The sequence below is a fragment of the Nioella nitratireducens genome (assembly GCF_001879715.1).
GTDB lineage: Bacteria > Pseudomonadota > Alphaproteobacteria > Rhodobacterales > Rhodobacteraceae > Nioella > Nioella nitratireducens.
This window is the reverse complement of sequence record NZ_MNBW01000021.1, coordinates 1-47779: the sequence shown is the minus strand read 5'-3', so window position 1 is coordinate 47779 and position 47779 is coordinate 1. Positions and strand designations below refer to the sequence as shown.

Here is a 47779-nt window from a genome sequence, read left to right as displayed (position 1 = left end):
TTGATGACTTCGTGGATGACACCGATCTGGCGGCGCGCATCAAAGCTGAATCGCCGCGGTAACAATGAGGCGGTTACGGCGCGGGGACCACCGGTCTCGTTGATGCTGCGACCATCGCCGAGGAACAACGCTACATGGACTTCACCCTGCCGGAACTGCGGCCATGAGCGGCCTCGCGGAAATGAACGCGCGCGAGCTCGTGGAAGAGGAACTTGTCTACGGTGCCCTGCGCCGGGAACAGCTGTGGAAGGCGATCGGGCTTTCGGGAGCAGGCTTTGGCGTGATCGGATGCCTGGTGGCGGCCGTTGTCGCGCTGATGGTCGAGACGCCGCCTCCCGTGGTTGTGCCCTACGATCCCGAAACCGGCATGGCGCTTCCGAACGCGGCGGTCGCCGCCGTGTCGCTTGCCGAACGGCCTGCTGTGATCGAGGCACAGATCTACCGCTACATTCTCGACCGCGAGACCTACAACCAGCTCGACAACGATCTTCGTGTCCGCCGCGTCCTGGCACAGTCTTCTGGGTCGGCCGAGGCCAGCATGCGCGCGATGTGGACCTCGGGACAGGAGAACTATCCGCCATCGCGATACGGGGGCGCGGCCGAGATGGCTGTTGAGATCGACTCGATCACCCTCATTGGCGAGAACCGCGCTCAGGTGCGCCTGAGGAAGCGCCTGACCAGCCCGCAAGGGGTGCAGGACGGATCCTTCACCGTGACATTGATGTTTGATTTCCAGCCGGAGCGGACCCGTTCCCTCGACGATGTCTGGCAGAACCCCTTCGGCTTCATCGTCACCCAATATGCCATCCGATCGGACCGTTCAGAATGACCCGCTTTCCCGTTTCCGCCCTGCTCCTTGCCGGAGCCTTGGCCTTCTCATCCGGGGCCGTGTTCGCCGAGGCAACCCCACGTCCAGGGTCTCACGACACACGTGTTCGCATCGCGACCTGGCAACCGGGACAGGTCTACCGGCTGGTCACCAGTCTGACGCGCGTGACCACGGTCGAGTTCGGCGAAGGCGAAACCATCCGCTCGATCATCGCGGGCGATACGGTGGGGTTCCAGCTCGACGGTGTGCCAGGCGGGCGCGCCTTCGCGATCAAGCCCATGGCTTCAGGCGTCACGACCAACATCACCGTCTACACCAACCGCCGCTCCTACTATTTCCACGTCGTCGAGGCGCGCGAAACACCCCATTACGTGGTTCAGTTCCGCTACCCGGAAACCCGCGTCGAACCGACCCACGCTGTCGCGGCCGACGCGCCCTACGCGAATTACGGTGTGAGCTCCGAAGAGGATTTCACGCCCAACGCGATCTGGGATGATGGAACCTTCACGTATTTCCGCTTGGCACGGAACGCGCCGGTGCCCGCCATCTTCCGATATTCGAACGGGGCCGAGCGGGCGGTCAATAGCATGGCCCAGGGTGACGGGGTGATCCGGGTCTCGGGTGTCAACCAGCAGTGGGTGCTCCGCCTGGGTGAGGGTATCGTCTGTGTCCAGGATCTGGGACGCGAGGCCGCGTCATGACGCAGGAAACCGAAGACCTTACCGCCCGGCTCGCGGCCCTGGAACGGACGTCGGGCAGGGTGCGTCCTCGCGGCCGCTCGTCTGCCCTCACCGCCTTGCTCGGCGGATCCGCGTTCCTCATCTTGGGCGGCCTTGCCTGGGCTGCTCTGAAACCTGCCCCACAGCCCCTCATGGCGACGGCCGCTCCCGAGGAGTTCCAGTCGCAAGGATCAGGATTCGGGGACCTGGCGCCTATGCCAGTGGCTGAGCCCGCTCCGCCTCCACCAACAGACACCGGACCGTCCGAGACCGAACAGGCCCTGATGGAGAGCCTCGCCGCTCTTCAAGCGGAACTTGACGAGTTGCGCGCAAGACCGGCCGAGGCCGCGGATAGCGGGGCGGAGCAGGCTATTGCGGACCTGACGGCGCAAATTGCCACCTTACAGGAAGCATCCGCCGAGGCGCAGCGTGCCCTCGAGCGGCAGCTGACCGAGCGGGATCGCGAATTGGATCAGCTCCGCATGGACTTGGAGCTTGCACGGCTTGTAACACCAGAGCCGACCTCATTGGGACCAAGTGAAGAAGAATTGCGGCTGGCCGAACTCGAAAGGCGGCGCGCAGCCGAAGCCGAGGCCCGCGCAGAGCGCATCGCGTCTCCTATGATCGCGTTCTCCGGGATGGGCGCGGGTGCGGATAGGGAGAATACGCTGGAAGCCGCGCGTCTGAATGCAGATGAAGCCTTTGTTCGTTCGGGCGCGCAACCAGCACAGGTGACACGTGCCGAAGTGATCGCGAACCCATCGAACACGGTTGTTCAGGGCACCATGATTCAGGCTGTGACAGAGACGGCCCTCGACAGCACACTGCCCGGCGCGATCCGCGCCATCGTCTCGGAAGACGTCCATTCTTTCGATGGAACGCGTATCCTGATCCCGCGCGGCGCGCGGCTGATCGGGCGCTACCGCTCAGATGTCGCACTTGCCCAATCGCGCGTCATGGTGGCATGGGACCGGATCATCTTGCCCGATAATCAGACCGTGCAGATCAGTGCCTTCGGTGGAGACGAACTCGGCCGTACGGGTACCACTGGGTCTGTCGACACCCGTTTCGCAGAGCGGTTCGGCTCCGCCGCGCTGATCTCCTTGATCGGCGCCTTGCCTGCGGCTGCAGCGGGTCAAATCGACAGCGAGGCGGCGGCCGATGTTGCGAGCGATGTCGGCACGGATCTGCGCGATAGCACGCAAAGCGTGATGCAGGACTATCTGGCGATCCGGTCAGTGATACATGTCGACCAGGGTACACGGATCACGGTCATGGTTGATCGTGACCTCGAGATTTTCTGACATGGCTGCAAGTTATCTGGAAGCGTCGCTCGACCGTTTCGGCCCCGATATCCTGCGCGACGACACGATCGAGATCTGTATCAATCCCGACGGACAAGTCTGGGGAGAATTCCAGGGCGACCACTTCATGCGAGGTCTCGGCAGCCCGCTGAGCCAGACCGAGATCAAGGACCTCGGCAACCAGATCGCGTCGGCCGCCTCGACGACACTCAGCACCAAGAAGCCTATCGTCTCAGTCTCGATCCTGTATCGAAATCGCCCGATCCGTGCGCAGGTGATCCAGCCGCCGGCAGTCGAGGGCGGTTTCTCAATTTCTCTTAGGTTCTTCTCCTCCCTGCCGCTTGAGAAGATCAAACTCGGATTCCTTTTCGGCAAGGAACGCAGCCTTGAGGATCTGCGTCGGGAACGGAACGCCGCGCTGCGCGATGTGGTGAGGTCCGGCGACATAGACGCCGCGCTGCGGTTTTGCGTCGAGAACAAGCTCAACATGATCGTCTCGGGCGGCACATCGACCGGCAAGACGGTCGCGGCGCGCAAGATCCTTTCGCTGATCCCGCCCGAAGAGCGGATCATCACCATCGAGGAGGCGGCCGAGCTGCGCCCCGAGCAGCCCAATGTCGTGACGTTGATCGCGGACCGGGACACGGATGCCCGCAGTGCCGATGTGCTCTTGGCCTCAACGCTTCGCATGCGACCCGACCGGATCGTCCTGGGCGAAGTCCGCGGGCGCGAAGCGATGACGTTTCTCGAGGCGATCAACACCGGTCACGGTGGATCGCTGACCACACTGCATGCCGAGACCCCACAACTGGCCGTGCGCCGGCTCGCCATCGCCGCCCTGAAAACCGATATGCCGATGACCTATGCTGACATGGTCGATTACATCGAAGGCTCGATTGACGTGATCATTCAGGCAGGCCGCCATGAAGGGGCGCGCGGCATCACTGAGTTTTTCCTACCGGGTCAGGCAAGACATTCAGTCCAGAGCACAGCCAGAACCGAGGGCGCAAAGCGCTCCGCGGTCGCGGCCGAATGAACCGAAAGGAAACCTCCATGCGCAAGATCACCCTCGCCGCGGCCGTCATCATGCTGGCCGCACCCCTCGTGGCCCAGACCGCGCCACAGGTGACGAACGATCTCACAGTGACCATCGCGCCCCAGCAGTACCGGATCTGCAATGACCGGCCCGCACGTCCAACCTGGATGGACGAGGTCCACCCGCGCGAGGCCTACAAGGCGCTGACGCTGATGCGGCTCTATGAGTTGCGTGCTTGGCAGGCGATCAGGTCATCAAGCGATTGTGGTTGTGATGTCCGCTTCCCGACCTGGGATTCCGTATCAGCGGAATACGAAGAACGGTTCTCATCAAGTACGCAAGCCGAACACACTCAAGCTCGGCTTGCCCTCAGGGACCAACAGAACCAGATCGCCCGTGACGTCCAGGATCTCTGCGAAGCGCAAGGCAACTGGTAATGGGGGTCGTCAGCTGGATGGTCGGAACCGCCGATGGGTTCCTTGCCGATGCCGCCGAGTCCCAGTTTGGGGCCGTGGCGAGTAATACCGGCACGATCGTCCTGCTGATGGTCACGCTGTCGTTGATCGGCGTCTGCATCAACATGGCCTTTCAGTTCCGCAGCATGGATGGGGCCAGCTTCTTTTGGTACCTGATAAAGCTGATGTTGATAGGGCTCTTCGCCTTCAACTGGGCCAACTTCAACGCGGTCGCGAATGCCATTATCGGCGGGCTCGACTATGTCGCTGGAGCCCTGATTTCCTCGGTCGGCGGCGGAGGGGCGGGGGCCACATACTTCGCGGCCGAGTTCGATGATCTCATTTCAGAGTTCAGCCAATACTTGAACGCCATCGGCAGCAACCTGAACTGGATGACAGGTGCGATCCTGGGCGGGATCGGTCTCATCCTGCTGAGCCTGCTCGGATTCATGACCGGCATCGTGCTCATCTTCGCCAAGATGATGCTGACGCTGATGCTCGGCCTCGCACCGATCATGATCGCGCTGTCACTTTTCGATGCGACCAAGGATTTCTTCCATAGGTGGGTTTCGACCACGATCAGCTATGCCTTCTACCCGGTTGTCATCGCCGCGATGTTCTCGACCGTCGTCGGCATGGCCAATGCACTTCTGGCTCAACTTGGGGATCCGAGCTCCGCGACCAATATCGGGTCGCTGGTGCCATTCTTCGTGATGGTCTTCTTGGCCAAGGGATTTGTGGCAGCAACACCCCTGATCGTGCGGGGCATCTCGGGGAACCTGATGGTGGCAGCGGCACCCGCTGTTGTTGCCGGATCGACTGGGGTGATGCGAGGGCTCTTCAACACTGCTGGAGTAAAAGGCAGGGCTCGGATCGGCGCGCTGACGATTGGGGAAACGATCGGGCGGAGGGCTGCGCAGACACCAGAAGTTGTACGCAGGGTCGGCACAGCAACCAGCGCAAAGGTGGTGCGGATGGCCGCGAGGGCGCAACGGTTGCGCCAATGATGGATTGGGCTATCTTATTGCATTCGTTGTTCTGCGTTTTACCCATGAAAACCAGTTGCACCTTGTCTTGCAGTCCGTTCCCCTCGGGCATCTCCGCCCCTGCGGTGGTCGCCCGGCAAACCGAAGAGGCAAAGGCAACCTGCTGAGGTTGAACGACTCCGATCATTTCGATGCGACCTTGATTACCAACGGTACGGGCTTGTCGAGGATAGGAGATCGCATGCGATTCAACCTATCAACTATGAGATTGGGCATTGCCAAAGAACGATTGAACTTGCCGTCAAGGGAGCCGAGAACAGGTTCTAGGACTCGATCGCATCGTCGATCTATCGACCGTTCGCTTGCCCCACAGAAACGTCATCCGGTTTTGCCGGATGCGGGCCACGGGACTGAGGCGGCTCGCCGGATTAGGCCGTGTTCACCTTAGGATAGAGGTGGACCTGCGCGCCGATGTCTACGCGCGGGTAGAGATCGATGACATGCTCGTTGGTCAAGCGGGCACAGCCATTGGATACGGCACTGCCAATGGTGGCAGGCGCGTTGGTACCATGAATCCGCAAATAAGTGTCGTGCCCACCGGCATCGTAGAGGTAGAGCGCTCGCGCACCGAGTGGGTTGCTTGGCCCACCGGGAACACCATCCGCGAACTGGGCATAGCGTTCGGGACTACGCCGGATCATGGCATCCGTCGGCCGCCACCACGGCCATTCCGCCTTGCGTGCCACTGTAAAAGTGCCTGCCTCGTAAAGGTTGGCGCGACCGACCCCGACACCGTAGCGGATGGCCAAACCGCGACCCAGCATGAAATAGAGGTAAAAGTCGTCGGGCGTGACGTGGATATCGCCAACCAGCCAATCGGGCCGATAGGTATTGACGAGTTGCGGCAGGAAGCGTTCGGGCAAGGCGACGGGATGCGCAATGCTGCCGGATGCGCCGAGGGCTGTGGTTGCGCCAATGCCAGCAATAAAAGTGCGGCGGGCCATGTCTGAAGCCATAGTGCTCTCCCTTATTATGATCGTTGCGACAGCGACGCCAGCCGCCATAACAACCCCGATTTTGCTTCTCTTCCTTTCACGAGGGCATCCTGGCCTTGTCCTTTGTTACAAGTCCCTATTCCGCTTGCCCCTCGCGCATCTCATAAACCAATCGCTGAAGAACGTCCTGCTCCACTGCGCCCGGGATAAGATTGTCACCCAGAATGAATGTCGGTGTTCCCGTGATGCCCAGAAGATCGGCGAGCCGCATCGAGGTCTCGATATGCTCTGCGACGTCGGGGGCATCCATGTCTGCCTGCAACCGGTCAATATCCAGACCGACTTCTTCCGCGACCGCCAGGACCGAGCGTTCCTCGGCCCGCCCGCTCATGCCCATCAGGGCCCAGTGAAACTCCTCGTAGAGCCCCTGCTGACGTGCGGCCAGCGCTGCGCGGGCGGCAAAGACCGAGCCTTCGCCCAGGATCGGCCACTCACGATAGACCAGACGGATACCGGGATCGGCCTGGATCAAGCCCTCGACAGTCGGCATGGCGCGGCGGCAATAGGGGCAATTGTAGTCGAAGAATTCCACGATGGTGACATCGCCCTCGGGATTGGCCAGCACCGGGGCATTGGGGTCGTTCTCCAGTGCCTCGCGCTGTGCGGCGATCATGTCGGCGCCGGCGGTCACCCGGTCCTGCGCCGCGCGCTCTTCGAGGATCGCGATCGCTTCCACCAGGATTTCCGGGTTCGCCAACAGAGTTTCGCGCACAAGTTCGCGCACACGCGCTTCGGTCAGATCCACCTGGGCAAAGGCTGTCAGCGGCAGCACCAGCAGCAACAGTGCGATGAGTATTCGTTTGATAGCGGTCATTTCAGCGGTCTCCCTGTGCGGACAACTCCGCCTCTGTACGAACGGCCTGGATCTCTCGCATCCGGTCAGGCCATGTGGATTGAATAAAGGCGAGGATATTCCAGATCTCCTGCTCGGTGAGAGTGTCGGCAAAGCCCGGCATCCCGCTGTTGAACACGATCCCCATCTGCGCCATCACTTCGGTGCCACCCAGGGCCGAGTAATTGAAAAGCACGGCATCGGAATGGTGCCACGTGTGGCCTGCGTCATCATGGGGCGGCGCGGGAAACACGCCATCATCACCCGGCGTGCGCCAGTTGGGCTGACCTTCGAGCGCAGCCCCGTGACAGGTGGCGCAGGATTCTGCATAGAGCATTTCACCCCGATTCAGATCCACGTCTTCGGGCATGATCGGAATTTCGTTGACGACCTCCTGCGCGGTGCCTGGCAAGGGGCTGGTGGCTGAAAGAGCCAGCGCAAGCGCCGAGAGGGCTGAACATGCGCGCTTCATGCGACCCGAACCCAGGTCATCATGCCCGAAGCCGCATGGGACAGCATGTGGCAATGCAACAGCCAGTCACCGGGATTGTCGGCGGCAAAGGCGATCTCGCGGCGCTCAGTGCTGGCCATCAGCAGCGTATCGCGCATCGGTCCCAGGCTATCGCCTTCCAGAACCTCGCGGAAATGCATGCCGTGCAGGTGCATCGCGTGCGGGAAGGCGGTGTCGTTCAAGATCGTCAGTCGCACGATTTGGCCACGGTCGATTGTGGCCAGTGGCGTGTCAGGCATCCCGACCGTTCCATTGAACGCCCAGAACTGCCCAGCCTGCGCCAGATTGCGGAAACTGTGCTCTTCGCCTTCATACATGGCCTGGCGAAGTCCACCCATTGCGCCGCCCTCCATGTTCAGGGTCAGGCGAGCGGTGTCTTGCGACAGCTGCATCGCGTGGCCGGGATTGGGCGGCAACGCGGCCGGAGCGCCGCGCCGGGCGAGGCTGGCCTGACCGCGCACATGGAAAGTGACCTGCGGTGCGCTGCGCGCTTCATCTGCACGGGCCAGATAGGCCGTGCCGCCATCCTCGGCGATCACATCCACGATCAGATCGGCACGTTGGCCGGGGCCGAGCACCAGCACCTCCTCTAGCGGCTCGGGTGCAGGCAACGGCATTCCGTCTAGCGCCACGGTCCAGCCCTCCAACCCGATTAGCCCGAGGACGAAGATCCGGGCATTCGCCGCATTGATCAGGCGCAGGCGCAGGCGTTCGTTGCGTTGCACAGTCATGGTATTGTCGAAAATGCCGTTCGTCAGAATGAGATTTCCCATGCGCCCGGCGTGACTGTGCGCATGCGGGCTGCCGAAATCACCAGAAAGCTGCCCGGTTTCCGGGTCTATCAACCAGTCATCGAGCACCAAAACCTCGTCCCGGTCGACGTCGGGCGGTGTGCTCTCCTCGACGATCAGTGCTCCGTACAGTCCGCGCGCCACCTGCTCCGTCGAGTGGTTATGGGAGTGATACCAATAGGTTCCGGCATCCGGCAGCAAAAAGTCATAATCGAAACCTTCACCGGGCTCGACGGCGGCCTGTGTCAGGCCCGGTACGCCATCCATCGCATTGTCGATACGGATGCCGTGCCAGTGAATACTGCTGGCCTGCGGCAGGCTGTTGACGAAGCGCCTTTGCAACCTCCCGCCCTTGTCCACGCGCAGGATCGGGCCGGGGGCGGTGCCGCCATAGCCCCAGATATCGGTGGCCGGATAGCTGTCGGGTGCCAGCTGGACCGATGCGGGTATCGCTTCGAGCGTCTCGAATGAGCCCGTCGCCATAGCTTCGCGCGGCAGGAAACCAAGCAGGGCGGTGGCCGCGGCGGTACCTGCCATGAACTGTCGTCTGGTTTGCATGATCGTCTCTATCCTTCAACACACGAATTTCCCGGGCAGACATCTCTGCCCGGGAAAATCAGTTCTTCATTCCCGGACCCAGGCCTCATCCTCTGGATCCATGAGGTAGGTGGCAATTGCCAACCGATCTTCCGGTGTCAGGAAGCTGGTGCCGTATTGCACCACCTCGCCCATGCCGCCGCCGAAAACATCCCCGGACGGCGTGATACCGGTCTCGAGCGCATAGACGAGTGACTCCACTGTCCACCCTTGGTCGATCAGGTGCTCCAGCCGGATCGACGGTGCATGATCGCCGCCGGGCAGGGCATCATTGCCCGCATAGAAGGACGAGGTAATCCGCGCACCGGCGATGTTGCGACCGGTATGGCAAGCACCGCAATGGGCCGCACCACGGGCCAGTTCCCGGCCCCGGTTCCAGATATCGCTTTGCCCTTCCACCGGTTCCGTTTCCGGGTCGGTGAGGAAGGCCGCCCGCCAGAGCTTCAGGCTCCATCTCAGGTTGAAGGGGAACCCGACGTCATGGGCAGGGGCCGCTTCGGCGACCGCTGGCACGGTCTGAAACGCCGCCCAGAGATCCGCAATATCCTGATCCGTGAAATCCGCGTAGAACGGATAGGTGAAGGTTGGGTAATAGGGCTCTCTCTCCGGGCTGATCCCCTGTCGAACGGCGACGGCAAAGTCCTCGATGGTCCAGTCACCAATGCCATGCGCGGGATCGGTGGTCAGGTTCGGGGAATAGAAGGTGCCGAACGGGGTCTCCAGTTCCACGCCACCCGCAAGCGGCGCGGCACCCTCCGCGACATTGGTGTGACAGGCGATGCAGCCGCTGGCTCGGGCCAGATAGGCCCCACGACCGACATCGCCAGCAAGCTCGATGGGGTCGGGCCGAGTTCCGACAGGCCAGAAGATGACGGCCCCGGAGGTTGCCGCAGCCGCGCCAAATAGCAGGCCTGCAAGTTTCCACCTCTTCATGGTCAATCACGCTCGGTGCGGAATTGGGTGTGACAGGCCGAACAGGCTTGAGCGACAACCGCGAAAACGCGATCCACTGGCATTTGCGCCAACATCGCGGCATCCGGCCCGGCGTCACCCCCCATCATGGAAGAGCCACCGCCCATCATGCCAGAGCCTCCACCCATCATCGAGGAGTTGTCCATCTGTCCGGGCAGGTCCGACCCCGGCGGGCTATCGGCGGCCTCGGCCAGCGCCCCGGCGACGAGTTCCAGCCGCATTGCCATCGCCTCGAAGGCCTGCCAGTCCTGCCAAATCTCGGCCCGCGCATAGGAGGCGTCGTCGTCGCTGCCTTCGGGAAACAGCGCCGTCATGGTGTTGCCTGCATGCCGTTCGATCACCGCCGCTGCAGCGATGACGGCCTCGCGGTCATATTCGGCCTGGCCCTGCATCATGGGTGTCAGATCGCGCACCGCGTCGCGCATCGCCACCATGCCATCCATGCGGTCGCGCACGATGCCTGTGGCACCCTCATGCGAAGCGGCAATTCCTGCGAAAAGGAGACTGCCGGCTGTCAGGGTCACAAGTGTCTTTTTCATATTTCTGTCCTCGGTCTTGAATGTTGGGGGTTACATCAAGACCGACCCTCGCGGAGGCGGGGGATCGTCGACCTGAGTGAAAGAAGCCAGGTGATGGCCATTGTGGATGACGGAGAGCTGGACGAAACGACGCCAAAAGGAAACTCTCTCCTGATCGGACATCACGGCCGTGAGCGAGCACTCTAGCCCCGGATGACAATGCCCGCCGATCTCCGTTTGATCCGGCCCCGATTGCACGTGATCCTGCACGCCGTGTGAATGGCCGTCCTGCGTCCCGACCGGAGCATCAGCCCGGCCTCTGGCAATGTCGCCCGCGTCAGGAATCGCTTTCGCCGCGAAGCCGAGAACCAAGAGGCAAACCAAGGCAATCAGTCGGATCGGATCGGCTATCGCAATGCCTGGGCGCATTAGGAAATCCCATTCTCGCGCTGCAGCTCGCGGATATACTGGATTATGGCCCGGACATCGCCATTGGTTAGCCCGTCTATGGTGGGCATGTTGCCGAAATTCCAGTGATGCGAGCGAACGCCGTTGCGCACCGCCATCAGGAACGACTGGTCCGAGTGATGATTGGGCTCATAGGTGATGTGGACAAGCGGCGGTGCAACGCCATTCTGTCCGGCGGCGTTGATCCCGTGGCAGTCGGCGCAGGCGGCCTCGAACACGCGCTGCCCGATCTGCGCCTCGGACGACAATTCGCTTGGCAGCGCTACTGCGGCGATCGGACCGCCTTGCTCCACATCGGAAAGGTCCGGAGGTTCCATCGAATGCGTCGGTGTCACCTCCTCTCGGGTAAGGAAATTGGTGACGGCCAGTCCCAGACCGATGAGGAAAAAGGCTGCGATGCCGATACCTGCTTTTGACATTTGGATTTGCTTTCCTGGTATATCGGGTGGCGAAGGGCTCAGATTAGTCGGACCTGCGTGCCCAGTGGGGTGCGGTCATAGACTTCCTCGATCTGTTCGTTAAAAAGGCCAATACACCCGTTCGAGGATCGCCGTCCGATCTTGCGTGTGTCCTGGGTTCCGTGAATGCGGTAGTATTGCCAACTGAGATAAAGCGCCCGTGTCCCGAGCGGGTTGGTCGGATCGCCTCCTGGCACATAGGCGGGCCACTCGGGATATCGTTCACGCATCGACGGGGTCGGGGCCCATCCGGGATTTTCACGCTTTTCTACCACTTCGGTATAGCCGCGACGTGTCAGTTCATCCGTCGCGGGAACGGAGGTGGGGTAGACCCGCATCTCGCCATCTGCCGTCCAGTGCTGCAGGATCCGCCGATTGGTGTCGGACAGAATGACCCCAAGGCCCAAGGCATCGAAATGGTCGCGCCAGTCATGCACTGCAAAAGACGATATGTTGCGCCGGGATTCGGCAACGGATTGCGCACTGTCGCTGGAGGCCAGAAGAAGGGACGGGGCCGCCAATGCGGGCAATCCAACCGCCGCCACCGTCAGCATCCGACGTCGCGTGAGGGTTTGTGTCTTGTTCTCGCTCATACCTGCCACTGCTCTTGAAGGCGTAACAGGAGCCTTTTCGAGCCTTCCAGCGCGGGAAGGTCAATCCAAAGGCGGCTTACAAATTCGTGATTTTTGTATCGCTATGTAACATTGACCTTCCCGCGCTGGAATCAACTCAATGGATCGGAATATCGAAACGCAATCCGAGGTGATAAAGGTGAGCAATACGTCAAATCTAAACCAGACCGGCAATCGGTTTGCCAAGTTCGGGATGGCTGCATGTAGTCTTATCATGGCCGCACCCATAGCGATTGTCTTGCTGACCGGAGGCGTTGGCGCGGTTCTGGGCAATATCGGCCTGTTTCTGCCGCTCGCATTGTGCTTGGGAATGCACGTGATCATGCACCGCATGATGGGTCGATCCTGTCACGGGGCGGGATCAGAGCAAACCGAATCTGACCCACAACGGGACGCTGTGCCAATCGCGCGCCCCGGAACCGTCATACAAAGCCGCTGAACATGCGGCCACATCGGCTAAGGAGCATTGGTTTGTTTGGCTTTTTGCTTGGACTTGGCGGTTGCGGTATCGCGTTTCAGCAATGCGATGATCCGGCGCTGACGCTGGATAACGCTGCCTTGGCAGTGCCAGGTGTCGAGGCCGACTGCCGAGCCGTTGAAAACCTCGGAGAAGGCATCTACCGCCTACAGTGCGACGGCAACCGCACGGGTTTTGTCGTCAGATAGCCGCAGAATAAGCAGAGAAAGGCACGTCTCATGGGCATGGTGGCCCCCTTAAGGTCGGCGGTCGCGCTGGTCGCTCTGCTCTTGTCGATGTCGTTGCCCGCCATGTCGGCGAGTTCCGATGTCGCAAGCAGCCCCGCCATCGAGGTCGCGCTTGTCACCGCCGAGAATAGGATTGCTCCGGGGGCGACCTCGATCTCTGCCGGTCTCGACATGTCGTTGTCGGAGGGTTGGAAGACCTATTGGCGAAGCCCGGGTGAGGTGGGTTTGCCACCCGAACTGGATTTCACGGGATCGGTGAATGTGGCGGAGGTGGAGATCCTGTGGCCCGCGCCCCACCGCTTTACCGCCTTCGGCATTCAGAATTTCGGCTATTCTGGGGAGGTCGTCCTGCCCATCCGCATCCATTTGGAGCGACCGGGAGAAGCCGTCAACCTGCGGGTCGAGGCCGATATTCTGGTCTGTTCCGAGATCTGCGTCCCGTCGAGCTTCGCCTTTGCAATCGATCTGCCGGCAGGTGGGTCTGGCACGCAGGGCGCCATAGACCGGGTCTCGGCGGCGCGGATCGCGACCTTTGCCGCCTTGGTGCCGCTCGTTGGCCCGACCGCGGAGATCTCCGACGTTGCTGCCTTCGTTAACGAGGATGCTCGGACGCTGACCATCACGGCAAGTGGAACTCATTCCTTCGAGACACCGGACGTGTTTCCTGAAATGGGCAGTTTCACGGCGTTTGGCGAACCGGATATCCGGCTTGCGGGTGACGGGCGCGGGCTTTGGGCGCAGCTTCCGATCTTGTCCCTCGACCCGGACGCGACAGCGCCCGTGATCACGCTGACCGATGGCGCACTGGCACGCACAATTGAGGCGCGCGCCCTGGAAACGTCCCCACCGGCCCCGTTTGCACGGCAAATTGACCGACGGCCGATTTCCGCCCTGGTCTGGATTGGCCTGATCTCTTTTCTGGGCGGGCTTATCCTGAATGTGATGCCTTGCGTTCTGCCGGTGCTGTCGATCAAGCTGGCATCGGTGATCACCAGCGGGAACAAGACCGGCCGGGAAATTCGAGCAAGCTTTCTGGCCTCGGCCGTCGGGGTGATGGCTTTCATGTGGGTGCTTGCGGCGGCGACATTTGCCCTGCGCCAGATCGGCGTCACAGTGGGGTGGGGGCTGCAGTTCCAGAACCCCGGATTTCTGGCTCTGATGGTCGGGATCCTGGCCGTTTTTGCCGCTAACATGTTGGGGCTGTTTGAAATCTCATTGCCGTCGCGGCTGCAGACCCGCCTGGCAGGCAGCGGTGCGCAGCGCGGCTATGCCGGGGACATCGCCACCGGGGCTTTTGCTGCAATGCTGGCCACGCCGTGTTCCGCGCCCTTCCTTGGCACCGCCATCGCTTTTGCGTTGACTGGCGGTATCGTCGATATCGGCGTTGTGTTCACCGGGCTCGGGCTCGGTCTTGCCACGCCCTATTTCGCGGTCGCCGCCTATCCGCGCTTGGCGCTGATGATGCCGAAGCCGGGGCGGTGGATGATCGTGCTCAAGGCGGTTCTGGGCCTCTTGCTGCTTTTGACGGCGGCATGGCTGGTCTGGGTCTTGTCGGGCGTGGCCGGGCCGGTCTCGGTGTTGGTGACGGTCGGCTTGATCGCCGCCCTGATAAGCTTGCTTGCCATCCGGCGGGTGCCGTCGGTTGCAAGATGGGTCGGCGTCGCGGTGCTGGCCGTTGCCCCTGTCATCGCCGCAGGTCAATTGGCCGATCAGGGCAGCACAAAAAGGGACACGGGCACCGAATGGGCCGTCTTCGACCGCGCCGCGATTGCCCGCCATGTTTCACGCGGGGAGGTCGTGTTTGTCGATGTGACCGCCGATTGGTGCCTGACCTGCCAGGCCAACAAGCTTCTGGTGCTGGACCGCGACTCGGTGGCAGAGGCCCTGGCCGCACCCGGTGTGACTGCCATGCGCGCCGACTGGACGCGTCCGGATGAGCAGATCTCCCGCTATCTGGCCGCATTCGACCGCTACGGCATCCCGTTCAACGCGGTTTATGGCCCCGGCGCACCGAACGGAATAGCGCTGCCGGAGCTGTTAAGCGCCGAGGCGGTCCTGGAAGCACTGCGCGAGGCCGAGACCAGCGCGGTTGCCGCCGCCAACTGAGCCTTGCCGCACGCGGTCATTCACCAAGATCGTCGGACAGATCATCGAAGCTTTGCCGCGCAGGGCCGGTTTCGGGAAGCAGCGGCTCGGCCCGGGCCAGGGCGGCGCGGGCGGCATCGAGATCTCCCAGAACCCGGTAAGAATTGGCCAGCCGCAACCAGCCTTCCAGATCATCCGGTTCCTCCTCCAGCCGGGCGGCCAGGCGGGCGACCATGGATTGCACCATCGCGGCCCGGTCCTCGGCGCTCATCTCGGCGGCTGCTGCCATATCTGCGGCATCGGGGCCGAGGGCGTCACTGCCCGCCATCAGCATCATCGGCCCCACAGGCGCGCGACCGATGCGCTCTCCGATCTGATTGAGCCGCGCGGTGAAGATCTGCATCCAGGGCGCGATTTCGGTCTCGACAGCGATGCGAGCCGCGAGCGCATCATAGGCCATTGCGCTGCTGCCGGTCTGGTCAAGCGCGATGGCGTGATAGTAGATCGCTGCCGGATTGAGCGGATCCATTTCAACCGCTCGGGCAATCGCGGCCTCGGCGAGGGGTGTCACGATCCCATCTTCATTGGCAATCATGGCCTCTGCCAACTGCGAAAATGAGGCTGATGAGGCTTCAGGGCGCTCGGAGGCGACGGTAAACGCACCGACAGCTGCGGAATAGTCGTTCATCCGCATGAAGGTCCGGCCTAGCAAGATCCAACCCTCGTGCGCCCCACCATCCGGCTCGGCCTCCAGGCGGTCGCGCAATTCGGCGGCCAGCCCTGCCAGTTCACTCGCCGCAGCCCGTTCCGCCCCACGCTCAGCGAAGGGCATGCTTGGAACGGAGGGTTGACCCAGGACGAGATAAAGCCCGATGCCGCTGGTCAGGACGACCGCGAGGGCTGGAACCAGAACCCACGCACCACGACGAGGAGAGGGGGCCGCGCGGGTCTGCCCACCCGTATAGGTCAGCAATCGCCGCTTGACCTCGATCCCGGCGTCACGTGCTTCGGCGATGTTGATCAGACCGCGTGCCTCGTCCCGCTCGATTTCCACCAGTTGGTCGCGCAGAACGGCAATCGCGCCTGCGTCGCGGTCCCCGCTGCTCATGCCACCCCGGCGCAGCGCCAGCAGCACAAACAGGATCGCAAGGGCCGACATGGCCACGAAAGTCAGGAAAAGCGTCATTGGCGGGGCTCCGTCGGCGGCGGGGTGTCGATAACCGCCCGGAGGGCGTTCTCCTCTTCCGCGGTCAACGCATCGGGTTCCACAGGTGTTTGCCGTGCCTGCCGGACGACAAAGATGCCGATGGACGCGGCCAGAAGCAGCAGGGCAAGCGGTGCGAACCACAGGGCATAGGTCTGCGTGTTGAAGGGCGGGCGTAGCAGAACGTAGTTGCCGTAGCGCGCCACCATGGCGTCCAGAACCTCGGAGTTGCTGTCTCCGGCAACGATGCGTTCACGAACCAACACCCGCATATCGCGAGCAATACCGGCGTTGGAACTGTCGATGTCCTGGTTCTGGCAGACGACACAGCGAAGCTGCTGCGACACCACGCGCGCGCGCGCTTCCAGTGCCGGGTCTGCCAACATTTCGTCTGGTTCGACCGCCAGGGCGATGGTCGCAGAGGTCAGCACCACTGCGAGGGCAAAAAGAAGTCGGTTGATCATGTCATGCCCGCCTGCCGGGCCTGCGAGAGGGCGGTGGTGAAGTCACGAAGGGCCGCATCGCCGAGGATCGGGCCGACATGTTTGTAAAGGACCGTCCCGTCCGGGCCAACGATAAAGGTTTCCGGCACCCCGGTCAGACCCCAGTCGATCGCAACGCGCCCCTCGATATCAGAGCCGATGCGCGCGTAGGGATTACCGAGCTCGTTCAGCCAACGCAAAGCATCCTCCGGCTCATCCTGGTAATTGATGCCGAACAGCTGCACCCCTTCCTCTGCGACCAGCCGCGTCAACACCGCGTGCTCTGCCCGACACGGGACGCACCAGGAGGCGAAGATGTTGACGATGACCGGGGCATCGTTTCCCTCCAGATCAGCACGCGAGAAGCCTGGCACATCGGTTCCCACAATCTCCGGCAGGCTGAAAGCAGGGGCAGGGCGCGAAATCAGCACAGACGGGATGGAATTCGGATCGCGCTCGGGGTTTAGGCCCCAGATGAAAAAAGCACCAAAGACCAGAGCGACAAGTACCGGGCTAGCGAATAGAAGGCGTTTCATGGGCTTACTCCGCTGGTGCTTCAGTGGCTGTCGGCCGGGCTGCGCGGCGTGGTGCGCCGACACGTAGACGTCTGTCCGACAACGACAAACCGCCACCGAGAACCAGCATTGCCGCACCGATCCAGATGAAGTTCACCAGTGGTTCATAGAGTATGCGCAGCGTCCAGGCCCCCTGTGCCTCGGCCTCTGCACTGGCAGGTTCCGTCAGCGAGGCATAAAGGTCGCCTGCAAGTGTAGAGCGTATGGACGATTCCGTTGTGCTGAATTGCGCCACGGGATATTGCCTGCGTTCCGGGTAAAGGGTCGTCACGTAGTTGCCGTTGCGTTCGACGACGAGGGTTCCACGATTGGCGACATAGTTCGGCCCGGTCACGCGCTCGACGCCTTCGAAGACCACATCGAACCCTGCAATCGAGATTTCTGTTCCAGGCGTGACGAACACGATCTCTTCCGATTTCCAGGCACTGGAGCCAACGAAACCCAGTATCGCGACGGCAAGGCCCAGATGGGCCAGTGTCATCCCGTGGGCAGCGCGTGGCAGGTTCTTCGCGCGGCGCAGTGCCTCGCTGATGGGCACCTCGCCAAACCGGACCCGCCCTGCCCATTCCATCACCGAGGCAAGGAACAGCCAGACCGCGAGTGCAATGGACAGATAGGCCAGAACCGGCCCGCCCTCGGTCAGGTACCAGACAGCCAGCGCAGTCAGACCGGACAGCACTGCCGCGAATTTCAATCGTTGCAAGACACCCGCAAGATCGGCGCGTTTCCACGACAGAAACGGCCCGATCGCCATGGCGAAAACCAGGGGAAGCATCATCGGAACAAAGGTCGCGTTGAAAAAGGGTGGCCCGACGGAAAGCCGTTCCCCTGCGAGTGCCTCGACAAACAGCGGATAGAGCGTGCCGAAGAGGACGGTGCCGGTCGCCGAGGCGAGAGCCAGGTTGTTCACGAGCAATCCGGCTTCGCGGCTGATCGGTCGAAACAGGCCGCCGGATTCAAGCGCCGGGGCGCGCCATGCGAATAGCAGCAGGGAACCCCCGATGCTGAGCCCCAGAAGCCACAGGATATAGAGCCCGCGTTCAGGGTCCACGGCGAAAGCGTGGACCGACGTGAGCAGCCCCGAGCGCACAATGAAAGTGCCCAGAAGCGACATGGAGAACGTCAGGATCGCAAGAAGGATTGTCCAGCTTTTGAAGGCGTCCCGTTTCTCGGTCACGATGGCCGAATGCAGCAACGCAGTGCCCAGAAGCCACGGCATGAAGCTGACGTTCTCGACCGGATCCCAGAACCACCAGCCGCCCCAGCCAAGTTCGTAGTAAGCCCACCATGACCCGAGCGCGATGCCTGCTGTCAGGCTGACCCAGGCTGCGAGCGTCCACGGACGGACCCACCGCGCCCAGGCCGCATCGACGCGGCCCTCGATCAACGCGGCGACGGCGAACGAGAATACGATCGAAAACCCGACATAGCCAAAATAAAGAAGCGGCGGGTGCATGGCGAGGCCAACATCCTGAAGCAGCGGATTGAGATCCTGACCATCCGGCGGCGGCGGAAAGACCCGCTCGAACGGGTTTGACGTGAACAGCATGAAGCTGAAGAAGCCAACGCTGATCCAAGCCTGCACCGAGAGGGTCCGCGCTCGCAGCCCCTCCGATATATTGGTGCCAAAGATCGACACACCGGCCCCAAACACGGTCAGGATCAGCACCCACAGCAGCAAAGAGCCCTCGTGGCTGCCCCAGGTGCCCGCGATCTTGAACAGAAGGGGCTTGAGCGAATGCGAGTTCTCGACCACGTTCAACACGGTGAAATCGCTGACCACGAATGACCGCATCAGCGCCGCGAAGGCGACGAAGGTAAAAACCATCTGCGCCAGCGATGTCGCCCGCGCCGACCGCATCCAGAGCAGGTTGCCACGGCTTGCCCCGAGCATCGGCAGGACGCTTTGAACCAGCGCAAACCCAAAAGCGAGCGTCAGCGCGAAGTGTCCGAGTTCAGGGATCATGTCTTCCTCAATGTTCGATTTCGGGATGCGGGTGGGTCCCGCCCGGTGCGTTTTCGGGCCCATTCGCGGAGGCCGCCGTATCGATCGGCAGGGTTATGGTGGCAATCAGCCCTCCCTCGGGGGAGTTGGACAACACGACATCGCCGCCATGCGCCCGCAAGATGCCCCGCGCGATTGACAGGCCCAGACCATGGCCACCGGTATCCAGCGACCGCGATTGCTCCAGCCGGTGGAAAGGGGCGAACACATCCTCCAGCAGGTTGTCGGGAATGCCGGGGCCATTATCGGCAATCCTGATCGCCAGAACGTCGCCCTCAACGTCATGGCTGACCCGTGCATTGGCACCGTATCGCTGCGCATTCTCGATGAGGTTGCGCACCGCGCGCCGAAATGCGAACGGGCGCACCGACACCGCAACTTCGGGCCCCGGCACTAAAGTTGCGGGTGTGGTGATTGTCTGGTTGATATCGCTGAGCAACTGACCGACCAAGACGCGCTCTGACGGTTCGGAGGCACTGACGCCGCGGGCATAGGACAGGGTCGCATCCAGCATTCCCTGCATCTCTTCGATACTGGAGGTCAGCGCATAGCGCGTTTCCGCGTCATCTACCATTTCCGTCCTGACCCGCAACGCCGTCAGCGGCGAGCGCAGATCGTGGCCGATGGCCGCCAACATGCGGGTGCGGTCCTCGACGAACCGGGTCAGACGGCGCTGCATGATAGCGAAGGCCGCCGTCAGGTCACGCACTTCGGTCGGGCCGGTCGGTTTCACGGGCTCCATATCCTCGCCGCGTCCCAGACGTTCGCTGGCCACGGACAGACGTCGCAGCGGGCCTGTGATCCGTGCCATCAGGAACCAGAAGCCAGCCGCCAGAAGGACCGAAGCGGTCACCACGAAGGTCAGGGTCGAGCCCCAGGCCCATTGCAGCGGCGGCCGTTCGAAGCGGGTTTCGACATTTAGCCAATCGCCACCCGACAGCGCGATTGAAACGCTCATCTCTATCGCCGACAGATCGCCCCGCATCATCGCAACATGCATTTCAGCCATGTCGGGTGAGAGATGTGGCAAAGGCAAGATTGTCCCCTCAACTTCATGCACATCGACCCTGATTTCACGGGTGAACTGATCGCCAAGAAGCCTTCTGATCCTGTCCTCGACCGGTCCGCCATCACTGTGATTGACGCCCAGAATTCGCGGGGTTTCGGTCACATCAAAGCGAACCAGCGGTGAATTCGCGGCCCGCAGGATGGATGCGTGCAATTCGTTCGGGGCCTCTTCCAGCAGACGCGCAACGCTCGCGGCACGCCCCGCCGCTTCGAAGCCCAGTGCCGCGCGCACGGCAAGGCTCCGTTCATCGACAAAAAAGAACAAGCTCACAATCTGGGCTGCCAGCAGCACGCCTAGCAGAAGCAGGATCAACTGCCCCCGCAAGCTCAGAATAAAGCTCCGGATCACGACGCAATCTCCACGTCCGTTGCCAGACAGTAGCCGCCGTTTCGGACTGTCGTGATGATCCTCGGACGCATTGGATCCGCCTCGATCTTGCGGCGCAGGCGGCTGACCTGATTGTCGATCGTGCGGTCAAACGGGCCTGCTGATCGCCCGGCGGTGAGGTCCAAAAGCTGCTCGCGGCTAAGGATTAGCCTGGGCCGTTCCAGAAATGTGATCAGCAGGCGAAACTCTGAATTGGATAGGCTATCCTTTATCCCGGAATCCGACAGCAGTGCGCGTCGATCCACATCAAGATGCCAATGTGCGAACTGAACGGTTTTTCCCGCCAGGCGCCCGGCGAGGGAATCCAGACGCTCGCTGCGCCTGAGCACAGCCTTTATCCGGGCCAGAAGCTCGCGCGGGTTGAATGGTTTGGGCAGGTAGTCATCCGCGCCAATCTCAAGCCCGATGATCCGGTCCATGTCGTCACCTAGCGCCGTCAGCATGATAATCGGGCAGGATCCCGAAGCCGACAGCCTGCGACATACCGACAGCCCGTCCTCGCCCGGCATCATCACATCCAGAACGATCAAGTCAAAGCTGCCGACGGCGAGCTTCTGATCCATATCGGCAGCATCGGTCGCCGATGTCGCCAGCAAGCCGCTTTTTTGCAGGAAGCGTGTTACTGCATCACGGATTTCGCGGTGATCGTCCACGACGAGGATATGTGGGCTTTCTGACTTCATTGAATAAGTCCTATGCCAAAGGCCGTGGTGTTTCCGCCTCGGAATTGTCACGATATGTAACAAGGACGGAAAACATGACGACCCGATACAATCCGGGCACGAGGAAGCGATGACGCCGCGATCATCGATCACCCTCGGATCGGCGCGGTTCGATCATGAAAGCGCGTCGGTTCGTAAGATCGCCCAGGCGAAGCCTGCGGATCCCCGCTATGCCGTGTTTTCAATCAACTCGTTGTCCAGGCATGTCGCGGCAAGGTCTGCCAGAATTGGGCAATCCGGGCGGTGGTCTCCGGCACAGGCATGAACCAGATTCGAGAGCGTCGCACGCATTTGCTCAAGCTCAGTGATTTTCTTGTCGATCCGTTCGAGATGCTGTTCGGCGATCTCCTTGACCTCTGCGCTGGCTCGTTGGTCATCCTCGTAAAGTGCCATCAGATTGCGGCAGTCTTCTATAGTAAATCCTAGCGCGCGGGCGCGGCCCAAAAACGCGAGCTTGTGGACGTCGCTTTCCAGAAAGGTACGATATCCGTTTGCGCTGCGCAAAGGCTTCACCAGTCCGATCTCCTCATAATAGCGGATCGTCTTGGGCGGCAAGCCGGACTTCTCGGCCACGTCTCCGATGTTCATTTTGCAACCCTCCCTATTCAGCGGCAATCGGGACAGAGACCGGTGAAGCGGTCTCTTCGGTGAACGGCACCTCGGCTTCGCTCATCGCAGGGCGAACCCAGCGAAGCCGCAGCGCATTGGTCAAAACGAAAACCGAACTGAACGCCATTGCGCCTGCCGCAAGCACGGGCGACAGCAGCAGGCCGAAGGTCGGATACAAGACGCCAGCGGCCACCGGAATCAAAGCGACGTTGTATCCGAAGGCCCAAAACAGGTTCTGACGAATGTTTCGCATGGTGCGTGCCGATACCTGGAACGCATTCACGACACCCCGCAAATCGCCCGACATCAGCACGACATCTGCGGATTCGATGGCCACATCGGTTCCGGTGCCGATGGCGATGCCGACATCTGCGTGGGCCAGCGCGGGTGCGTCGTTGATACCATCTCCGACGAACGCTATCCGTTGATGGTCGCCCTTCAGCGCCTCCAGCGCTGCCACCTTGCCATCAGGCAAAACGCCAGCGAATACGTGGTCAATGCCGGTTTCCCGTGCGATGGCATTTGCTGTTTCCGCTTTGTCGCCCGTGATCATGGCAACCTTCAACCCGAGGTCGTGCAGGGCGCGAATCGCGGCGGCGCTGGCAGGCTTCACCGGATCCGCCACGCCGATAACTGCCGCGACCGTTCCATCCACCGCCGCAAAGAGCGCTGTCCGGCCCTGTTCCGCGATACGACGTTCCGCATCCGCCAGTGCGCTGATGTCCAGACCTTCACGGGTCATCAGGCGATCCGCGCCGACCAACACATCGTGCTCCGCAACTTTAGCCCGCACGCCAAAGCCGGTGATCGACTCGAAAGCCTCGGCTTCATAACGTGCCGCACCCTCGGTCCTGGCCGCCCGAACGACAGCATCGGCAATGGGATGTTCCGATTGTGCCTCGACTGCTGCAACAAGTGCGAGCACCTCCGCGCGGGCAGATCCTTCGGCCAGCACCAAGTCGGTCAATTCCGGGCGACCTTCGGTCACCGTGCCGGTCTTGTCCAGGGCCACAACATTGACCGACGTCAGCTCCTGCAGCGCGTCGCCTTTGCGAAACAGAACACCCATTTCCGCGGCGCGTCCGGTCCCCACCATGATGGAGGTCGGTGTCGCCAGACCCATAGCGCAAGGACAGGCGATGATCAGCACCGATACACCCGCCACAAGCGCGTAGGACAGCGCCGGTGATGGTCCCAGCAAGAGCCATGTCAGCACCGTCAACAGGGCCAACGCCATGACCGCCGGAACGAACCACAGCGTGATGCGATCCACGATTCCCTGGATCGGCAGCTTCGCACCCTGTGCCTCTTCCACCATTCGGATGATCTGGGCGAGCGTCGTATCCGCCCCGACGCGAACGGCGCGAAACTGAAAGCTGCTGGCGCCGTTGACAGTGCCACCCGTCACCGGGTCGCCCTCTGCTTTCTCAACAGGAACCGGCTCGCCAGTGATCATGCTTTCATCGACGCGCGCGCTGCCTTGGGTCACTTCACCATCCACCGCGACGCGTTCTCCGGGCCGGACGACCAGAATATCGCCGACACCGATCTGGTCGATGGCGACGTCCGTCGGCTCTCCGTTCACCAAGACCCGCGCGGTGTTTGGTTGCAGGCCGAGCAGCTTCTGGATCGCCGCCCCGGTGCGGCCCTTGGCGCGTGCTTCCATCCAGCGCCCCAGAAGGATCAATACGACAATGACCGCAGCCGCCTCGAAGTAGACCGCGCGGGACGCTTCGGGCAGCAGCGACGGCGCAAAAAGCGCGGTGAGGGAATAGAGATACGCCGCGCCAGTTCCCACAGCCACGAGGCTGTTCATGTCAGGCGCGCCTTTCAGCAGTGCCGACAATCCCTTTGTGTAGAAGTGTCTTCCGGGCCAGGCCAGTACTACGGTGGTCAGGATGAACTGGATCATCCAGCTTGTCTGGTGGCCTATCGTGCGACCGATCAACTCATGCATGCCCGGCACCAGATGCGCGCCCATCTCGAGCAGGAAAACCGGCAGCGCAAGTGTTGCCGCAAAGGCCGTCTTGCGGGCGAGTTCTCGGGCTTCGTCTTGCTTGCGCGCACCGCGATCCTCTGGAGACGTATCGCCAGAGGCCTCCGCCGGGTAGCCAGCCTCCTTTGCGGCCTTCAGCAGATCGGCCAGATCAACGGCTCCATCGGCAAAGTCGACGGTTGCGGTTTCTGACGCGAGGTTGACATTGACGCTCAAGACCCCGGGCACCGCTGCCAGGGCCTTGTCCACGCGGCCCACGCAGGAGGCACAGGACATGGATGAAATGTTCAGCCGAACCGATCGGGTTCGGGCGGGATAGCCCGCCTGGTTCAATGCTTCGACCACTTCGCTGATCCGGGATGTGGAATCGACCTGCGCCTGCGCCGTTTCAGCCGCGAGGTTCACATTCACCTCTGTGACGCCAGGCAGGGCTGAGAGAACGCGCTCGACCCTGCCCACGCATGAAGCGCAGGACATGTTCTGGACAGAAACCCGCAGGCCTTGTGACATTTGCATCTGAGTCTCCTTCATCATCTCGACAGTACCTAGGGCTTCCCCTTGCTGGAAGGTCAACGGGGTGCAAAAGAATTTTTTTTCTTGACCTTCCCATGTGGGAAGCACCCATCTTCGTCGCGAGGATGAAGGAGATGGCTATGAGCAGATTCAATGTACCGGACATGAGCTGCGGGCATTGCACCGCGGCAATCGAAAAGGCAATCAAGGCAATCGACCCGACGGCGACTGTTGAGTGCGCACTTGATGTCAAATCCGTTACCGTCGAGAGCTTCCTAAGCGAAAGCGCCATTTCCGAGGCCATCCGCGAGGCGGGCTACGACGTGTCATCTCTTGCGGGGACTTGAGATCCGGTGGGGAAAATCCTGTGCCAGTTGTGATGATACGCGGATGAGCGCACGTCGTGACCAGTGCTCCATGTAGCGCACGGTGATACGCGGTAGACTGGTATTGACCCGCACTTGATCGACCGCAAGCGGGGCTTCACATATCCGCCCTGAAAAAGTGGATGGCCATGGGTTGGCAGCATCGCCGGGGGCGGATTTTCCGTTACCGGGCGGATTGCGTTTGCAGCAGCACGACAAGGACCGCCAGCTGTCTGTCGTGCCCGCCGCAAACAATTCCGTGGGGGATTTGTGTTTGTCAGCGGTTGCAGATGAATACGCCGATCGTACCCAACCCCAAGTCTGACGATTTCTTCGGGATCCCCAACGGAGTTTTGTCGCGCAATGTAACGGGTTCCTCAATTGCGACCCACCGATACAAAGCGCCGAAGTGCCCGGCATTCCATCGCGCCAATCACCTGCCATATCATCGTTATCGCAACACGGATACGAGGTTTTCCAAATGAAACGCACTACTCTTCTTGCAGCAATCGCGGTGACAACAACCGCCATTGGCGGTGCTGCACTCGCGGATTCCCATCATGGCCATGGCGGCCGAGCAGATGTCACGCCGGTGTCGGGCGCAATGCAGAACAGTGGTTCCGGCATGATGGGGATGATGGGCGGCATGAACGACATGATGGGCATGATGCAGCAGATGCATGGCGGCGGCATGATGGGCGGCGGCATGATGGGCGGAATGGGCCCGATGGGTGGCACCATGATGCAGATGTTCGACGCGGATGGCGACGGCACTGTGACGGCCGATGAAATGCGCGGCCAGATGCAGGCGCAACTGGGCGAATACGACAGCGACGGCGACGGCGCACTCTCGATCGCCGAGTTCGAAACCCTTCACAGCGCCATGATCCGCGAGATGATGGTGGATCGGTTCCAGCATCTGGACGCCGATGGCGATGGATCGGTCACGTCAGAAGAAATGATGGCACCAGCCGACATGATGGATCGCATGCAGTCGATGCGCGAGAGCATGATGTCAGCGCAGCCCGGCATGGGCGCGGGCATGAGCGACGGCACCATGATGGACGACAACTGAGTGGCCGGCGCCGGCGCAATGCTGGCGCCGCATCACTCTGAGTTTATGGAGGTTTCCATGATGAGTTACGGTATGGGCGGAATATGGATGCTGCTCCTCTTCGTCTTTGTGGTGTTGGGGATTTTCGCATTCGTCAAATATCTGTCCAAGTGAACGAAAGGAGATCAGGAATGGTCTATACCTATGATCGCATTCTGAATGGCACCGGCATCGACGACGCTGAAATGCGCATTCGCGCGGCCCTTGCCGACAAGGGATTCGGAGTCCTGACCGAGATCGACGTCAAGGCGACGATGAAAAAGAAGATCGACGTCGACATGACACCTTACCGGATCCTCGGGGCCTGCAATCCCGGCATGGCGCACAAGGCCATCGGGATCGAGCCGCGCGTGGGCGCGATGTTGCCCTGCAACGTGATCCTGCGCACGGTGGATGGCGGCACCGAGATCAGCGCCATCGACCCGGTTGCATCGATGAAGGCCATCGACAACCAGCAGTTGCACGAGGTCGCGGGCGAGGTTCGCGATATGCTTCGAAAAGCGGTCGATGCCGCCTGATCGCCCCCTTTCTGCCATGAGACCGCGAATGGCGCATTGGTCGATCTCCCGCCGGGTCGCCAAGACGGCCATCGCGGCGCTCCTGGTGGTGGGCCTTGCGATCCTGTTTATCGGTCCGCTTGCAGGTGCGATCGACCGTATTGATGGCGACCGGATTTCCGGATGGGTGGAGGCGGCGGGGCTTTGGGGCCCCATGCTTGTCATCGTCCTGATGACGGCCGCGATCGTCGCCACACCAATTCCAAGCGCACCGATCGCACTGGCCGCGGGGGCCGCCTACGGACATACATTGGGAACCGTTTACATCGTCGCCGGAGCCGAATCGGGCGCGCTTGTCGCATTCGGACTGGCGCGATTTCTGGGGCGCGACGCTCTCATTCGCTGGCTCGGCGACAAGGTGGACGCGGGCTGGCTGGGGTCGCAGAACGCATTGACATTCACGGTCTTCGGCAGTCGGTTGCTGCCATTCATTTCCTTCGACATCGTCAGTTACGCGGCGGGGCTGAGCCGACTGCACTTCTGGCGGTTCGCAGTCGCAACACTCGCCGGAATCATCCCGGCGAGCTTCGTTCTTGCCCATTTCGGCAACCAGGCGGTCAGCGGGAGTTCTTCCCGAGCCGCCTGGTCCGCCATAGGGTTGGGTGCTCTGACGCTGACGCCCTTTCTGGTCGTGGCCGTGAGGGACTGGAAAAGACATCGGGTGCGCCATGATTGATCGCCGCGCTCTCGTGCTGCTGCCGCCGGGTCTTTCAAGCGCCGTCAGGTTGATAAATCCAATGAGCCGTCCGGGGATTGCTGCCGGTTTCAAAGTCAAACCGTTGCTACAGGAAAAAAGCCTATGCTGACCGCCGCCATCCCATTTCCGGACATTAGCCACGAGCTTTTCTCGATAGAGATCCGCAGCTTCACGTTTGCGCTGCGCTGGTACGCGCTTGCCTATATTTTCGGCCTTTTGATCGGCTGGCGCATTTGCGTGATGGCGGTCAGCCGCCCGGCGCTGTGGTCCAGGGCCGGGCCACCGCTGGATCGACGCCAGATCGAGGAACTTCTCACCTGGATCATCCTCGGCGTGATCGTCGGCGGACGCCTCGGTTTCGTGTTGTTCTACCAACCGGAATACTACATGGCCAATCCGCTGGAGATACTGAAAGTCTGGCAGGGCGGCATGTCGTTCCATGGCGGTTTCCTGGGCGTTGCCATCGCCGGGCTGGTCTTCTGTCTTCGCCAGAAGGCGTCGCTGCTCAGTGTGGCCGACCTTCTCGCGTTGGCGACCCCGACGGGGCTGTTTCTCGGGCGGCTCGCAAACTTCATCAACAATGAGCTTTGGGGCCGCCCCACCGACGTTCCCTGGGCAGTGATCTTTCCGGGTGCGGCTGCGCAAAATTGCCTCGGTGTCGTTTCCCTTTGCGCCCGCCATCCCTCGCAAGTTTACGAGGCGCTGCTCGAAGGCCTGCTACTTGGCACCGTTCTGATCTACCTCGCCTGGCGGCGCGGTTGGTTGAAGATGCCGGGAGCGCTCACCGGGACATTCCTGGTCGGATACGGCGCTGCCAGAAGTCTCGTGGAGTTGTTTCGCCAGCCGGATACGCAATTCGTCACCCCCGGAAATCCTGTCGGCCATGCGATCCATTTTGGCGATTGGGGACTGACCATGGGGCAGGTGCTCTCGGCGCCGATGATCCTGATCGGGCTGGCCTTGGTATTGCACGCGTTCAGACGATCGGGAACCGCAACCAAGCAGCGAACCAGTTTTGTCGCGTGACCTATCGTCGTCACTGAAGGAAGGAATTGGAATGTGCAACAATATGAAAGGAACTGACTGCGGACCATCGACCGAGACCGCATTGATTGAGGGGCGCAAAGCGTTCCTTGGATTTCTTGCCAAACGCCTCGGAAACCGTTCAGAGGCCGAGGATGTGCTTCAGGACTTCTGCATTCGGGTTCTGGCCCGCAAGGATCAGCTTCGCGATGTCGAGCGGATGAACGCCTGGCTTTATGCCGTACTGCGCTCGGCCCTGAACGATCACTATCGCAAAGCCTCGCGGCGACGGCATCTTGCAGAGACCGTGGCGGCCGAGCCGGAGGGCTGGACGGAGGATGCGACCGGTCAGTTGTCGCGACTATGCCGCTGTTCTGCGGGTCTGCTCCCCGAATTGCGGCCGACCGATGCCGATCTGATCCGCCGGATAGACCTGCAAGAGGACGACCGTGCCACTGTCGCCGCTGATCTGGGGCTGACGCGCGGCACTTTGGCGGTGCGATTGCATCGCGCGCGCACTGCCCTGAAGGATAGCTTGCTAAGCCATTGCGGGCCCTGTTGCGAGACGGATCGCGACGACTGCTTCTGCCCGCCTGCCGGATGCGAAAACCACGCGCTGCATTCGAATTGCAGGGAGGATGCCGCAGTGATGTGAGCCGGGAGGACTTTTCTTGTAATGCTCCGGAAAGCTCGGCGTCTACGATACAGACCCCCTATGTGGGGTAAGACCACAGGAGGCTGCATGGATGGGACAATGCCCGCCAAGCCGCGACACAAGCCCCTTGCAAGAACCTCGGACCGCTGGCGATCTGCTGGCGTTGGTAAACCGCATGAGTTGTGCCTGTGCCGATCGAGCCGGTCACGCCAATGCGCCGCTTGCTCGTGACGTGTTCTGGCGTGTGGAAATCAAGCGCCAGAAGCTGGAGGAAGCCACGCGAGAGATGGGGATCGGGGCGGGCGATGGTGCGTATCTGCTTGCCGGCTTGCGCGGGGACGTCGCGGTGGACCTGGTGGCGACGTTACTAGCCGTCCCAACGGCAGCTAGAACTGAGTGACCGAAAGGAGAACCAATGATGACCTGGGTTTCTGATGATCTGGAATCGCCTCGGAAAGAAGAGCGGCGCGACTTTCTATACTATGCAACTGCGGGCACCGGAGCCGTCGCAACCGGTGCCGCCATCTGGCCGCTGATCAACTCCATGAATCCTTCAGCCGATGTCGGCAGTGCGTCAACTGTTCGTATCGACCTCACTGGGGTGGAAGAGGGTCAACGTATTACCGTCCTTTGGCAGGGACGTCCGGTCTTCGTCTGGCGGCGATCGCCCGACGCCGTCGCCGCTGCGCGAAACGTTTCTCTCGATGACTTGGTCGATCCGCTAGATACCAGACGCGAGAACCCGAACCTCGACGCCGAAGTTCCGGCGCTGGATGAGAACAGGGCCGCGGACGCAACCGGAGAATGGCTCGTGGTGATCGGCGTCTGCACGCATCTTGGATGCATCCCTCTGGGTCAGGACGGTGCGGCAGTCGGCGATTTCGGCGGCTGGTTCTGCCCTTGCCACGGGTCTCACTACGACACTTCAGGCAGAATTCGAAGAGGGCCCGCGCCACGCAATCTGGACATTCCGCCCTATGAGTTGGGCACCGATCTACAACTGGTAATTGGGTAATGACGTATCCGCGACAAATTGGACAGGTCAAGCAGGGCGTGTCGGCTGCTTCGGAAGCGATCGAAAGGTGGTGGAGGCGTCAAAACGCCATCGTTCGCAACAAGGAGAATTGAAATGATCGCAATCATCTATTTTGCCGTCCTCGCAGTCATCCTGTTCGTGGCGCTTCGCTTCACCTGTGGTGACTGCGTGATGGGCAAGTCCGGTCCAGAAGGGGCAGTGCGCATCCCGTTGATGGCCTTTGGTTGGGCGCTGAGCCTGTTCCTGACCCTGACCTTCCTGATCTGCGTGGCGTTCGACCTGATATTTCCCAGCTATGCAATGTATGAGACTTGGGCGGGCTTGCTGCCCGGGTTCGTCTGGCTGACGCCCGCAGGGTTCGTCATCGGCCTTGTCGAGAGCTTCCTCTACGGCTGGTATGTCGCCCTGATCTTCGGTGGCCTGTTCAACGCCTTCGCCAACCGCAGGAGGGTAGCATGACACCCTTCAAACGCCCCTCGCTGCGGTTTCTCGGAGCCGCCGGAACCGTCACGGGCTCGCGCTACCTGCTCGAGATCGGTCAGCGACGCATTCTGGTCGATTGCGGCCTGTTCCAGGGCTTCAAGCAACTGCGCGCGCGAAACCGGAAACCCTTCCCGGCGCGACCGTCCACCATCGACACCGTGTTGCTGACGCATGCGCATCTGGATCATTCCGGGTATCTTCCTGCACTGATCCGGGCCGGTTATGGGGGCCGCGTCATCTGCACCCGTGCCACGGCCGAGCTTTGCGGGCTGATCCTGCCGGACAGCGGCCACATCCAGGAGGAGGAAGCGCGCTATGCCGCGCGCCGGGGGTTTTCCAAACACAAGAACCCGAAACCGCTCTACACGCTGAAGGACGCCGAGGCGGCGCTCGAACGGTTCGATACCGTGGATTTCGGGCAAAGGGTCGATCTGGGCGACGATATCACCGCGACCTTCATTCCGGCGGGGCACCTTCTGGGCGCAGCGCAGATCCGGATCGAGTTCGGTGGAAAGGTCATCCATTTCAGCGGCGATCTGGGGCACGACCCGGACCCGTTGATGCGTCCGCCCGCGCCCTTTGCCGGTGCCGATGTCCTTGTCTGCGAATCCACCTACGGCAACCGCGTCCATCCCGGCATCGACCCGGAGGCGGAACTGGCGCCGGTCCTGAAACGGGTCTTCGCCCGGGGCGGCACGGTCTTGATTCCGTCTTTCGCTGTCGGCCGTGCCCAAGGGTTGATGCTGCATATTTCGCGGTTGATCGAGCGGGGCGAAATTCCCTATATCCCGGTCTTTCTCAACAGCCCCATGTCGGTCGACGCCACCGAGATCTATCACCGGCACCATGACGAGCATCATGTCAGCTGGGAAGAGTGCTTGGCGATGTTCAAGCTGGCCAAGCGAGTGAACACCGTCGAGCAATCCAAGCACCTGAACACCCGCCAAGGGCCGATGATCATCATCTCGGCAAGTGGAATGCTGACCGGCGGACGCATCCTGCATCATCTGATCAGTTTCGGAGGCGACCGCCGCAATGCGATCCTCCTGTCGGGATTTCAGGCCGGTGGCACGCGTGGGGCCGCTTTGGCCAACGGTGCACATCATCTACGGATGTTTGGCCGCGAATACCCCATCGAGGCCGAGGTCGTGCAACTTCAGTCGTTTTCAGGCCATGCCGACGCCGAAGAGATCCTGCGCTGGATGTCGACCGGTCCGACACCGCGCATGACTTACGTGACACATGGCGAGCCTTCGGCATCCGATGCCCTGCGCTTCCGCATTGACCATGAACTCGGACGACCGGCCCGCGCGCCCGAGCATCTGGAAACCGTGTATCTGGACCGTCCGCGATGACCGAAACGCTCGCACTCGTCCCCTCCGGAATAGACACCTACCGCCAACCGGTCGTCTACATGCACGAAGATTGCCACATCTGTCGTTCCGAAGGGTTCGCCGCCGAGACCCGAATTCGCGTAGACCTGCGCAACCGCTGGATCATCGCCACGCTGAACGTGGTCGCGCGCGGCGCATGGCTGGCCGTGGAAGAGGCTGCGCTGTCGGTCTCGGCCTGGAAGGCGCTGAAGGCGCAAGTTGGCGACCGGGCAGGTTTCTCGCATCCCGAGCCGCCTGTTTCGTCGTCCGCTATCCGGGCCAAGGTCTATGGAGGGCGTTTGCAGCGAGAGGATTTTGCCGCGATCATTCGCGATACGCTCGACAACCGTCTCTCGGATCTAGATCTCGCCGCCTTCATCACTGCCAGCGCCGGAAACCGTCTTGACGATGGAGAGACGGTGGCGCTGACCCGCGAAATGCAGGCTGCGGGCGAAACGCTTGACTGGGGTGGCGAGACCGTCCTGGACAAGCATTGTGTCGGTGGCCTGCCGGGAAACCGAACAACCCCGATCGTCGTCGCCATCGTTGCCGCAGCCGGGCATCTGATCCCCAAGACGTCGAGCCGGGCGATCACTTCCCCCGCCGGGACCGCCGACACGATGGAAGTCATGGCACCGGTAGCTCTGGACGCTGCAGCGCTGCGCAGGGTGGTCGAAGCCGAAGGCGGATGCGTGGTCTGGGGCGGCGGACTGAACCTCAGCCCGGCCGACGATCACTTCATCCGCATCGAGAGACCGCTGGATTTTGACAGCACCGGACAGTTGGTGGCCAGCGTCCTGTCAAAGAAGGCGGCGGTCGGTGCAACTGACGTGCTGATCGATATGCCGGTCGGGCCAACAGCCAAGGTGCGCTCAGCGCTGGCAGCAGCGTCCCTGGGATCCCGCCTGAGTTCGGTCGGTCAAGCCATCGGGCTGCGCGTCGCGCTTCATGAAAGTGATGGCACGGCCCCGGTCGGGCGCGGCATCGGCCCTGCGCTCGAGGCGGCGGATGTGTTGGCGGTGCTTCGGCGTGCGCCGGGTGCGCCGACGGATTTGCGCGAACGTGCTCTTGACCTTGCGGGTCGGCTGCTCGACATGGCACCGGGCGCAACCGGCGGAAGGGGCAGGGCGCGGGCAGAAATTCTGCTCGACACGGGCGCTGCAGAGGCGAAATTCCTGGCGATCTGCGCCGCGCAGGGTGGGTTCCACGAACCCGGAGAAGCGCCGCAACGCGTTGAGATGCCAGCCGCAGCGGCAGGAAATATTTCTGCCATCGACAACCGTTTGATTGCCCGCATTACAAAGCTTGCCGGCGCGCCGCGCCAGCAGAGGGCGGGAATTCGTCTGCTGGTGCGGGTCGGAGAAGCAGTGGAAGCAGGACAGCCGCTCTATGAGATCCACGCCGAGACGACCGGCGAACTGGCCTATGCACGCGCTTATGCAGAAGCCCATGTCGGCGCGCTGACCCTGTCGGAGGATTCGGCATGATCCTTGTTCCGTTCCCGGAAATGAAAACTCTCTCGCGATCCCTCGCGCCGGCATTGGGTGCAGAACTCTGTCCGCTCGACTGGCATCGCTTCCCCGACGGCGAAAGCCTGATGACCTTGCCGGGCAATATGGAAGGTGCCGATGTCGCGGTTCTCGCAACCCTTCGTGATCCCGACCGGCTGGCACTTCCGCTGCGCTTCGTCGCGCAGACGGCCCGAGAGCTGGGAGCCCGGAGCGTCGGGCTGATCGCGCCTTATCTGGGATACATGCGGCAGGACCGGCGCTTTCATGCCGGACAGGCCGTCAGCGCAAAGCTGTTCGCCGGATTTCTCGCCGACAGTTTTGACTGGCTGGTGACGGTCGATCCCCATCTGCACCGCATCGAGCGCCTGGAGGATGTTTTCACGATCCCGGCCGTGCGTGTCGCTTCCGCCTCACTTCTCGCCGACTGGATTCGGACAAATCTGCCCGATGCCGTATTCGTGGGACCTGACAGCGAAAGCCAGCAATGGGTTGCTGAAGTGGCCCGGCTCGCCGCACGACCGTACGAAGTCTTGCGAAAGGTCAGGATCGGCGATCTCCAGGTTGATGTCAGCGTGCCAGAGAGCGCCACGCTTCACCAGGGCACCCCGGTGATACTCGATGACATTGCGTCTTCCGGCAGGACGATGGCGCGCGCCGTCGAGCGATTGCTTGCAGCCGGAACCGGATCGCCGGTCTGTCTGGCCATCCACGCGGTCTTTGCGGAAGGGGCATATGACGTCATCATGTCCGCCGGTGCCGCACGGATTGTCACCACCGATACCATCCCGCATCCCTCCAATGTGATCGGAACCGCCGGTGTGCTTGCCAAGGCGGTTCGGTCAGCTGTGTCAGGCATTGACCTTCCAGTAAGTGGAAGGATTAGGTTGACCCCGACTCGCTCCGAAAGGAACACCCGATGAACGACCACGCTCACCAGTCCGCCGATGACACCGACACCTATGTCTGCCCGATGCACCCCGAAGTGCGGCAGGACGGTCCCGGCGATTGCCCGAAATGCGGGATGCACCTTGTCCCGGAGGCGGAGCTTGACGCCCATGCCGGGCACGATCACCACGCCCACGGCGCGCAAGGACATTCGAGCAAGACGGATGCCAGATACGATGAGATTCCGGCCGGATATGATGGCGCCGTCTATACCTGCCCGATGCACCCACAGGTCCGTCAGACGCATCCCGGCTCCTGCCCGATCTGCGGCATGGGGCTTGAACTGGAATCGGCCGCGATGGCTGCGGAGGGCCCGAACCCGGAGCTGGTCGATTTCACCCGGCGCTTCTGGGTTGGCACTGTTTTAACGATCCCGCTGCTGATTCTGACCATGGCGCCGTTCGTCGGGTTCCCCGGTGTGCGGGATATCTTCGGCGAACGCACGACGCTCTGGATCGAACTGGTGCTCGGCACGCCCGTCGTCCTCTGGTGCGGATGGCCGTTCCTGGTACGCGGCTGGAATTCGTTTCGCACCATGAACCTCAACATGTTCTCGCTGATCGGCATGGGCGTGATGGCTGCCTGGATCTTCAGCATCGTCGCGGTTCTGGCTCCGGGCATCTTTCCGGACGGCTTCCGCGACCCCGAGGGGCATGTCGGCGTCTATTTCGAGGCGGCCGCCGTGATCGTGACACTCGTGTTGCTCGGCCAGGTGATGGAGCTGCGCGCCCGAGAAGGCACGGGCAAGGCGATCCGCGCGCTTCTTGACATGGCGGCAAAGACCGCCCGCGTGATCCGGCCTGACGGGACGGAAGAGGAAATCGCACTCGAAGAGGTTCAGGTGGGCGACGAACTGCGCGTGCGGCCCGGTGACAAGGTGCCGGTCGACGGCGTCGTGGTCGATGGCCGGTCCTCCGTCGATGAAAGCATGATCTCGGGCGAGCCTGTCCCTGTCGAGAAGACCGAGGGCGATCCTGTGACCGGGGCCACGATCAACGGAACCGGCAGCCTGGTGATGGAGGCAACGCGCGTCGGGGCCGACACGATGCTGTCCCAGATCGTCGAAATGGTGGCGAACGCGCAGCGCAGCCGGGCGCCGATCCAGAAATACGCCGACCAGGTCGCCGGATTTTTCGTCCCGGCGGTGATCGGCATCGCAATCCTGTCCTTCATCGCCTGGGCGATCTGGGGGCCGGCACCGGCGCTGTCCTATGCGTTGATCTCAGCCGTCGCGGTGTTGATAATTGCCTGCCCCTGTGCATTGGGCTTGGCCACGCCCATGTCGATCATGACAGCCACAGGCCGCGGTGCACAGGCCGGGGTACTGATCAAGAACGCCGAGGCGCTGGAGCGGTTCGAAAAGGTCGACACTCTCATTGTCGACAAGACCGGCACCCTGACCGAGGGCAAGCCGAAGCTTGTCGCCGTCCTGCCCGAGACAGGCCATGACGAGCCGGAAGTCCTGCGCTTTGCCGCCTCGCTCGAACGCGGGTCCGAGCATCCGCTCGCCGAAGCCATCGTTCGGGGTGCGGAAGAGCGCGGGGTGAAGATGGCCGATGCGACGGATTTCGAGGCCGTGACCGGCAAGGGGGTCAAAGGAGTCGTCGATGGAAAGTCGGTCGCGCTCGGCAACCTCGCGATGATCCGCGATCTGGGGCTCGAGGCAGGCGACCTGACTGCCAAGGCAGACGCTCGCCGCGACGAAGGCGAGACGGTCATGTTCGTGGTGGTCGAAGGCGTGATCGCCGGCCTGGTCGGCGTCGCGGACCCGATCAAGGAGACGACCCCCGCTGCGATCAAGGATCTGCATGCGCTTGGTTTCCGCGTCATCATGGCCACGGGCGACAATGAACGCACGGCAAAGGCGATCGGATCGCGGCTCGGCATCGACGAGATCCGGGCAGATGTTCTGCCCGAGGACAAGGCCCGCATCATCAGGGAGCTGCAAGAGGCAGGCCGCAAGGTCGCGATGGCCGGGGACGGCGTGAACGACGCGCCGGCGTTGGCCCAAGCAGATGTCGGGATCGCCATGGGCACCGGCGCCGACGTCGCCATCGAAAGCGCCGGCATCACTTTGGTTAAGGGAAACCTCGACGGTATCGTTCGCGCACGACGGCTTGCGCAGGCGACCATGCGCAACATCCGCCAGAATCTCTTCTTCGCGCTGATCTACAATGCCTCCGGCGTACCGGTCGCGGCGGGTGTTCTGTTTCCCTTCTTCGGCATTCTCATCAGCCCCATGTTCGCCGCTTTCGCCATGAGCGCCTCGTCGATCTCGGTGGTGCTCAATTCGCTGCGTCTGCGCAGCGCAAAGGTTTAGAAATGGAAATCCAACATGAACAAGCACCCTGAACCTGCACATGCCGATCGCGACCAATTGCAGGAATCTTCCCCGACCCCTTCCTTCTGGCGGTCGCGCGCTGGCATTTACCTGATCGTTGCGCTGGTCGTTGGCGGCCTCCTGTTGGGCTACGAGCACCGGGTCCACATCCTCGGCAGCAACTGGCTCCTGTGGTTGCCGCTACTGCTTTGCGTGGGCATGCACTTCTTCATGCATGGGGGCCACGGCGGACATGGCGGAGGAGGAGACAGGACATGACCGATCCCGGAACTGCCTATGGCCTTTGGCTGCTGGTCTTCATCAACTCGGCCGTCTTCATTATCTTCGCCTTCAGCTTCTTCAAGCCGCAGACGTCGCGGGACTGGCGCAGTTTCGGGGCGTTCAGCGCCTTCATCGTGGCCCTTTTTACCGAGATGTACGGGTTTCCCCTAACCATCTTCTTCCTGTCCGGCTGGCTCCAGTCAACCTGGCCGGATGTCGACTGGTTCGCGCATGACAGTGGGCATCTCCCCGAGATGATGATCGGATGGCGCGCAAATCCGCATTTCGGTCCATTCCATTTCCTGAGCTTGGCACTGATCGGCGGCGGGTTCTGGCTGATCTCGGTGGCCTGGCACCATCTCTGGTCGGCGCAGCGACGCGGCGTACTGGCAACGACCGGGCCCTATTCACGCATTCGCCACCCGCAATATGTGGGCTTCGTGCTGATCATGGCGGGCTTTCTCGTGCAATGGCCGACACTGCTGACGCTTGCGATGTTCCCGGTGTTGGTCTGGATGTACGCACGTCTCGCCCACGCCGAGGAGGCCGACAGCCGGTCGCGCTTCGGGGATGACTGGGATCGCTACGCCGCAGATGCTCCCGCTTTCATTCCGCACCGGTGGTCGAACTTGATAAGTGCAAACAGATAACGGACGGGAATATGACAAAAACCAAGAAGCGCGGAAACTCCGCAACAATGCCCCGAAAGACAATGGCGATTGCCTCCCTGCTCGCATTCGGATTGGCAACTGGCCTGTTGGTCCAGTCCGATGAGGTGGAAGCCGACCGACCAAGGGTCAACACCCAGATGCATGGCGACGCCGCCGGGGCGCCCGCACCCGATCCCGATACCATCATCGTGCCGGAAACCCTGAGCGCACCATCATATTTTGGCCAGATCGCGTTCGAGCAAAACTGCGCATCGTGTCATGGTGAAAACGGAGCTGGCGGGACCGGCAATGGTCCGCCGCTGATCCATTCCATATACGAACCTGGTCATCATGGGGATGGGGCGTTCCAACGGGCAGCGACGGCAGGCGTTCGGTCGCATCACTGGAACTTCGGTGACATGCCGCCCGTCGAAGGGATCGAGGTGGAAACGGTTGGTCTGATCGTCAGCTACATCCGCGCGTTGCAGCGCGCCAACGGGATCGAATGATGGCAAGACGCCCCGACCAGCCACCAGTGCAAGGAACCGTCGTGCTGATCGGAGGCACGGGCGATGTCGGCGGACGGCTGGTTCGGTTGCTGGTCGATCAGACGGCAGCCCGCATACTGCTGGTTTCTCGCAGCGGTGTTGGGTCAGGTGATCGTGTCGAGGCGCTCCGGCTCGACATCGCCGGTAGGGGCGCCGCCAGAAAACTGCCCCTTGGCGCAACGGTGATAAACCTGACCGAAGCGACGCCGCCATCGATCGCAGTCGAAGTGGTTCGTAGCGGCGGAAGCTTCCTCGAGACCTCGGCGTCGCCGGACTACCTACAGGCACTGAGACGCGACGTGGTGGAGGTCGGTGGTCCGGGCACGCTCGTCCTCTGCGTCGGGGCCGCGCCCGGCTTGAGCACCTTGATGGCGGCAGAACTTGTCCGCGAAAAAGAGGCTGTTGCGGTGGACATCGGGTTGGAACTCGGCATGGGCCGCCACTATGGAACGGCCGCGACGGAATGGTCCATTTGCGCCTTCGGCCGCCCGTATCGGCTTTCCGGTCCCGAAAACACCACGGTCAGGCCGGGAGACCTCCGTCGCTCATTTGCTTTCGAGCGGGGCGGGCGGACGCGCCCCGCGCTTGGGATCGGCTTCCCTGTGGATGGCGTCGCGGATTGTTCGGCCAGCGGGCCCCCGGTCCTGGTCCGTACTTTCGTGGCGATCGATCCTCCTTTCGTGACGCGCGCTGTCGGCCTGCTCTTGCGGCTTGGTCTCGGTCCGGTGCTGTCGCGGCGCAAACGCAGCGTGACGCGAGTATTGAGGCGGCTGCCGGAACTGGGTCAAGCCCGGACCCGCATAGCCGTCGAGGTGCAAGAGGCTGACGGCAGCGTTGCTGCCTCGCGTCATGTCGCAGCCGGCGATCAGGCCGAGGTGACGGCGGCAATGATCCTTTCCACGATCCGCGCATTGCCCCCGGCGGACAGCCCGATACCCGGCGTGTCGACCATCATCGACCACCTGACATTCGCCATGGCGTTGGACGATCTCCGCCGTCTCCTGCCGAGCATGGCAGTCGAAACCTGGTCGACAGGGGTCAAACGAGGAAGACCGTGAACCGCACCAAGAACTTCCTGCGGCTGGCCCGGATTGTCGTCGTCTTGTCGAAAGACATTTGGACCCTCAGGCGATATGATCCGGCCAGCGGCGACACTGGTGCACCGGACAGGTTCGCCCGAAACCTGCTCGCTCTGGGGCCGGTCTTCGTCAAACTGGGCCAGATCCTCAGCACCCGCCCCGACATTCTGCCCGAAAGCTACGTCGCGCGGCTGGCGGAATTGCAGGAGCGTGCGCCCGAGGTTGACTTCGCCACGGTGCGGCGCATCGTCGAGGGTGAACTGGCTGCGCCGCTGGAAACAGCCTTTGCCAGCTTCGAGGTCAAACCCGTCGCTGCCGCGTCGCTGGCCCAAGTGCACAAGGCAAGTCTGGCGGATGGCACGGCGGTCGCGGTCAAGGTGCATCGACCGGGGCTGGGGCCGCTGTTCCACCGCGATCTCGACGCGTTCGACCTCGGGCTGCGGATCGCGCGTATGGTGCTGCCGCGCCGTCTTCGGCGCACGAATTTGTCGGCGTTCCTCTTGGAGTTTCGGCGCTACTCCCTGGCCGAACTTGATTTTCGCGCCGAAGCGGCTGTGATGGAGCGGTTTCGCGAGAATCTCGCAGGGCAGGATCGTGTCCGAATTCCAAGGACGTATCCCGACCATACGACGGCCCGCGTGCTGACCATGGATTGGGTCGACGGCATGCGCCTGTCCGAGGCCTCGGCCACCCTTCCTGAACAAACCCGATCCGTACTGGTGGAGGCGCTGGTGTCGATGCTGCTGAAGATGTTCGTGTCGGACGGGTTGTTTCACGCCGACCTGCATCCCGGCAATATCGTCTTTCATACCGACGGCAGTGTCACGCTGCTCGATTTCGGCATGTATGGCGAGTTAGATGCGGCGCAGCGCGACCGCTTCGTGCTGTACTGGATGGCCGTCGCACAGCGGCAGACCCGGCGCGCCTATCACCATTTCAGCGCCCAGACCGAAGCCCTGGCGGGCGCCGATCACGCGCTGTTCCGGCAAAGGTTCGAGGAGCTTGCGGCGGAATTCTACGCGGCGCCCTCACGCGAGGCCAGCCTTGCGCGAACCTATCTTGCGATGATGCGCGCGGGCTACCGCGCCGGGTTCGTCTTTCCTGCCTCGCTCATGCTCCATGCCAAGGCGCTGACCACCGCCGAGGCGTTGCTGTTCGTGCTGGCGCCCGAGGCGCGGTTCGACGACTTGTCGCGGCCCTTCATCGCGCGCGAGGTCGCCACGCGTCTGGCGGCCAGCGATCCGCTGGGGCGTATCACGCAGGTGCTTCCCGAGCTTCTGCTGACAGGTGCCATGCCACCTGCTGACGCGATTGACGAGACCTGGGACCGTTTCGCAACCCGCGGGATGGGGCGCGGGATACTGGCGGCCATCACCTCATCGGATGAGAGCATCGGCCGCGCCGCGCTGACGATACTTTTCAGTCATTTCGCCCTGCGCCATCTGGGCGAGGAGACTGACGCGATCCTCTCGGAGACCTGGGTGGCCTACGATCTGCTTGAACGCGGCTTTCCGCTGGAGCCGAACGCCGGCGCGATCCTGACCACGCATCTTGCCGCGCTGACGCTTGCGTTGCATCGAACCCTGATCGCACGAGGGCGGTCAGAGGCGCAGAGCCATGAGGTCATCCATGCGATCGGCTGGGACATCTACAATCGCATGGCCGATCCCCCGTTCGAGTTCGCCCGCGCCATCACCACCGATCCGGCCAAGCGATTGCGCATCGCGACGGACCTGTTCCGCCATTTCCCCTTTGGACCGCCAGCCTATGGTTGGCGCGACGTCGAGGCGGGCGCAGGCGTCGTTGCGTTCGACTGTACGAAATGCCCGGTGGCCGAGTTCTTTGCGGGCCATGATGCCTCAGCGCTCTGCGCGGCAACGTGGTGCGCCCTCGATTTTCCGGTGGCCGAGAAATGGGGCGGGCAGCTGGTGCGGCCGAAGACGATTGCCGGGGGCCACGACCATTGTGATTTCAGGTGGCACACCGTGCCAGTGTTGGACGAAGTCGAAAACGAAGAGGCAGCAAAGCATGCAAGACAAGGATAGAAGCGACACCTACCGCGAAGGGTCGATCACATTGGGCGGCGCCGTCGCCATGGGAACCGGTGTTATGATCGGCGCGGGCATCTTCGCACTGACCGGGCAGATCGCGCAGCTTGCCGGGCCGCTCTTCCCGCTTGCCTTCATCGCTGGCGCAATCGTGACCGGCTTCAGCGCCTATAGCTACATACGGATGTCGAACAAATGGCCGTCCTCGGGCGGGATCGCGATGATCCTGCAGAAATGCTATGGCCCCGGCGCGGTCGCGGCGGGAGCCGCCCTGCTAATGGCCCTCAGCATGGTGATTGCCGAAAGCCTTGTGGCCCGGACTTTCGCAACCTACGTCCTGCGCCCCTTCGACATAACCGGTGGTCCGCTGGTGCCAACCCTCGCCGTGGGCGTCATTGTCTTCGCCTTCCTGGTAAACATCGCCGGCAACCGGTCGGTCGGGGTGTTCTCGCTGATCATGGCGGCGATCAAGATCGGCGGCATCGGGTTGTTCGGCATCGCCGCGATCTGGTCGAGCGGCTTCCAGTTTTCGTCTGCAACGAGCGACACGCAGTCCTATGGTGTGATGGGCTTCATCGCATCGGTGGCGTTCGCGATATTGGCCTTCAAGGGCTTCACCACGATCACGAACAGCGGTTCCGAGATCACCGACCCGAACCGCAACGTGGGCCGGGCCATTGTGATATCCATCGCAATCTGCGTGGCTGTCTATCTGTTGGTTGCCTTCGGTGTCGGCTCGAGCCTGACCATCGACGAGATCGTCGCAGCGCGGGACTATTCGCTGGCCGAGGCCGCCGAACCCTCCCTGGGGCAAACCGGTTTCTTTCTGACCGTAATCCTGGCGGCGGTGGCCACGGCTTCTGGCGTGCTGGCCAGTGTGTTCGCCGTATCGCGCATGCTGGCGATGTTGACAGATATGAAGATGGTCCCTCACAGCCATTTCGGCATGCCGGGACCGATCCAACGGCATATGCTCGTTTACACAATTGTCATCGCTTCGACGCTTGCTGTGTTCTTCGACCTCGGCCGGATCGCTTCGCTCGGTGCCTTTTTCTATCTTGTCATGGACATGGCCGTGCACTGGGGCGTTTTCCGCTACCGACGCGAGGAGGTCGGTGCCTCAGGCTGCGTGCTGCTTTTGGCTCTGGCGTTCGATTCCGTCGTGCTGGCGGCCTTCACCGCGATGAAACTTCGGAGCGATCCGCTCATCGTGCTCTATGCAGTTGGTGGCATCACCGCCGTCTTCATATTCGAGCGGATCTATTTGTCTCGGTGGCTGGCACCCCAGCAGGCCGCGCATGACCACTGATTTCGGCGGGAGGACAGCGGACCGGCGGATGCCACGGCGAATTAATCGAACCGGACACCGTCCCGGCAACGACGGCCTGCGAGGTCACGACATTGCACCGAGTTGTGCCTGGAAAGCGCGAAGCAAGGCTGCGAATGTCGTTAGTGCCATAACGGAGAAGGCGAACATCACCACCGCGAAAAGCACATATCCCAACCGTCCTGGAAGTCTCTGTGCCAACCCGCCGAGGCTGTCCGAGTTTTCGATGGCTGTGACATAGAACGGTAGCGCGCTCACCATAGTCGCATAAAGATAGACACCGGAGATGTTCTCGAAGAGGAAAGAACGAGCCAGTGTCGGCGCCACGACCCGAAGCGCCGTCGCGCGGCTTCCTCCAAAGGACCCGAACCAGTCGGCCGACAGGACATAAATCACGGCATGCAGTGCGATGAAGCCGATGACGCGGACCGGCATATCGACGAGTAGCACAAGCTTTATCCCGTAACGCTGGCCCGGCTTGGCGACGATCCACGCAAACAAGAAGAAACTCACGTAGTTTACGACAAAGACGACCGGCAGACCGTTGGTAATGACCTGCCGCATGAATCTGCCAAGCGGAGGCCCACCGCCAGCCAACATCGCACCGAAACCCGGAGTCAAGGCGACGAAGGCCATCAGCGGCGGCACCAGGGCGATCAGGCTGAAGATCAGTGTGTTCCGTACGAAACGCACAGCCGACATCTCAATGGCGAAGTATTTTTGCATGATAGGCAGTCTCCATGCCTAACGGCTAAACGTCGATGGCACGTGCCATGGGACAAGAGATTAAATCCGCGATTTTGAGGATCGATGCTTTTCCGCACTTGAATCCCCTGTGAGCGGCGCCTGTTCGGCGTGCTTTCAGGGCGTTCGCTCCCTTCCGTGATCATGCCGCTGCGAGAGGCTGGAGTGCGGCCATGTGAGGCAGTGTGCAAACGTCGTCTCAGATCGGGACATACTTGTTAGAGGTGTAGACCAGGAACCACTCCGGAGCCTCTTCAACCCACACTGGAAGGTTAATGACGGCGAGAACAAATACTTCACACCAGTCGAACGCGCCCACGCGCGGGCCTCTCGATCAAGCCATCTCGTTCCAGCGCTGCAAGCGCCCGATAGAGTGCGGGCGCCGTGACGCCCGCGTCCGCGGCGAGCGACTGTAGCGGCAGGTCTTCGGGCAGCCGCCCCGCCACATCGACCAGCTCGGACAGCCTCGCCAGCACGGCATCGGTCAGTGGCGACGTCGCTCGAAGCTCCAGTAGACGCCTCGCTTGCATCAGGTTTCCCGCGAGATGATGAAGGAGCCCTGTCGCCAGGTCGGGATTGTCTGCGAGCGCCGAAAGCACGTCTTCTTTCCTGATCGTCGTAAGTCGGGTCGGAGCAATGGCAATTGCGTCGCAATGGCAAGCCGGGGCGAAGAGCGATGCTTCGGCGAAAGTTTCGCCAGCCTCTGCCGCGTGGATTCTGACGGCCCTACCCGATAACGTCCACCGGACGAGTTCGACGTGGCCTCCCAGAACGACTGAAAGACCGGGCGATGGATCGCCCTGCCGAAACAGTGGTTCTCCGACCATAAGCAAGATCGTGTTCGTAGCTGTCGCGGGACACACCGCTTCAATGGCCCTGAAGAAATCCGGCTTTAACATGATCGTGATCATATTCATGCGGTACGCTGCTTGCTACGTATTATTTCGGAAACCGACACGGAGCTGCGCACGATGATCATCACCAAAGCAACAATCACCGCGTTGGCTATCGCGATGTTGTCTTTTGATCCGGCCTTAGCCCAGGAGATGGATCACAGCGCCCATATGGAGAATACCGGAAGCGGCACCATCCCAGGCGAACCCGGCCAGGATGCATTCGCCGCCATCGCCGAGATCGTCAATATTCTCAGGGCGGACCCCAGCACCGATTGGGATCAGGCGAACCTCGACGCCCTGCGCGCGCACCTTGTCGATATGAACGCACTTGTCTTGGGTGCCGAGGTCGAGACAGAGCCTAGGCCCGATGGGCTGGCGATGCGCGTGTCGCTGACAGGATCTGCCGGAGATGCCGCCATGCGCATGGTCCCGGCTCACGGACCGGTTCTCGCAGACGAGTCCGGGTGGACATCGAATGTGGAATTCGGCGCGGAAGCCCTATTATGGACAGTTGCGGATCCGGCCGGCAGAAGCACTAACCAAATCCAGGCACTAGGTTTTTTTGGTCTGATGGCAACGGGCGACCATCATCGCGCTCACCACATTGCAATCGCGCGAGGTGAAACAACACATTGACGCGTTGAAAGTGTCGATGAATCGTGGCTTTCGGGGGTCTGCAACTGAGAAGGGAGCATTGCATTGAGTGACGGAGGCGATTCGACCTCACAGTCGCTCTCTCCGATGTCTGTGATGAGAGCAGGATGCGATCTTGGTCAGCCCATTGTTCCAGTGCTGGAGGATTGGGCCGAATTTCAGATAAATCCCAAGCAGTAGACCGCTCCCGCGTGCAGATTACGGTCAATTTGGCAAGCAACACGACAGAAACGCCCAGCTTGAGAAGGTCATCGCTCAGCCATGTTCGGCAATGATTGCTCTCGTTGTTTGAACGGCCGAGGCCAACATTGTCTTGTCTGCACCCTCAATCCCTAGCCCTTCGATATCGAGCGCCAGTTGGCCTTGGCCACCGCCACTCGCAGCAGCGCGCGCCGCGCGGCCTCGCGCCTTTGCTGAGCTGACAGGTTCGGACTTCGATGCGTCAGTCCCCGACTTCGGCGCATTTGAACCGGTTCCCTGAGCTACATTTGCCGCGCGCACGTCCTGCAGTTCCTGCTTCAGCTTCTCCACCGTCTCACGGGTCTCTGACATCTGCCGATCCCGCCTTAGCCCGTCTTCGTCAGGGTATGGGAAGCTCCCCACCTGACCAGCATGCAGCACTTTCAACACCGGGTCCTCGAAGTACTTAATCCGCCGCGCGCGGATCGGCATCTGCGCGTCGATCACAAGGATTACCTCGTCGAGGTCCATACGCCGGGCCTGATCCTCGGTCAGGAGTGGGGTATCCTCGGTTCGCTCGGAGACGCTGCGCCCTTCGAACGGATTGCGCCCGACAGCGCGGGAGCGGGTCACCACGCGCTTGGTGGTCTTGCCGACAGCTTGGCTCAGCTCCTCGATCGTCTTCTGCTCCGACGGGGTCAGATAGAGCTTCACACCGGCGCCGCCTTGAAGCGACCTGCGGGTGTTCTCACCATAGATCTCGTCCAGCGCGGGGATCGTCTGGGTGACGATGGCGAGGTTGCCGCCGAAGGAGCGCAGCGTCTTGATGCTCTCGGCGACGATCGGCATTTTCCCGAGCCGGTCGAATTCGTCGAGCATGATCATCACGGGCCAAGGCTCGTCATCCCCGGGCTCCTGCGCCTGCAGCGAAGCGATCAGGTCCGAGAAGAACAGCCGGATCAGCGGAGCCAGAGGGCGGATCATCTCGGATTCGACCACGAGATAGATCGCATGCGGGCGGCGCCGAATGTCCCGGAAGGAGAAGTCCGAGGTCGCGGTGGCCGCGTCGATCGCACGGTTGTCCCAGGTGTCGAGACCCGACGTCATGAGGAGCGAGAGATAGGAGGTCAGGGTGTCATTGTTGGTCGAGGCCATGCGCTCGAAGATCAACTTGGCCGACCTGTTCTTCACCTCCTGCGCGCGCTTGAGGTATTCCTTCTGCTTGTCACCCCCCGAAGCGGTGATGCGGTAGATTTCGCCGATGGTCGGCACCCCGCGCTCGAAGGCCAGAAGACCGGCCGCCACGAAGAGGTCGATACCCCCGGCCAGAAGCCCGCTCAGCTTTTCGTTGTCGGTTTGCAGAAAGAGCTTGGCGGTGAGCTTCAGCTCCATCTGCTGCCGGTCAGGGTTGGTCATGTCCGCGATGCGCGCCAGCGGATTGTAGCGATGCGTCGGGCGGTCCCAGTCGGTCGGCGCGAACCGGAACACCTTGTCGCCCATGCTGGCGCGAAAGCGTGAGGTTTCGCGGAAGTTCTCGCCCTTCACGTCGAGCACCACGGCCGAACCTTTATAGGTGAGCAGGTTCGGGATCACGAACCCCACGCCCTTGCCGCGGCCCGTGGGCGCCACGATCAGTGCGTGGGGGAAGGTTTTTGAGACAAGGAACGGGCGCTTGGACTTCGGGGATCCGAGCTTGCCCAGAAGGAAGCCGCCACCGGGCTTGGCAAAGAAACCGTTCCTCTTCATCTCACCGCGGGTCTGCCAATGCGTCGTCCCGAAGCGGGTCAAGGCATCCCCCAGGAGCGTGACGCTCAGCATCAGCGATGCCAGGCCGAAGCCGCCAAGGATGAGGTTCACCCAGTGGAAGTCCTTCGGCGCAGACTGAGACAGGCCCCGGTATTCGCGGGCGAGCAGGGTGACGTCGAAACGCGTGGGGGAGAGCCCGTACCGGAACATGACAAAGCCGGTCGCCACGACATAGCCCATGGCGAGGCCGACCAGCACGAGGCTCAACACTCCGAGGGCAATCTTGCCTTTATCCATGGGTGATCCCCTTCTCGCCATGGGTCGCGGCGTGGCGCGCGCGCTGCGCCTCGATCTGCTCTTCGGCCAATGCATCGAGAACGCGCTCCATGGCCGGGCCATGCGCAGTGACCTCGCTGCTTTGAAGATAGGTCTTGGCGAGTTCGAGCTGGCGCAGTGGATCTTCGGTGAACTTGTCCAAAACCTCCGCATTGCCGGATCGCAGCGCGTCAATTGCGTCGGGGCTTAGTCGCTCGTTGACCTCACGTACGATGTCCTGCTGTTCCGCCTCGGGGACCGGAACCCCGGCATCAGCATTTTGCACAAAGGCCATGACGGTTGGAGCGGTCTCTTCCAGATACCGGCGCTCGGCGTAGTCCTGTCGCGCCTGATCCTCGATAATGAGGCTGCGCTCGCTGATATAGGCGCGCGAGGCACCGAGCGAACGAAGGTGGTTGATTTCATCCTGGACGGCCGCTCCAAACTCATCATCCGGCATCTCCGTGCGATAGCGGGCGAGGGTTCGGAGCTCTTCTGTGATTGGACCGAGATGGTCCGATGGGTCCCTCAAGGCGAGGCCCATGTCGCCGGCATGAAGCGTACGGTCCTGTTCCGATACCGCGTGTTGCGGCGGCTTTCGGCTGTCGGTCACCTGGTCCCAGGCCATCGACGCCAGTTGGGGTCGAGTGGGGCTGAGTGCAGAAAACCCCTTTAAGGTTTCTGTTGGGTTGTTTGCGCGTTGAGACTGACGCTCA

49 protein-coding genes and 2 pseudogenes are annotated in these 47779 nt (G+C 61.9%); 31 read left to right on the top strand and 20 right to left on the bottom strand.

Annotated features, from left to right (window positions below; translation table 11 throughout):
• Positions 1-77: 77 nt before the first annotated feature.
• From BKY27_RS20395 to BKY27_RS16805, 7 genes and pseudogenes are all read left to right on the top strand, one after another.
• A pseudogene (locus tag BKY27_RS20395) lies at positions 78-167 on the top strand (type IV secretion system protein); the annotation flags it as partial.
• Positions 168-181: 14 nt separating this feature from the next.
• Positions 182-829, top strand: a complete 648-nt coding sequence (locus tag BKY27_RS16830) for a virB8 family protein (protein ID WP_071675656.1) — start codon at positions 182-184, stop codon at positions 827-829.
• Entirely contained in the window at positions 826-1530 is a 705-nt protein-coding gene (locus tag BKY27_RS16825) for a TrbG/VirB9 family P-type conjugative transfer protein (protein ID WP_071675645.1), read from the top strand. The genes BKY27_RS16830 and BKY27_RS16825 overlap by 4 nt, the downstream gene beginning before the upstream one ends.
• A complete protein-coding gene (locus BKY27_RS16820) occupies positions 1527-2852 on the top strand; it encodes a TrbI/VirB10 family protein (protein ID WP_071675644.1) in 1326 nt (441 codons plus the stop codon). The genes BKY27_RS16825 and BKY27_RS16820 overlap by 4 nt, the downstream gene beginning before the upstream one ends.
• 1 nt (position 2853) lies before the next feature.
• Positions 2854-3888 (top strand): ATPase, T2SS/T4P/T4SS family, encoded by a 1035-nt coding sequence (locus BKY27_RS16815; RefSeq protein ID WP_071675643.1) that lies wholly within the window; start codon positions 2854-2856, stop codon positions 3886-3888.
• 17 nt (positions 3889-3905) lie between these two features.
• Entirely contained in the window at positions 3906-4325 is a 420-nt protein-coding gene (locus tag BKY27_RS16810; protein WP_071675642.1) for a hypothetical protein, read from the top strand.
• Positions 4325-5350, top strand: a complete 1026-nt coding sequence (locus BKY27_RS16805; protein WP_071675641.1) for a type IV secretion system protein — start codon at positions 4325-4327, stop codon at positions 5348-5350. Before BKY27_RS16810 ends, BKY27_RS16805 begins: the two co-directional genes overlap by 1 nt.
• A gap of 407 nt (positions 5351-5757) precedes the next feature.
• On the opposite strand, the gene BKY27_RS16800 is transcribed toward BKY27_RS16805, so the two are convergent.
• The 6 genes from BKY27_RS16800 to BKY27_RS16775 all read right to left on the bottom strand — a co-directional run bounded on the left by BKY27_RS16800 (position 5758) and on the right by BKY27_RS16775 (position 10626).
• Entirely contained in the window at positions 5758-6345 is a 588-nt protein-coding gene (locus BKY27_RS16800; RefSeq protein ID WP_233491874.1) for a L,D-transpeptidase, read from the bottom strand.
• A gap of 115 nt (positions 6346-6460) precedes the next feature.
• The gene (locus BKY27_RS16795; protein ID WP_071675640.1) at positions 6461-7198 is read right to left on the bottom strand and encodes a DsbA family protein; all 738 of its coding nucleotides are present in this window, start codon (positions 7196-7198) and stop codon (positions 6461-6463) included.
• Between the two features lies 1 nt (position 7199).
• Positions 7200-7688, bottom strand: coding sequence for a c-type cytochrome (locus BKY27_RS16790; RefSeq protein ID WP_071675639.1), 489 nt, complete (start codon positions 7686-7688; stop codon positions 7200-7202).
• Positions 7685-9076, bottom strand: coding sequence for a multicopper oxidase family protein (locus BKY27_RS16785; RefSeq protein ID WP_267888899.1), 1392 nt, complete (start codon positions 9074-9076; stop codon positions 7685-7687). Before BKY27_RS16785 ends, BKY27_RS16790 begins: the two co-directional genes overlap by 4 nt.
• Positions 9077-9142: 66 nt before the next feature.
• Positions 9143-10048 (bottom strand): c-type cytochrome, encoded by a 906-nt coding sequence (locus BKY27_RS16780; protein ID WP_071675637.1) that lies wholly within the window; start codon positions 10046-10048, stop codon positions 9143-9145.
• 2 nt (positions 10049-10050) lie between these two features.
• Positions 10051-10626, bottom strand: a complete 576-nt coding sequence (locus BKY27_RS16775) for a c-type cytochrome (RefSeq protein ID WP_071675636.1) — start codon at positions 10624-10626, stop codon at positions 10051-10053.
• Positions 10627-10884: 258 nt separating this feature from the next.
• Between BKY27_RS16775 and BKY27_RS20180 the strand changes: the two genes are divergently transcribed.
• Complete coding sequence (locus tag BKY27_RS20180) at positions 10885-11037, top strand: hypothetical protein (protein ID WP_158514995.1); 153 nt, start codon at positions 10885-10887, stop codon at positions 11035-11037.
• On the opposite strand, the gene BKY27_RS16765 is transcribed toward BKY27_RS20180, so the two are convergent.
• Both BKY27_RS16765 and BKY27_RS16760 read right to left on the bottom strand, forming a co-directional pair.
• The gene (locus BKY27_RS16765) at positions 11034-11492 is read right to left on the bottom strand and encodes a c-type cytochrome (RefSeq protein ID WP_071675634.1); all 459 of its coding nucleotides are present in this window, start codon (positions 11490-11492) and stop codon (positions 11034-11036) included. The two genes, BKY27_RS20180 and BKY27_RS16765, sit on opposite strands and share 4 nt — an antisense overlap.
• Before the next feature lie 38 nt (positions 11493-11530).
• The gene (locus tag BKY27_RS16760) at positions 11531-12124 is read right to left on the bottom strand and encodes a L,D-transpeptidase (protein ID WP_071675633.1); all 594 of its coding nucleotides are present in this window, start codon (positions 12122-12124) and stop codon (positions 11531-11533) included.
• 139 nt (positions 12125-12263) lie between these two features.
• Here BKY27_RS16760 and BKY27_RS16755 point away from each other — a divergent pair, with 139 nt between their 5' ends.
• The 3 genes from BKY27_RS16755 (at position 12264) to BKY27_RS16745 (ending at position 14974) form a co-directional block, all read left to right on the top strand.
• Positions 12264-12602 carry a DUF2933 domain-containing protein gene (locus BKY27_RS16755; protein WP_084668015.1) on the top strand — a complete coding sequence of 113 codons (339 nt, stop codon included), beginning with the start codon at positions 12264-12266 and terminating at the stop codon, positions 12600-12602.
• 32 nt (positions 12603-12634) lie between these two features.
• A complete protein-coding gene (locus BKY27_RS16750; RefSeq protein ID WP_071675632.1) occupies positions 12635-12829 on the top strand; it encodes a hypothetical protein in 195 nt (64 codons plus the stop codon).
• 102 nt (positions 12830-12931) lie between these two features.
• Entirely contained in the window at positions 12932-14974 is a 2043-nt protein-coding gene (locus BKY27_RS16745) for a protein-disulfide reductase DsbD family protein (protein WP_233491873.1), read from the top strand.
• A 16-nt stretch (positions 14975-14990) separates the two neighbouring features.
• On the opposite strand, the gene ccmI is transcribed toward BKY27_RS16745, so the two are convergent.
• The 8 genes from ccmI to BKY27_RS16705 form a co-directional block, all read right to left on the bottom strand.
• Positions 14991-16139: a c-type cytochrome biogenesis protein CcmI gene (ccmI, locus tag BKY27_RS16740; RefSeq protein WP_071675630.1), complete on the bottom strand. Its 1149-nt coding sequence runs from the start codon at positions 16137-16139 to the stop codon at positions 14991-14993.
• Complete coding sequence (locus BKY27_RS16735) at positions 16136-16621, bottom strand: cytochrome c-type biogenesis protein (RefSeq protein WP_146636280.1); 486 nt, start codon at positions 16619-16621, stop codon at positions 16136-16138. The genes ccmI and BKY27_RS16735 overlap by 4 nt, the downstream gene beginning before the upstream one ends.
• Positions 16618-17175, bottom strand: coding sequence for a DsbE family thiol:disulfide interchange protein (locus BKY27_RS16730; RefSeq protein ID WP_071675629.1), 558 nt, complete (start codon positions 17173-17175; stop codon positions 16618-16620). Before BKY27_RS16730 ends, BKY27_RS16735 begins: the two co-directional genes overlap by 4 nt.
• Positions 17176-17179: 4 nt before the next feature.
• Complete coding sequence (locus BKY27_RS16725; RefSeq protein ID WP_071675628.1) at positions 17180-19180, bottom strand: heme lyase CcmF/NrfE family subunit; 2001 nt, start codon at positions 19178-19180, stop codon at positions 17180-17182.
• 7 nt (positions 19181-19187) lie between these two features.
• Complete coding sequence (locus BKY27_RS16720; RefSeq protein ID WP_071675652.1) at positions 19188-20633, bottom strand: ATP-binding protein; 1446 nt, start codon at positions 20631-20633, stop codon at positions 19188-19190.
• Positions 20633-21358, bottom strand: a complete 726-nt coding sequence (locus tag BKY27_RS16715) for a response regulator (protein WP_071675627.1) — start codon at positions 21356-21358, stop codon at positions 20633-20635. Before BKY27_RS16715 ends, BKY27_RS16720 begins: the two co-directional genes overlap by 1 nt.
• Positions 21359-21565: 207 nt before the next feature.
• Positions 21566-21985: a Cu(I)-responsive transcriptional regulator gene (cueR, locus tag BKY27_RS16710; RefSeq protein ID WP_071675626.1), complete on the bottom strand. Its 420-nt coding sequence runs from the start codon at positions 21983-21985 to the stop codon at positions 21566-21568.
• Between the two features lie 13 nt (positions 21986-21998).
• A complete protein-coding gene (locus tag BKY27_RS16705; RefSeq protein ID WP_071675625.1) occupies positions 21999-24518 on the bottom strand; it encodes a heavy metal translocating P-type ATPase in 2520 nt (839 codons plus the stop codon).
• Positions 24519-24655: 137 nt separating this feature from the next.
• Between BKY27_RS16705 and BKY27_RS16700 the strand changes: the two genes are divergently transcribed.
• The 19 genes from BKY27_RS16700 to BKY27_RS16610 all read left to right on the top strand — a co-directional run bounded on the left by BKY27_RS16700 (position 24656) and on the right by BKY27_RS16610 (position 42510).
• A complete protein-coding gene (locus BKY27_RS16700) occupies positions 24656-24862 on the top strand; it encodes a heavy-metal-associated domain-containing protein (RefSeq protein WP_071675651.1) in 207 nt (68 codons plus the stop codon).
• 499 nt (positions 24863-25361) lie between these two features.
• Positions 25362-25955 (top strand): EF-hand domain-containing protein, encoded by a 594-nt coding sequence (locus BKY27_RS16695; protein ID WP_084668014.1) that lies wholly within the window; start codon positions 25362-25364, stop codon positions 25953-25955.
• A 170-nt stretch (positions 25956-26125) separates the two neighbouring features.
• Positions 26126-26512 carry a DUF302 domain-containing protein gene (locus BKY27_RS16690; protein WP_071675624.1) on the top strand — a complete coding sequence of 129 codons (387 nt, stop codon included), beginning with the start codon at positions 26126-26128 and terminating at the stop codon, positions 26510-26512.
• A 28-nt stretch (positions 26513-26540) separates the two neighbouring features.
• Positions 26541-27227: a TVP38/TMEM64 family protein gene (locus BKY27_RS16685; protein ID WP_071675623.1), complete on the top strand. Its 687-nt coding sequence runs from the start codon at positions 26541-26543 to the stop codon at positions 27225-27227.
• A 123-nt stretch (positions 27228-27350) separates the two neighbouring features.
• Positions 27351-28274 (top strand): prolipoprotein diacylglyceryl transferase, encoded by a 924-nt coding sequence (gene lgt / locus BKY27_RS16680; protein WP_071675622.1) that lies wholly within the window; start codon positions 27351-27353, stop codon positions 28272-28274.
• A gap of 43 nt (positions 28275-28317) precedes the next feature.
• Complete coding sequence (locus BKY27_RS16675) at positions 28318-28926, top strand: RNA polymerase sigma factor (protein WP_233491872.1); 609 nt, start codon at positions 28318-28320, stop codon at positions 28924-28926.
• 91 nt (positions 28927-29017) lie between these two features.
• On the top strand, positions 29018-29326 hold the full coding sequence (locus tag BKY27_RS16670) for a hypothetical protein (protein ID WP_084668013.1): 309 nt from the start codon (positions 29018-29020) through the stop codon (positions 29324-29326).
• Positions 29327-29341: 15 nt separating this feature from the next.
• Positions 29342-29941, top strand: a complete 600-nt coding sequence (gene petA, locus BKY27_RS16665) for a ubiquinol-cytochrome c reductase iron-sulfur subunit (protein WP_146636279.1) — start codon at positions 29342-29344, stop codon at positions 29939-29941.
• Between the two features lie 114 nt (positions 29942-30055).
• Positions 30056-30421, top strand: coding sequence for a DUF5676 family membrane protein (locus BKY27_RS16660; RefSeq protein WP_071675620.1), 366 nt, complete (start codon positions 30056-30058; stop codon positions 30419-30421).
• Positions 30418-31800 carry an MBL fold metallo-hydrolase gene (locus tag BKY27_RS16655; RefSeq protein ID WP_071675619.1) on the top strand — a complete coding sequence of 461 codons (1383 nt, stop codon included), beginning with the start codon at positions 30418-30420 and terminating at the stop codon, positions 31798-31800. Before BKY27_RS16660 ends, BKY27_RS16655 begins: the two co-directional genes overlap by 4 nt.
• Positions 31797-33305 carry a thymidine phosphorylase family protein gene (locus tag BKY27_RS16650; RefSeq protein WP_071675618.1) on the top strand — a complete coding sequence of 503 codons (1509 nt, stop codon included), beginning with the start codon at positions 31797-31799 and terminating at the stop codon, positions 33303-33305. The genes BKY27_RS16655 and BKY27_RS16650 overlap by 4 nt, the downstream gene beginning before the upstream one ends.
• Positions 33302-34249: a ribose-phosphate diphosphokinase gene (locus BKY27_RS16645; RefSeq protein ID WP_071675617.1), complete on the top strand. Its 948-nt coding sequence runs from the start codon at positions 33302-33304 to the stop codon at positions 34247-34249. The genes BKY27_RS16650 and BKY27_RS16645 overlap by 4 nt, the downstream gene beginning before the upstream one ends.
• Positions 34246-36594 carry a copper-transporting P-type ATPase gene (locus BKY27_RS16640; protein ID WP_233491871.1) on the top strand — a complete coding sequence of 783 codons (2349 nt, stop codon included), beginning with the start codon at positions 34246-34248 and terminating at the stop codon, positions 36592-36594. The genes BKY27_RS16645 and BKY27_RS16640 overlap by 4 nt, the downstream gene beginning before the upstream one ends.
• A gap of 15 nt (positions 36595-36609) precedes the next feature.
• A complete protein-coding gene (locus tag BKY27_RS16635; protein WP_071675616.1) occupies positions 36610-36873 on the top strand; it encodes a DUF2933 domain-containing protein in 264 nt (87 codons plus the stop codon).
• On the top strand, positions 36870-37526 hold the full coding sequence (locus BKY27_RS16630; RefSeq protein ID WP_071675615.1) for a methyltransferase family protein: 657 nt from the start codon (positions 36870-36872) through the stop codon (positions 37524-37526). Before BKY27_RS16635 ends, BKY27_RS16630 begins: the two co-directional genes overlap by 4 nt.
• Before the next feature lie 47 nt (positions 37527-37573).
• Entirely contained in the window at positions 37574-38035 is a 462-nt protein-coding gene (locus tag BKY27_RS16625) for a c-type cytochrome (protein ID WP_233491870.1), read from the top strand.
• Between the two features lie 26 nt (positions 38036-38061).
• Entirely contained in the window at positions 38062-39132 is a 1071-nt protein-coding gene (locus tag BKY27_RS16620; protein WP_146636278.1) for a KR domain-containing protein, read from the top strand.
• A complete protein-coding gene (locus BKY27_RS16615; RefSeq protein WP_071675612.1) occupies positions 39129-41198 on the top strand; it encodes an AarF/UbiB family protein in 2070 nt (689 codons plus the stop codon). The genes BKY27_RS16620 and BKY27_RS16615 overlap by 4 nt, the downstream gene beginning before the upstream one ends.
• Entirely contained in the window at positions 41182-42510 is a 1329-nt protein-coding gene (locus BKY27_RS16610) for an APC family permease (RefSeq protein ID WP_071675611.1), read from the top strand. Before BKY27_RS16615 ends, BKY27_RS16610 begins: the two co-directional genes overlap by 17 nt.
• Positions 42511-42594: 84 nt before the next feature.
• Here the strand turns inward: BKY27_RS16610 and BKY27_RS16605 are convergent, their stop codons facing one another.
• Entirely contained in the window at positions 42595-43254 is a 660-nt protein-coding gene (locus BKY27_RS16605) for a hypothetical protein (RefSeq protein ID WP_071675610.1), read from the bottom strand.
• A gap of 314 nt (positions 43255-43568) precedes the next feature.
• A complete protein-coding gene (locus BKY27_RS16600; protein ID WP_071675609.1) occupies positions 43569-44189 on the bottom strand; it encodes a Crp/Fnr family transcriptional regulator in 621 nt (206 codons plus the stop codon).
• Between the two features lie 54 nt (positions 44190-44243).
• Between BKY27_RS16600 and BKY27_RS16595 the strand changes: the two genes are divergently transcribed.
• Entirely contained in the window at positions 44244-44804 is a 561-nt protein-coding gene (locus BKY27_RS16595; protein WP_071675646.1) for a hypothetical protein, read from the top strand.
• Between the two features lie 273 nt (positions 44805-45077).
• Here the strand turns inward: BKY27_RS16595 and BKY27_RS16590 are convergent, their stop codons facing one another.
• A complete protein-coding gene (locus BKY27_RS16590; RefSeq protein WP_071675608.1) occupies positions 45078-47045 on the bottom strand; it encodes a type IV secretory system conjugative DNA transfer family protein in 1968 nt (655 codons plus the stop codon).
• Positions 47038-47779, bottom strand: a pseudogene (locus tag BKY27_RS16585) (relaxase/mobilization nuclease domain-containing protein); the annotation flags it as partial. The gene BKY27_RS16590 and the pseudogene BKY27_RS16585, both read right to left, overlap by 8 nt.

Coding starts and splice junctions, on each gene's coding strand:
- BKY27_RS16695 (WP_084668014.1), top strand. CDS start 25,362: ATGAAACGCACTACTCTTCTTGCAGCAATCGCGGTGACAACAACCGCC.
- BKY27_RS16785 (WP_267888899.1), bottom strand. CDS start 9,076: ATGCAAACCAGACGACAGTTCATGGCAGGTACCGCCGCGGCCACCGCC.
- BKY27_RS16735 (WP_146636280.1), bottom strand. CDS start 16,621: ATGATCAACCGACTTCTTTTTGCCCTCGCAGTGGTGCTGACCTCTGCG.
- BKY27_RS16820 (WP_071675644.1), top strand. CDS start 1,527: ATGACGCAGGAAACCGAAGACCTTACCGCCCGGCTCGCGGCCCTGGAA.
- BKY27_RS16705 (WP_071675625.1), bottom strand. CDS start 24,518: ATGCAAATGTCACAAGGCCTGCGGGTTTCTGTCCAGAACATGTCCTGC.
- BKY27_RS16775 (WP_071675636.1), bottom strand. CDS start 10,626: ATGAAAAAGACACTTGTGACCCTGACAGCCGGCAGTCTCCTTTTCGCA.
- BKY27_RS16660 (WP_071675620.1), top strand. CDS start 30,056: ATGATCGCAATCATCTATTTTGCCGTCCTCGCAGTCATCCTGTTCGTG.
- BKY27_RS16630 (WP_071675615.1), top strand. CDS start 36,870: ATGACCGATCCCGGAACTGCCTATGGCCTTTGGCTGCTGGTCTTCATC.
- BKY27_RS16670 (WP_084668013.1), top strand. CDS start 29,018: ATGGGACAATGCCCGCCAAGCCGCGACACAAGCCCCTTGCAAGAACCT.
- BKY27_RS16625 (WP_233491870.1), top strand. CDS start 37,574: ATGCCCCGAAAGACAATGGCGATTGCCTCCCTGCTCGCATTCGGATTG.
- BKY27_RS16640 (WP_233491871.1), top strand. CDS start 34,246: ATGAACGACCACGCTCACCAGTCCGCCGATGACACCGACACCTATGTC.
- BKY27_RS16650 (WP_071675618.1), top strand. CDS start 31,797: ATGACCGAAACGCTCGCACTCGTCCCCTCCGGAATAGACACCTACCGC.
- BKY27_RS16755 (WP_084668015.1), top strand. CDS start 12,264: ATGGATCGGAATATCGAAACGCAATCCGAGGTGATAAAGGTGAGCAAT.
- BKY27_RS16645 (WP_071675617.1), top strand. CDS start 33,302: ATGATCCTTGTTCCGTTCCCGGAAATGAAAACTCTCTCGCGATCCCTC.
- BKY27_RS16600 (WP_071675609.1), bottom strand. CDS start 44,189: ATGAATATGATCACGATCATGTTAAAGCCGGATTTCTTCAGGGCCATT.
- BKY27_RS16655 (WP_071675619.1), top strand. CDS start 30,418: ATGACACCCTTCAAACGCCCCTCGCTGCGGTTTCTCGGAGCCGCCGGA.
- BKY27_RS16760 (WP_071675633.1), bottom strand. CDS start 12,124: ATGAGCGAGAACAAGACACAAACCCTCACGCGACGTCGGATGCTGACG.
- BKY27_RS16810 (WP_071675642.1), top strand. CDS start 3,906: ATGCGCAAGATCACCCTCGCCGCGGCCGTCATCATGCTGGCCGCACCC.
- BKY27_RS16825 (WP_071675645.1), top strand. CDS start 826: ATGACCCGCTTTCCCGTTTCCGCCCTGCTCCTTGCCGGAGCCTTGGCC.
- BKY27_RS16725 (WP_071675628.1), bottom strand. CDS start 19,180: ATGATCCCTGAACTCGGACACTTCGCGCTGACGCTCGCTTTTGGGTTT.
- BKY27_RS16635 (WP_071675616.1), top strand. CDS start 36,610: ATGAACAAGCACCCTGAACCTGCACATGCCGATCGCGACCAATTGCAG.
- BKY27_RS16805 (WP_071675641.1), top strand. CDS start 4,325: ATGGGGGTCGTCAGCTGGATGGTCGGAACCGCCGATGGGTTCCTTGCC.
- BKY27_RS16815 (WP_071675643.1), top strand. CDS start 2,854: ATGGCTGCAAGTTATCTGGAAGCGTCGCTCGACCGTTTCGGCCCCGAT.
- BKY27_RS16795 (WP_071675640.1), bottom strand. CDS start 7,198: ATGACCGCTATCAAACGAATACTCATCGCACTGTTGCTGCTGGTGCTG.
- BKY27_RS16690 (WP_071675624.1), top strand. CDS start 26,126: ATGGTCTATACCTATGATCGCATTCTGAATGGCACCGGCATCGACGAC.
- BKY27_RS16675 (WP_233491872.1), top strand. CDS start 28,318: ATGAAAGGAACTGACTGCGGACCATCGACCGAGACCGCATTGATTGAG.
- BKY27_RS16780 (WP_071675637.1), bottom strand. CDS start 10,048: ATGAAGAGGTGGAAACTTGCAGGCCTGCTATTTGGCGCGGCTGCGGCA.
- BKY27_RS16610 (WP_071675611.1), top strand. CDS start 41,182: ATGCAAGACAAGGATAGAAGCGACACCTACCGCGAAGGGTCGATCACA.
- BKY27_RS16790 (WP_071675639.1), bottom strand. CDS start 7,688: ATGAAGCGCGCATGTTCAGCCCTCTCGGCGCTTGCGCTGGCTCTTTCA.
- BKY27_RS20180 (WP_158514995.1), top strand. CDS start 10,885: ATGGCCGTCCTGCGTCCCGACCGGAGCATCAGCCCGGCCTCTGGCAAT.
- BKY27_RS16765 (WP_071675634.1), bottom strand. CDS start 11,492: ATGTCAAAAGCAGGTATCGGCATCGCAGCCTTTTTCCTCATCGGTCTG.
- cueR (WP_071675626.1), bottom strand. CDS start 21,985: ATGAACATCGGAGACGTGGCCGAGAAGTCCGGCTTGCCGCCCAAGACG.
- BKY27_RS16715 (WP_071675627.1), bottom strand. CDS start 21,358: ATGAAGTCAGAAAGCCCACATATCCTCGTCGTGGACGATCACCGCGAA.
- petA (WP_146636279.1), top strand. CDS start 29,342: ATGATGACCTGGGTTTCTGATGATCTGGAATCGCCTCGGAAAGAAGAG.
- BKY27_RS16730 (WP_071675629.1), bottom strand. CDS start 17,175: ATGAAACGCCTTCTATTCGCTAGCCCGGTACTTGTCGCTCTGGTCTTT.
- BKY27_RS16830 (WP_071675656.1), top strand. CDS start 182: ATGAACGCGCGCGAGCTCGTGGAAGAGGAACTTGTCTACGGTGCCCTG.
- BKY27_RS16605 (WP_071675610.1), bottom strand. CDS start 43,254: ATGCAAAAATACTTCGCCATTGAGATGTCGGCTGTGCGTTTCGTACGG.
- lgt (WP_071675622.1), top strand. CDS start 27,351: ATGCTGACCGCCGCCATCCCATTTCCGGACATTAGCCACGAGCTTTTC.
- BKY27_RS16700 (WP_071675651.1), top strand. CDS start 24,656: ATGAGCAGATTCAATGTACCGGACATGAGCTGCGGGCATTGCACCGCG.
- BKY27_RS16800 (WP_233491874.1), bottom strand. CDS start 6,345: ATGGCTTCAGACATGGCCCGCCGCACTTTTATTGCTGGCATTGGCGCA.
- BKY27_RS16685 (WP_071675623.1), top strand. CDS start 26,541: ATGGCGCATTGGTCGATCTCCCGCCGGGTCGCCAAGACGGCCATCGCG.
- BKY27_RS16595 (WP_071675646.1), top strand. CDS start 44,244: ATGATCATCACCAAAGCAACAATCACCGCGTTGGCTATCGCGATGTTG.
- ccmI (WP_071675630.1), bottom strand. CDS start 16,139: ATGACGCTTTTCCTGACTTTCGTGGCCATGTCGGCCCTTGCGATCCTG.
- BKY27_RS16745 (WP_233491873.1), top strand. CDS start 12,932: ATGTCGGCGAGTTCCGATGTCGCAAGCAGCCCCGCCATCGAGGTCGCG.
- BKY27_RS16590 (WP_071675608.1), bottom strand. CDS start 47,045: ATGGATAAAGGCAAGATTGCCCTCGGAGTGTTGAGCCTCGTGCTGGTC.